This window comes from Paraburkholderia sp. MM5384-R2 (assembly GCF_014201025.1).
GTDB lineage: Bacteria > Pseudomonadota > Gammaproteobacteria > Burkholderiales > Burkholderiaceae > Paraburkholderia > Paraburkholderia tuberum.
Map to the genome: position 1 here is coordinate 1 of NZ_JACHDI010000012.1, position 57,671 is coordinate 57,671.

42 protein-coding genes (1 of these 42 running past the window's edge) are annotated in these 57,671 nt (G+C 64.7%); 13 read left to right on the plus strand and 29 right to left on the minus strand.

All coding sequences use genetic code 11. From position 1 onward, the window contains the following. Positions 1-306: 306 nt before the first annotated feature. The 3 genes from HDG37_RS19560 to HDG37_RS19570 form a co-directional block, all read right to left on the minus strand. Entirely contained in the window at positions 307-1,737 is a 1,431-nt protein-coding gene (locus HDG37_RS19560) for a cytochrome c (RefSeq protein ID WP_184050513.1), read from the minus strand. Positions 1,738-1,757: 20 nt separating this feature from the next. Further along, positions 1,758-3,359 (minus strand): GMC family oxidoreductase, encoded by a 1,602-nt coding sequence (locus HDG37_RS19565; RefSeq protein ID WP_184050515.1) that lies wholly within the window; start codon positions 3,357-3,359, stop codon positions 1,758-1,760. 109 nt (positions 3,360-3,468) lie between these two features. Beyond that, positions 3,469-4,095: a sugar dehydrogenase complex small subunit gene (locus HDG37_RS19570; protein ID WP_184050517.1), complete on the minus strand. Its 627-nt coding sequence runs from the start codon at positions 4,093-4,095 to the stop codon at positions 3,469-3,471. Between the two features lie 336 nt (positions 4,096-4,431). On the opposite strand from HDG37_RS19570, the gene HDG37_RS19575 reads away from it, so the two are divergent. From HDG37_RS19575 to treY, 8 genes are all read left to right on the plus strand, one after another. After that, the gene (locus HDG37_RS19575) at positions 4,432-5,094 is read left to right on the plus strand and encodes a DUF1345 domain-containing protein (RefSeq protein ID WP_184050519.1); all 663 of its coding nucleotides are present in this window, start codon (positions 4,432-4,434) and stop codon (positions 5,092-5,094) included. Positions 5,095-5,625: 531 nt separating this feature from the next. After that, complete coding sequence (locus HDG37_RS19580) at positions 5,626-9,078, plus strand: maltotransferase domain-containing protein (protein ID WP_184050521.1); 3,453 nt, start codon at positions 5,626-5,628, stop codon at positions 9,076-9,078. Beyond that, a complete protein-coding gene (treS, locus tag HDG37_RS19585; RefSeq protein ID WP_184050523.1) occupies positions 9,075-12,542 on the plus strand; it encodes a maltose alpha-D-glucosyltransferase in 3,468 nt (1,155 codons plus the stop codon). The genes HDG37_RS19580 and treS overlap by 4 nt, the downstream gene beginning before the upstream one ends. Then, positions 12,535-14,745: a 1,4-alpha-glucan branching protein GlgB gene (glgB, locus tag HDG37_RS19590; RefSeq protein ID WP_184050525.1), complete on the plus strand. Its 2,211-nt coding sequence runs from the start codon at positions 12,535-12,537 to the stop codon at positions 14,743-14,745. Before treS ends, glgB begins: the two co-directional genes overlap by 8 nt. A gap of 115 nt (positions 14,746-14,860) precedes the next feature. Beyond that, positions 14,861-17,074 (plus strand): glycogen debranching protein GlgX, encoded by a 2,214-nt coding sequence (glgX, locus tag HDG37_RS19595; protein WP_184050527.1) that lies wholly within the window; start codon positions 14,861-14,863, stop codon positions 17,072-17,074. A gap of 139 nt (positions 17,075-17,213) precedes the next feature. After that, positions 17,214-19,118: a malto-oligosyltrehalose trehalohydrolase gene (treZ, locus tag HDG37_RS19600; RefSeq protein WP_184050529.1), complete on the plus strand. Its 1,905-nt coding sequence runs from the start codon at positions 17,214-17,216 to the stop codon at positions 19,116-19,118. After that, entirely contained in the window at positions 19,115-21,319 is a 2,205-nt protein-coding gene (malQ, locus tag HDG37_RS19605) for a 4-alpha-glucanotransferase (protein ID WP_184050531.1), read from the plus strand. The genes treZ and malQ overlap by 4 nt, the downstream gene beginning before the upstream one ends. Further along, entirely contained in the window at positions 21,316-24,183 is a 2,868-nt protein-coding gene (treY, locus tag HDG37_RS19610) for a malto-oligosyltrehalose synthase (RefSeq protein WP_184050533.1), read from the plus strand. Before malQ ends, treY begins: the two co-directional genes overlap by 4 nt. A gap of 40 nt (positions 24,184-24,223) precedes the next feature. Here treY and HDG37_RS19615 read toward each other — a convergent pair whose 3' ends face one another. Beyond that, entirely contained in the window at positions 24,224-25,567 is a 1,344-nt protein-coding gene (locus tag HDG37_RS19615) for a hemolysin family protein (protein ID WP_184050535.1), read from the minus strand. A gap of 91 nt (positions 25,568-25,658) precedes the next feature. Beyond that, positions 25,659-26,480, minus strand: coding sequence for a sensor histidine kinase KdpD (locus tag HDG37_RS19620; protein ID WP_184050537.1), 822 nt, complete (start codon positions 26,478-26,480; stop codon positions 25,659-25,661). A gap of 194 nt (positions 26,481-26,674) precedes the next feature. On the opposite strand from HDG37_RS19620, the gene HDG37_RS19625 reads away from it, so the two are divergent. Together HDG37_RS19625 and HDG37_RS19630 are read left to right on the plus strand one after the other, a co-directional pair. Beyond that, positions 26,675-27,016, plus strand: a complete 342-nt coding sequence (locus tag HDG37_RS19625) for an FKBP-type peptidyl-prolyl cis-trans isomerase (RefSeq protein WP_090808322.1) — start codon at positions 26,675-26,677, stop codon at positions 27,014-27,016. 19 nt (positions 27,017-27,035) lie between these two features. After that, the gene (locus tag HDG37_RS19630) at positions 27,036-27,824 is read left to right on the plus strand and encodes an AraC family transcriptional regulator (RefSeq protein WP_090808320.1); all 789 of its coding nucleotides are present in this window, start codon (positions 27,036-27,038) and stop codon (positions 27,822-27,824) included. A gap of 84 nt (positions 27,825-27,908) precedes the next feature. On the opposite strand, the gene HDG37_RS19635 is transcribed toward HDG37_RS19630, so the two are convergent. The 24 genes from HDG37_RS19635 to HDG37_RS19750 all read right to left on the minus strand — a co-directional run bounded on the left by HDG37_RS19635 (position 27,909) and on the right by HDG37_RS19750 (position 53,767). Then, positions 27,909-29,105, minus strand: a complete 1,197-nt coding sequence (locus tag HDG37_RS19635) for an O-succinylhomoserine sulfhydrylase (RefSeq protein WP_184050539.1) — start codon at positions 29,103-29,105, stop codon at positions 27,909-27,911. Between the two features lie 239 nt (positions 29,106-29,344). Next, positions 29,345-30,895, minus strand: a complete 1,551-nt coding sequence (purF, locus tag HDG37_RS19640) for an amidophosphoribosyltransferase (protein ID WP_090810350.1) — start codon at positions 30,893-30,895, stop codon at positions 29,345-29,347. 89 nt (positions 30,896-30,984) lie between these two features. Further along, positions 30,985-31,536, minus strand: coding sequence for a CvpA family protein (locus HDG37_RS19645; protein WP_090808318.1), 552 nt, complete (start codon positions 31,534-31,536; stop codon positions 30,985-30,987). A gap of 7 nt (positions 31,537-31,543) precedes the next feature. Then, positions 31,544-32,497: an SPOR domain-containing protein gene (locus tag HDG37_RS19650; protein WP_184050541.1), complete on the minus strand. Its 954-nt coding sequence runs from the start codon at positions 32,495-32,497 to the stop codon at positions 31,544-31,546. 29 nt (positions 32,498-32,526) lie between these two features. After that, positions 32,527-33,837, minus strand: a complete 1,311-nt coding sequence (folC, locus tag HDG37_RS19655) for a bifunctional tetrahydrofolate synthase/dihydrofolate synthase (RefSeq protein WP_184050543.1) — start codon at positions 33,835-33,837, stop codon at positions 32,527-32,529. A gap of 321 nt (positions 33,838-34,158) precedes the next feature. Beyond that, positions 34,159-35,031 carry an acetyl-CoA carboxylase, carboxyltransferase subunit beta gene (accD, locus tag HDG37_RS19660; RefSeq protein WP_090808311.1) on the minus strand — a complete coding sequence of 291 codons (873 nt, stop codon included), beginning with the start codon at positions 35,029-35,031 and terminating at the stop codon, positions 34,159-34,161. A 79-nt stretch (positions 35,032-35,110) separates the two neighbouring features. Continuing rightward, positions 35,111-35,923 (minus strand): tryptophan synthase subunit alpha, encoded by an 813-nt coding sequence (gene trpA, locus HDG37_RS19665; protein ID WP_184050545.1) that lies wholly within the window; start codon positions 35,921-35,923, stop codon positions 35,111-35,113. Between the two features lie 80 nt (positions 35,924-36,003). Then, positions 36,004-36,918 (minus strand): site-specific DNA-methyltransferase, encoded by a 915-nt coding sequence (locus HDG37_RS19670; protein ID WP_184050547.1) that lies wholly within the window; start codon positions 36,916-36,918, stop codon positions 36,004-36,006. Positions 36,919-36,927: 9 nt separating this feature from the next. Then, complete coding sequence (gene trpB / locus HDG37_RS19675; protein ID WP_184050549.1) at positions 36,928-38,121, minus strand: tryptophan synthase subunit beta; 1,194 nt, start codon at positions 38,119-38,121, stop codon at positions 36,928-36,930. 60 nt (positions 38,122-38,181) lie between these two features. Then, entirely contained in the window at positions 38,182-38,892 is a 711-nt protein-coding gene (locus HDG37_RS19680; protein ID WP_184050778.1) for a phosphoribosylanthranilate isomerase, read from the minus strand. After that, positions 38,889-39,701, minus strand: coding sequence for a tRNA pseudouridine(38-40) synthase TruA (gene truA, locus HDG37_RS19685; protein ID WP_184050551.1), 813 nt, complete (start codon positions 39,699-39,701; stop codon positions 38,889-38,891). Before truA ends, HDG37_RS19680 begins: the two co-directional genes overlap by 4 nt. Continuing rightward, positions 39,698-42,391, minus strand: a complete 2,694-nt coding sequence (locus tag HDG37_RS19690) for a FimV/HubP family polar landmark protein (protein WP_184050553.1) — start codon at positions 42,389-42,391, stop codon at positions 39,698-39,700. Before HDG37_RS19690 ends, truA begins: the two co-directional genes overlap by 4 nt. Positions 42,392-42,530: 139 nt before the next feature. Beyond that, complete coding sequence (gene asd, locus HDG37_RS19695; protein WP_184050555.1) at positions 42,531-43,652, minus strand: aspartate-semialdehyde dehydrogenase; 1,122 nt, start codon at positions 43,650-43,652, stop codon at positions 42,531-42,533. A gap of 360 nt (positions 43,653-44,012) precedes the next feature. Beyond that, on the minus strand, positions 44,013-45,080 hold the full coding sequence (gene leuB, locus HDG37_RS19700; protein ID WP_018433950.1) for a 3-isopropylmalate dehydrogenase: 1,068 nt from the start codon (positions 45,078-45,080) through the stop codon (positions 44,013-44,015). Between the two features lie 90 nt (positions 45,081-45,170). Then, positions 45,171-45,824, minus strand: a complete 654-nt coding sequence (gene leuD / locus HDG37_RS19705; protein ID WP_018424120.1) for a 3-isopropylmalate dehydratase small subunit — start codon at positions 45,822-45,824, stop codon at positions 45,171-45,173. An 84-nt stretch (positions 45,825-45,908) separates the two neighbouring features. Further along, positions 45,909-46,064 carry an entericidin A/B family lipoprotein gene (locus HDG37_RS19710; protein ID WP_221312081.1) on the minus strand — a complete coding sequence of 52 codons (156 nt, stop codon included), beginning with the start codon at positions 46,062-46,064 and terminating at the stop codon, positions 45,909-45,911. Between the two features lie 7 nt (positions 46,065-46,071). Then, positions 46,072-47,481: a 3-isopropylmalate dehydratase large subunit gene (gene leuC, locus HDG37_RS19715; protein ID WP_090808290.1), complete on the minus strand. Its 1,410-nt coding sequence runs from the start codon at positions 47,479-47,481 to the stop codon at positions 46,072-46,074. A gap of 297 nt (positions 47,482-47,778) precedes the next feature. Then, positions 47,779-49,080 (minus strand): citrate synthase, encoded by a 1,302-nt coding sequence (gene gltA, locus HDG37_RS19720; RefSeq protein WP_184050559.1) that lies wholly within the window; start codon positions 49,078-49,080, stop codon positions 47,779-47,781. A gap of 72 nt (positions 49,081-49,152) precedes the next feature. After that, positions 49,153-49,425, minus strand: coding sequence for a succinate dehydrogenase assembly factor 2 (locus HDG37_RS19725; protein WP_018424116.1), 273 nt, complete (start codon positions 49,423-49,425; stop codon positions 49,153-49,155). 84 nt (positions 49,426-49,509) lie between these two features. Next, positions 49,510-50,214 carry a succinate dehydrogenase iron-sulfur subunit gene (locus HDG37_RS19730; RefSeq protein ID WP_090808286.1) on the minus strand — a complete coding sequence of 235 codons (705 nt, stop codon included), beginning with the start codon at positions 50,212-50,214 and terminating at the stop codon, positions 49,510-49,512. A 26-nt stretch (positions 50,215-50,240) separates the two neighbouring features. Continuing rightward, entirely contained in the window at positions 50,241-52,016 is a 1,776-nt protein-coding gene (gene sdhA / locus HDG37_RS19735) for a succinate dehydrogenase flavoprotein subunit (RefSeq protein WP_184050561.1), read from the minus strand. Between the two features lie 4 nt (positions 52,017-52,020). Next, the gene (gene sdhD / locus HDG37_RS19740) at positions 52,021-52,389 is read right to left on the minus strand and encodes a succinate dehydrogenase, hydrophobic membrane anchor protein (protein ID WP_184050563.1); all 369 of its coding nucleotides are present in this window, start codon (positions 52,387-52,389) and stop codon (positions 52,021-52,023) included. Positions 52,390-52,392: 3 nt separating this feature from the next. Beyond that, positions 52,393-52,809 (minus strand): succinate dehydrogenase, cytochrome b556 subunit, encoded by a 417-nt coding sequence (gene sdhC / locus HDG37_RS19745; RefSeq protein WP_090808277.1) that lies wholly within the window; start codon positions 52,807-52,809, stop codon positions 52,393-52,395. Between the two features lie 157 nt (positions 52,810-52,966). Beyond that, entirely contained in the window at positions 52,967-53,767 is an 801-nt protein-coding gene (locus HDG37_RS19750) for a GntR family transcriptional regulator (RefSeq protein WP_184038002.1), read from the minus strand. A gap of 538 nt (positions 53,768-54,305) precedes the next feature. On the opposite strand from HDG37_RS19750, the gene HDG37_RS19755 reads away from it, so the two are divergent. From HDG37_RS19755 to prpC, 3 genes are all read left to right on the plus strand, one after another. Next, positions 54,306-55,289, plus strand: a complete 984-nt coding sequence (locus HDG37_RS19755) for a malate dehydrogenase (RefSeq protein WP_184050564.1) — start codon at positions 54,306-54,308, stop codon at positions 55,287-55,289. 191 nt (positions 55,290-55,480) lie between these two features. Next, the gene (locus HDG37_RS19760) at positions 55,481-56,497 is read left to right on the plus strand and encodes a CoA ester lyase (protein WP_184050566.1); all 1,017 of its coding nucleotides are present in this window, start codon (positions 55,481-55,483) and stop codon (positions 56,495-56,497) included. 54 nt (positions 56,498-56,551) lie between these two features. Continuing rightward, positions 56,552-57,671, plus strand: the 5' portion of a protein-coding gene (gene prpC, locus HDG37_RS19765) for a 2-methylcitrate synthase (RefSeq protein ID WP_090808268.1). The gene runs 68 nt beyond the window's last position; 1,120 of the gene's 1,188 nt are visible here — the first part of the coding sequence; the start codon lies at positions 56,552-56,554; its stop codon lies beyond the right edge, outside the window.

Sequence of the window (57,671 nt, forward strand, 5' to 3'; positions counted from 1 at the left end):
CAGGCGCGGCAGCGCGGGTCCCGCAGTTCGGCAAACGCATCCATGATCGGTGGCATCTCTCGTCCGGCAAAAATCGAGAGTAAACCTGAGCCAGCAAATGTTTACAACAACCTTTTCTGCTCTCAGCCTTGATTCATGGGGGCCTTCATGCGGAAGCCCTGCCTATCGTATCCGCACGCTTCATCGAGCAAGAAAGACATCGAACGACGCAAAAATGACGCTGAAACGGCACATTTGCGGTATGCGTTACCGGAAATGCACGTTTGCGCGAGTCACTCCTGGCGCGCGCCCGAGTCGTCCCGCGCGCTATTGCAGCGTGCGCAGCTTCGCCACCTGGTCGGCCGCGATCGTCGCCTGCGGATTGCCGAACTGTTTCGTCACGTAGTTGGTGATCGCCGCGATCTGCTCGTCGTCGAGATGGCCGCCGAACCCGGGCATCAGCACGTCCGCGTGCGCGGTCGTGCGATTCACGCCGTGCAGAATGACCAACGCGAGATTGTTCGCGTCGTTCGCGCCGACCGTCGAGTTGTGGATCAGCGACGGATACGCGCCCGGCGCGCTCGCGCCCACGCCCTGCCCGGTCCAGCCATGACAGGTCGCGCAATTGGCGACGAACAGCTGCGCGCCGTTCACGCCGGTGATCGCGGTGCCGCGTATGGCGGTGACGTCGCTGGCCGGCTTGCCCCATTGATGACGGGGACGCGCGTCGCCGCCGCTCACGGCCGGCACCGAACGCAAGAACACGACGATCGAGCGCAGATCCACCGGCGTCAGGTACTGCGTGCTGTTCGCGACCACTTCGCCCATCGGGCCGGCCGCGTTTGCGCGGCTCGGCGCCGCGCCGGTCGACAGATACGCCGTGAGTTCGTCGTCGCGCCAGTCGCCGACGCCGCTCAGCTTGTCCGGCGTGATATTGAACGCATGCCAGCCGGCCTGCACCGCACCGGAGAAACGCCCGCTCGACTTCAGCCCCTGCATGAAATTGCGCGGTGTATGGCATTCCTCGCAATGCGCGAGCCCTTCGACCAGATACGCGCCTCGGTTCCATTCGGGGCTCTGTTTCGGGTCTGGCACGAAGCGCCCCTCGGTGAAGTTGAACATGTTCCAGAACACCATTAGCCAGCGCTGATTGAACGGGAACTTGAGGCTGTTCGAGGGCGGCGTGTAGTGAATCGGCGCGAGCGTGTTCAGATACGCGCGAATCGCGAGCACGTCCTGTTCGGTCACGCGTGTGTAGGCGGTGTACGGGAACGCCGGATAGAGCCGCTCGCCGCCTTTGCCGATGCCTTCGTGCATCGCGCGCATGAAATCGGCGTCGCTCCATTGGCCGATGCCGGTGTCGGGATCGGGCGTGATGTTCGGCGTCACGATCGTGCCGAACGGTGTGCTGATCGGCAGGCCGCCCGCGAATGGGCGCGACTTGTCCGCCGTATGGCAGGCCGCGCAATCGGCAGCACGGGTCAGGTATTGGCCGCGCTTCACGAGTTCGCCATTCGCGGCCTTGCCGGCGAGCATGGCCGGACCGCCGACCGCAGCCTGCGCCGCGTCGTCGGCGCGCGCCTGGGTGATCGGCATTTCGTCGGTCGAGTCTGCGTCCGGGCCGTGCGACTCGTGCCACGCTATCGACAGCGCAAGCAGCGAAAACGCGGCCGCGAGCGCCGCGCCGCCGAAGCGGCGGCGCTGGTTGACGTGCATCAGCACAGGGTCCGGCTGCGCGCGACAGGTGTTCTTCGTCATTGTGGCTCTCCGGTCGGCGCTCAGATTTCGCGCTTCAGCTTGTCGCCCAGTTTCAGCGACAGTGCAGCGATCGTCAGCGTGCAGTCCACCGACGCGGCGGTTGGCATCACGCCGCTACTCGCGATGAACAGGTTCGAATGATCGTGCGTGCGGCAGTCCGCGTCGACGACCGAACTCGCCGCATCGCTGCCCATGATCGTCGTGCCCATGATGTGATTGTTGGGCGCGAAGCTGTCGTCGAACGAGACCTCGGTGCCGCCGAATAGCGTCGCGATCTGCGCATACAGTCCGTGCGTATTGGCGGCGCTCTTCTTCACGTAGTCGTTGATCGAGTAGTAGATCTCGGGCTGAGGAATCCCGAGCGCGTCCTTGTGATCTGCCAACGGCACGATGCGGTTCTGCGGCTCCGGCAGATGTTCGTGAAAGCTGTTGATGTTCAGCGTGCGCGCCGCGCGGTCGCGAATCTGCCGGTCGAGCTCGGCGCCGGTCAGGCCTTTTTTCAGCAGGTCGGCGGTGACGCCCATCGTCGGCACGCCGTTCGACAAATGCAGCTTCTTCGACGAGTAATCGGAGCGGAACGCGCCGTCGCGGAAGTTGACGATCGAGGTCATCTCCATCGGGCCACGGCCGGGCCACAGCGGTTCGTCGGCGAGACACGTGACGCCGGTGCCGGGATGGTCCATCAGGTTGCGGCCCACCTGATCGGAGCTGTTGCCGACGCCGTGCGGGAATTTGTCGGAGGTCGACATCAACATCAGCTTCGGCGTTTCGATGCCGTTCGCCGCGAGCACGAACAGCTTGCCGGTGACGCGTGTGCTATTGCCGTTCGGGTCCTTGTAGTGGACCGCGGTGATGAGCCCTTTGTCGTCCGCTTCGATGCGATACACGACCGCTTCGGGAATCAGTTTCGCGCCGGCCTGCTCGGCCTTCTCCGCGTGAATCACGCCGTTGTACATCGCGGCGATCGGGCAGATCGGCATGCAGTTGTTGTTGCCGCAGCAGGTGGGCCGCGCATCGTACGGACGGCTGTTGCGCGCGACCGGTTCGGGCACGACCTTGAAGCCCTGCGCGTTGAGCACGTCGCTGAACCGCTGATCCATGTACGACAGTGGCAGCTGCTGCATCGGATAGGGCTTCGAGCGCGGCGAACCGAGATCGATCGAACTATCGGGACCGGACACGCCGAGCTGCACTTCGGCGGCCACGTACCACGGCTCGAGCGTTTCGTACGGATACGGCCAGTCGCGCCCGACGCCATACAGCTTGCGCAACTGGAAGTCCGACGGCAGCAGCCGCCACGCGGCGGCCGCCCCGTGCCAGGTCGTGCCGCCGACGAGCCGCACGTATTGTGAGTTGTACGGATAATCGCCCTTCTGGATCAGGTAGTTGTTCGCGGGCGCGTACTCGGGATGCGGCGCGTAAGGCGTCGACGGATACGGCGTCGCGAAGTCGAACTTGGCCGGCGAGTTGCGGAAGTTCTCGACGATCTGCCAGCGCGGAATGCGCGGCCCCGCTTCGAGCAGGATTACCGACGCGCCCGCCAGCGCCAGCTGATGCGCAACCAGACTGCCGGCGACACCGGAGCCGACCACGACGATATCGGCGGATTGTGTGTTTGCCATCGTTTCTCTCTTCGATGCCCTGCCTGTTGCGGGCTTTGTTCGTGCGACGCTTGCGGGTCCGGCGTGCTGGTTGCGCTGCTGGCGTGGCCCGCTCGCGGGCTCGCGCGGCTCATGCGGGCGTCGGCTTCTGCGTCCAGTAGAACGGCACGTCGCGGCAATAGGAGGGAATCGTGAGCACGTCTTGCACGGGCTCGAACATCAGCGCCTTTTCATACGCGATCACCTGGACGTGCGGCATGTCGCCGACGAGGCCCAGGTACCACGCGCGCATGATCGCGCCGACCGTTTTCGCGAGCGCGGGCTGGTCGGTCTGCAGCGCCTGCGTGACCGTATCGGACGGCACGCCGCCGTGGCCTTGCAGCCACGTGTTGAGTGCCGCGACGTTCTGCGCGAACTGGTTATCGGCACGCGACAGCGCATCGTAGACACGTTGGCCAAGCACGGTATCGAAACTGCTACGACCGGTGAGGTGTTGCGAAAGCGCGAGGAAGGCATCGAGTCCGCCCCCGGCTAGCCGCGTATCGGCGAAGGCGGGCGCGATCCACGACAGCGAACGGTTCGCGCCGGCGAACGCGAGCGCCGCGGCCGTCGCGCACGAGCCGAGCACCCAGGCCCTGCGCGAAGCGGAAAACGACGGCGGCAAGCCGGTGAAACGTGTGGCATTGCGATAAGACTTCGCTCCTTGCCGATGCGTCACGTGGGGATGCGCATCGTTATCCTCAGGAACATCTGTCATGGGGGCTCCAGATGATGAGTCGTTCTCGACGAGCAGCGCGGCGAGGGCATGATGCCGTTCGCCTGCCGCTTCGTTTGCTCTTCCCCAAACCTGGTCTTACGCCGCTTCAGCGGTCTCGTATCCGTGCGCGTGATTCACGCGCGCCGCATTTGCGGTGTTGCATGCATGACCGCAACGATTGCTGCCGTTTTCTGCCAATCGCCTTTCAAGTGAAAGCGGCGCGCAAGGCCGCCGCGAAAGACTATAGCCTGTGACCCACCATTCGACAATCGGTCCGCGTTGCACGCGTAGAATCCGCGACACCGACTGCCCTACACTTCGTCGTTCATCGAGTCCATGTCCATCAACTACTATCCCCAGCTTCTTCGCAATCGGCCCCGCACGGTGATCGGCCTCGTGATCGGGATCGTCGTCGCGTTCCTAGTGCCCGGTCATACGAGTCCGATCGCCCGCACACTGATCGGCTGGGACGCGGCCATCTGGAGCTACCTGCTGATGATCTGGGTGCATATGGCTCTTGCCGACGAGCACCGCGTGCGCGAATACGCGATGCGCGACGACGAAAACGCGGGCGTCGTGCTGGTCGTCATCTGCGTCGCGACGATCGCGAGCGTCGCCGCGATCGTGCTCGAACTCGCGTCGGCCAAGGGCGCGGGCGGCGCAACGACCGTCTGGCACTACCTGCTGACCGGTCTGACGCTGATCGGCGCATGGTTTCTGATTCCGACGATCTTCACGCTGCACTACGCGCGCCTCTACTTCGACACGGACGCGCAAGAGACCGCGTTGAAGTTTCCCGATCACCATTTGCTGCCGAACTACTGGGACTTCCTGTACTACTCGTTCACGATCGCGGTCGCGTCGCAGACTTCCGATGTCGTGTTGCGCTCACGCGAAATTCGCCGCGCGACGCTCGCCCAATCGATCCTGTCGTTCTACTTCAACGTCGCGGTGCTCGGCCTGTGCGTGAACATCGCGGCGGGGCTGCTGGGTTCGTGACACGGCCGCTGCGCGGCGTTCGGATGAATTTCATGCGAATGCCACCCGCGTGCCACATGGCTGCCGCGCGAGCGGCACCCAGGCTTCACGCGTCCGCTTGAACCGCATCCCGTGCAACGCGGGGCCGCCCGTGTAAAACCGGCCCCGCACCACCCCGTTTTACATGCCGGCCTCCCGCGGCGTGCGTAACAATGCCCGCATTTTTGCGCGCGCTCCGTGCGCGCGCGCACCTTCGGCACCCGCCATCTCACCGTAACCTCCCCGTTTCCGCGCTAGCGCGGTGCCCGGCTGCCCGCGCGTTGGCACACGGTTTGCTCCTTTCCGCGACGAGTGACGACCAGTCCCGCGAGACCGGCGTCTGGCGTCAAAGCACCCGCGACTGGCCAGCGGCGCGACGATCTTTGCACTACATTGACCAGTACGTGCCCCCGCTGACGCATCGCGCGGTATCCGGCTCGGGAAGCCCAATGAGCGCTGTGATCGCATGCCAAGTGCATCCACACCGCAGCAGGACAACTCTGGAAACGACCGATGGAATCTCCAAACGGGTACGCGCCGCGGATTTACTTTTTTCATTCTCTTCTCGTCGGGCCCCTCGATGCCTGGCCCGCGCAGTTCGCTCATGCGGCCGGGCTCGGCTTCGATCATGCGTTGATCGGCGGGCTGTTCGAGCCCGGCCAGGCCGGCCATGGCCAGGTGGTCGGCAATCACGCTCGGCTGCATCCGGTGTTCGAGGCGCAGCATTCGGTGCACGAAGCCGTGCGCATGCTCGCCGATGCCGCGCGCCGCAACAACCTGACGCTGCTGGTCGATCTCGTGATCGACCGCATGGCCGCGGACGGCGTGCTGTACAGCGAGCATTCGGACTGGTTTCATGCGCGTGAGTCCGAGCTCGCACGGCTCGATCCGCGCCACGTGCATCGCGAAGACAACGTTGCCTACGCGAATTTCGACGACCCCGCGACGAGTGCCTCGCTGAGCGTCTGGTGGACCCAGCAACTGCTCGCGCTCGCCGAGGCGGGTGTCGGCGGGTTCCGTTTCGATTCGCCGCATCGCGTGCCGGCTGCCGCATGGCGGCACCTCGGCGATGAAGTGCGCGCGAAGCATCCGCGCGTGCGCTTTCTCGCCGCAACGCCGGGCCTGTCGCGCGGCGATCTGCCCGGTCTCGAAGCAGCCGGCTTCGACAGCGCGTTTTCGTCGATGCGCTGGTGGGATTTCCGTTCGAGCTGGATGGCCGAGGAGCATGCGGCGCTCGCGCGCGTTGGTGCGCCGATCGCCTTTCCCGAAGCACCGTACGGTACCCGCCTCGCCGCCGAGCTGAGCGACGTGCATGATGCGGCGATCGTCGAGCGGGCGTATCGACGCGCGCTGTTCACGTCGGTTGCATTGGGCAGCGGCTGGATGATGCCGATGGGCTTCGAATACGGCATCGCCGAACCGATGTCGCAAACGCGCGGCGACGCCGCGCAGTTCGCCCGCGCCGCGCAGTCGCGCCGCTTCGATCTGAACGCCGCCGTCACCCAGGCCAACGACTTCGCGCGCAACACGCCGACACTGCACGCGAACGGTGAATTGCGCCCATTGAGCGGCCCCGGCGCATCGGCCGCGGTTCTGCTGCGCGGCGACGCAGCCGATCTGCGCGACGCCGGCGAAGCAGTCCTGATCGTCGTGAATCCCGAACTCGGCGCGCCAGTGCGTGTCGATCCCGCGCGCTTCCTCGCGGGCGTGCCGGGCAGCTTTACGCGCTTCGCGCCGCTCGACGCGCGCGGCCGAACCGAACCCGCGGCACTCGCGCCGTTCGCGCTCGCGCCCGGTGCGGTGCGGCTGCTGCGCGCGTTCGCGGAACAGCCGATCTGCCTCGCGCCGCCGATCGACAAGGCGAACAGCAAGCGCAGCGGCCGCAAGACAGTGCTCGACGCGATCGAAGCGCCGCGCGTCGCGATCGAGAGCGTGTCGCCGTCGGTGGAGAACGGTCGCTTCGCGGCCAAGCGCAGCGTCGGCGAGCGCGCGGAAATTCGCGCGGCGATCTTCGCCGAAGGTCACGACAAGATCGCGGGTGCCGTGCTGTGGCGCGCGGCCGACGAAACCGCGTGGCACGAAGAACTGATGTCGCCCGCGCCGCCGGCCGGGCTCGACTTGTGGAGCGCGCGCATTCCGCTCGAGCGGATCGGCCGCTACGAGTTCACCGTGATCGCGTGGCGCGACGACTTCGCGTCGCTCGTCGAGCACATCCAGAAGAAGCTGAAGGCGAACCAGACCGTCGAGATAGAACTCGACGAAGCCGCGCATCTGTTCGCGCTCGTGCTCGCCGAAGTCGAGACGACCGAAGGCGCCGACAAGGAGCCGCTCGAACACATCGTGCGCGACTTCCAGAAGGCCGACGCCGAACAGAAGCTCGCAGTGATTCTCGCGCCCGCCACAGCGAAGGCAATGACCGCTGCGCGCCATCGCCCGTTTCTGAGCCGCGACCCCGTGATCTACAAGATCGACGCGGAACGCACGGCCGCCTATTTCGCGAGCTGGTACGAGATCTTCCCGCGCTCGATGAGCGACGACGAGTCGCGCCACGGCACGTTCGCGGACGTGAGCGCGAAGCTGCCGCGCATCCGCGACATGGGCTTCGACGTGCTGTACTTCCCGCCGATCCACCCGATCGGCCTCGCGAACCGCAAGGGCCGCAACAACACGCTGACCACGCAGCCGGGCGATGTGGGCAGTCCCTATGCGATCGGCGCCGCCGAGGGCGGTCACACCGCCGTGCATCCGCAACTCGGCACGCTCGACGATTTCAAGGCGATGCTCGCCGCCGCGCATGCGCATGGCCTCGAGATCGCGCTCGACTTCGCGATCCAGTGCTCGCCCGATCACCCGTGGCTGAAGGAGCATCCGACGTGGTTCGCGTGGCGCCCCGACGGCACGCTGCGCTACGCCGAGAATCCGCCGAAGAAGTATCAGGACATCGTCAACCCGGACTTCTACGCGCACGACGCCAAGCCCGGCCTGTGGCTCGCGTTGCGCGACGTGATCCTGTTCTGGGTCGACGCGGGCGTGCGCATCTTCCGCGTCGACAATCCGCACACCAAGCCGCTGCCGTTCTGGGAATGGATGATCGCCGACGTGCGCGCGCGCCACCCCGACACGATCTTTCTCGCCGAAGCGTTCACGCGGCCGCGCATGATGAACCGGCTCGGCAAGATCGGCTTCTCGCAGTCGTACACGTACTTCACGTGGCGCGAGTCGAAGCGCGATTTCACCGAGTACATGGGCGAACTCACGCAGACCGGCGCACGCGATTTCTATCGGCCGAACTTCTTCGTCAATACGCCGGACATCAACCCGCGCCATCTGCAATCGCAGGGACGCACGGGCTTTCTGATCCGCGCGGCGCTGGCCGCGACCCTGGCCGGCCTGTGGGGCGCGTATAGCGGCTTCGAACTGTGCGAGGCCACCGCGCTGCCGAACAGCGAAGAGTATCTGGACTCCGAAAAGTATCAGTTGCGGGCGTGGGACTGGCACCGGCCCGGCAATATCGTCGGCGAGATCACCGCACTGAACCGCATCCGTCGCGCGAATCCGGCGCTGCAAACGCATCTCGGTCTCACGTTCCTCGCCGCGCACAACGACCACATCCTGTGCTTCGAGAAAGCGACCGAATCGCGCGACAACGTGATCGTCGTCGCGATCAATCTCGATCCGTTCAACGAACAGGGCGCGGACATCGAGTTGTCGTGGGACACGTTCCAGCGCTGGCATCTACACGATCACGCCACGCTCGAAGTGATCGACCAGATGACCGGCGCACGCTTCGAATGGCACGGACGCTGGCAACACGTGCGGCTCGGCTCGGGCCAACCCTTCTCGATCTGGCGAATCGCGCCGCCAGGCGGCCTGCCCGCCGATCGCCCCGAGGAGAGCGACCACGATCCCGACAGCGCTCCTCACGCAGACGCTGTCAACCCAACCTGGATGGAAGGTGGAACATGAAGCGCGACGATCCAGCCCAAACCGCGCACGAGGCGCAAACGGCCGTGGCCGTCGGCACCGCGGCGAAGGTACGCACGCGCCGCCGCGGCAAACCCGCGGCCCTCAGCGACGATCCGCTGTGGTACAAGGACGCGATCATCTATCAGGTGCACATCAAGTCGTTCTTCGATGGGAACAACGACGGCGTCGGCGATTTCCCCGGTCTGATGGCCAAGCTCGACTACATCGCCGAGCTCGGCGTCAACGCGATCTGGCTGCTGCCGTTCTATCCGTCGCCACGCCGGGACGACGGCTACGACATCGCCGACTACCGCAACGTGCATCCCGACTACGGTCAGCTCGCGGACGTGCGGCGCTTCATCCAGGAAGCGCACGCGCGCGGCATCCGCGTGATCACCGAGCTCGTCATCAACCACACGTCGGATCAGCACCCGTGGTTCCAGCGCGCGCGGCGCGCGAAGCCCGGCTCGAACTATCGCAACTACTACGTGTGGTCCGATACCGATCAGAAATACCCGGAGACTCGCATCATCTTCATCGACTCGGAGCCGTCGAACTGGACGCACGATCCGGTTGCGGGCGCGTACTACTGGCACCGCTTCTACTCGCACCAGCCCGATCTGAACTTCGACAATCCGGCGGTGTTGAAAGAGGTGCTGCAGGTGATGCGTTTCTGGCTCGACATGGGCATCGACGGGCTGCGGCTCGATGCGGTGCCATACCTCGTCGAACGTGAAGGCACCAACAACGAGAACCTGCCTGAGACGCACGAGGTCCTGAAGCGGATTCGCGCGACCATCGACGCCGAGTACCCGAACCGGATGCTGCTCGCCGAGGCGAACCAGTGGCCCGAGGACGTGAAGGAGTATTTCGGCAACGAAGACGAATGCCATATGGCGTTCCACTTCCCGCTGATGCCGCGCATCTACATGTCGATCGCGAGCGAAGACCGCTTCCCGATCACCGACATCATGAAGCAGACACCGGAACTCCCCGAATCGAACCAGTGGGCGATCTTCCTGCGCAATCACGACGAGCTGACGCTCGAAATGGTCACCGATTCCGAGCGTGACTATTTGTGGAACACCTATGCGAGCGATCGCCGCGCACGTTTGAATCTCGGCATTCGCCGCCGTCTCGCGCCGCTGATGGAGCGTGACCGCCGCCGCATCGAGCTGATCAACTCGCTGCTGCTGTCGATGCCCGGCACGCCGGTCATCTACTACGGCGACGAACTCGGCATGGGCGACAACATCCACCTCGGCGACCGCGACGGCGTGCGCACGCCGATGCAGTGGTCGTCGGATCGCAACGGCGGCTTCTCGCGCGCCGACCCTGAGCAACTGGTGCTGCCGCCCGTGATGGGTACGCTGTACGGCTTCGACGCGGTCAACGTCGAAGCGCAGAGCCGCGACCCGCATTCGCTGCTGAACTGGACCCGCCGCATGCTTGCGACGCGGCGCGCGAAGCAGACCTTCGGACGCGGCACGATCCGCTTTTTGAAGCCTGAAAACCGCAAGATTCTCGCGTATCTGCGCGAGATGCCCGGCGAGGCGCCGATCCTGTGCGTCGCGAATCTGTCGCGCGCGCCGCAGGCGGTCGAGCTCGAGCTGTCAGAATTCAACGGCTTCGTGCCGATCGAGATGACCGCCGATTCGGTGTTCCCCGCGATCGGTCAGCTGACCTATCTGCTGACGTTCCCGCCCTACGGCTTCCTGTGGTTCATGCTGTGCGAAGGCGGCGGGCGGCCGACATGGGCGCAGGCGCATTCCGAGCCGCTGCCCGAGTTCGTCACGATCGTGATCCGCGAAGGACAATCCGGGCCGACACCCGAAAACGTGCGGCTGCTGGAATCCGAGGTGCTGCCGTCGTGGCTGAGCCGGCGCCGCTGGTTCGCATCGAAAGATCAGAAGATGCACGCGGTGCGGCTCGCCGCGCTGACCACGATCCCGAACGGCGGCTTCGCCTTCACTGAAATCGAAGCGGACGTCGGCGACCACACCGAGCGCTACGTGGTGCCGATCGCGATCACATGGGGCGGCGAAACCACCACGCCGCTGTTTCTACAACTGGCGCTTGCACGCGTGCGGCGGGGCCGCAACGTCGGCCATCTGACCGACGCGTTCTCGCTGCCGATCTTCGCGCACAACGTGCTGCGCAAGCTGCGCGAGCGCGCGGTCGTGCCGACCGTGCAGAAGAGCGAGATCAAGTTCCTGCCGACCGAGCGCTTCGCCGAACTCGACGCTCTCGGCGAGCGGCCCGAGATTCGCTGGCTCGCGGCCGAACAGAGCAACAGCTCGCTGATCGTCGCCGATGCCGCGGTGCTGAAGCTGGTGCGGCGGCTCGTCAGCGGCATCCATCCGGAAGCGGAAATCAGCCGCTATCTGACGCAGCTCGGCTATGCGAACACCGCGCCGCTGTATGGCGAAGTGGTGCGCGTCGATCCTGAGGGCGTGCCGCATACGCTCGCGATCCTGCAGGGCTTTATCGACAATCAGGGCGACGCGTGGAACTGGTCGCTCGATTATCTGCGCCGCTCGGTCGACGAACTCGCGATCGCGATCGACACCGAAACGCAGACCGTATCCGATCGCACGAACGAGTCGATTCTGCTGGACGGTTACGGCGAACTCGCGGGCATCATCGGCCGCCGGCTCGGTGAGTTGCACGTCGCGCTCGCCACGCCGAGCGACGACCCCGCGTTCGCGCCGGAACCGGCCAACGCCGACCAGGTGAAGGCATGGGTCGACGCGACGCAGACGATGCTCGCGACCGCGCTCGATCTGCTCGCGACGCGCATCGCGGACATGAGCGACGCGGACACGAAGGGGCTCGCGCAAAGTCTGATCGATCGCCGCGCCGCGCTCGTCGAGGCCGTCGACAAGCTGGTGCCGGGCGACGCAGGCGCGTTGCGCATCCGCATCCATGGCGACTTCCATCTCGGCCAGGTGCTGGTCGCGCACGGCGACGCATATCTGATCGATTTCGAAGGCGAGCCCGCGCGTTCGCTCGACGAGCGTCGCCAGAAATCGAGCCCGTTGCGTGACGTGGCCGGTCTGATGCGCTCGCTGTCGTATGCGAGCGCAGCCGCGCAATCGACCACCGAAAGCGCGCCGCAACAGACCGCCGATCGCAAGCGCGCGCTGTTCGAACGCTTCCGCGCGCACGCGACTGGCGCGTTCCTCGCGGAATATCGCGCGGCCGCCGCGCAGTCGCCGACGCCGCTCGTCGCGCCCGAATCCGAGGAGGCGCTGCTCGATCTGTTCCTGATCGAGAAGGCCGCCTACGAAATCCGCTACGAAGCGGCCAACCGACCGGCGTGGCTCGGCTTGCCGGTGCGCGGCCTCGCGGCGCTCGTGAGCCGGCTGCTCGGCGACACCGGCAGGCCGCCGCACCACGATCCGTCAACCCAGGCGCCTGGCGCGGCCACGCCGCCTAACCCGGCCGAGGGCGACTATGAGTGAGCATGATCCGGCCGCAGGCCTTCAACCCGTCGATATCGACGCGCTCGTCGAAGCGCGTCACCCCGATCCGTTTTCGCAGCTCGGGCTGCATCAGACGGACGCGGGGCCGATCGTGCGCGCGCTGCTGCCGAACGCCGCGCACGTCACCGTGATTTCACGCGCTGATGGCGCGACGCTCGGCGAACTCGAACAACTGCGCCCTGGCCTGTTCGCGGGCCGCATCACGTCGGCGATGCCGTATCGCTTGCGCATCGACTGGCATGGTGTGGTGCAGGAAGTGGAGGATACCTATTCGTTTGCTCCGGTGCTCGGCGACGAACCGCTCGAACGTCTCGCGCGCGGCGATCCGTACGCGGTGCTCGAATGTCTGGGCGCGCGGCCGGTCGACGTCGACGGTGTGCCAGGCGTGCGCTTTGCGGTGTGGGCGCCGAATGCGCGGCGCGTGTCGGTGGTCGGCGACTTCAATGCGTGGGACGGCCGCCGCCACCCGATGCGGCTGCGTCACCAGGCGGGCGTGTGGGAGCTGTTCGTGCCGCGCGTCGGCGCCGGCACGCGCTACAAGTACGAGCTGCTGTCGCGCGACGGCCATCCGCTGCCGCTGAAGGCCGACCCGTGCGCGATGCAGACGGAAAAGCCGCCGGGCACCGCATCGATCGTCGCACACGTCGACGAGATCGAGCAGTTTCCGTGGAGCGATCACGAGTGGATCCAGTCGCGCGCCGACAAGCAGACCGCGCGCACGCCGATCACGATCTACGAAGTGCACGCGGAGTCGTGGCTGCGCGTCGCCGAGGAAGGCCAGCGTGGTCTCGTCTGGGAAGAGCTCGCCGAGCGGCTGATCCCCTATGCGAAGAGCATGGGCTTCACGCACATCGAATTTCTGCCGATCGCCGAGCATCCGTTCGGCGGTTCGTGGGGCTATCAGCCGCTCGGGCAGTTCGCGCCGTCCGCGCGCTTCGGCAAGCCCGAGCAGTTCGCGCGTTTCGTCGATCGCGCGCACGAAGCAGGCCTCGGCGTGATTCTCGACTGGGTGCCCGCGCATTTCCCGAACGACGCGCATGGCCTGATCGATTTCGACGGCACGCCGCTCTACGAGCATGCCGATCCGCGCGAAGGCTATCACCAGGACTGGAACACGATGATCTACAACCTCGGCCGCAACGAGGTCAGCGCGTTCCTGATCGCGTCGGGGCTCGCGTGGTTGAAGCGCTATCACGTCGACGGCCTGCGCGTCGATGCGGTCGCGTCGATGCTGTATCGCGACTACTCCCGCGCGGCCGGCGAGTGGGTGCCGAACGTCTATGGCGGCCGCGAGAATCTCGAATCGATCGCGTTCCTGAAGCGCTTGAATCACGAGGTCCGCTATGTGCCGGGCGCGCCCGGCGCGATCACGGTCGCCGAGGAATCGACCGCATGGCCGGGCGTGACCGCGCGCCTCGCGGACGGCGGCCTCGGCTTCGACTTCAAGTGGAACATGGGCTGGATGCACGACACCCTGCACTATATGCACGAAGACCCGGTGTATCGCCGGTATCACCACCACAACATGACGTTCGGCATGGTGTACGCATATTCCGAGCGTTTCGTGCTGCCGCTTTCGCACGACGAGGTGGTGCACGGCAAGGGCTCGCTGCTCGGCAAGATGCCCGGCGACCGCTGGCAGCGTTTCGCTAATCTGCGCGCGTACTTCGGTTTCATGTGGACGCACCCGGGCAAGAAGCTGCTGTTCATGGGCGGCGAATTCGGCCAGATGGCGGAGTTCGACCATGACGGCTCGCCGCATTGGCATCTTCTCGACGATTCGAACCACCACGGCGTGCAATTACTGGTGCGCGACCTGAACCATCTGTATCGCAACGAGCCCGCGCTGCATCTGCTCGACAGCGAACCGGGCGGCTTCGAATGGTTGATCGGCGACGACAGCGGCAACAGCGTGTTCGCCTATCGGCGCACCGACGGCGCGGGCCAGGAGTTCGTCGTGGTGTGCAACATGACGCCGGTGCCGCGGCTCGGCTATCGGCTCGGCATGCCGCGCGGCGGACGCTGGGTGGAAGTGCTCAATACCGATGCAGGCGTGTATGGCGGCTCGAACATGGGCAACGGCGGGCTGATTCATTCCGACCATGTATCGAGCCACGGCAGGCCACATTCCGCCGCGCTGATCTTGCCCCCGCTCGCGACGATCGTATTGCGCGCGGACTGAGGAAACGTGCCATAACCCGGGCGCGCGGCGCACAGGCAGCCGCCGCGCGCCCGTTGCATGAAGACCCAGGCAGACCCGAGCTCCAGCTCGACAATCAGAACAGGAAAGGGAAATCATGTCGCATGCGTTGCCCGAGCGGTTGCTGCCCGGCTCGCCGTATCCGCTCGGCGCGAACTGGGATGGGCTGGGCGTCAACTTCGCGGTGTTCTCGGCCAATGCGCAGAAAATCGAGCTATGCCTGTTCGACTCAACCGGCCGCAAGGAGATTCGCCGCTTCACCATGCCCGAATGCACCGACGAGATCTGGCACGGCTATCTGCCGAACGCGCATCCGGGCACCGCGTACGGCTTTCGCGCGCATGGGCCGTATCAGCCGCATTTCGGGCATCGTTTCAATCCGCACAAGCTGCTGCTCGACCCGTATGCGCGCAAGCTCGTCGGGCAGTTTCGCTGGTCCGACGCGCTGTTCGGCTATCGCGTGCATTCGAATCGCGCGGACCTTTCGATCGACCGGCGCGATTCCGCGCCCGCGATGCCCAAGTGCGTCGTGATCGACGAGGCGTTCGACTCGTCGCACGACAGGCGGCCCGACGTGCCGTGGGGCGAAACCGTGATCTACGAAACGCACTTGCGCGGCGCGTCGATGCTGCGCTCCGATCTGCGCCAGCATGAACGCGGCACGTTCGCGGCGCTCGCGTCGCCGGAGTTCATCGAGCATTTGCTGAAGCTCGGCGTGACCGCGGTCGAGCTGCTGCCCGTGCACGCGTTTCTGAACGACCGCTTCCTCGTGGAGCGCGGCCTGCGCAATTACTGGGGCTACAATACGGCGGCGTTCTTCGCGCCGGAGCCGACCTATCTGAGCACGCACCGGCTCGACGAAATGCGCATCGCCGTGCGCCAGCTGCACGCGGCCGGCATCGAGGTGATTCTCGACGTGGTCTACAACCACACTTGCGAAAGCAATGAGATGGGCCCGACCATTTCATGGCGCGGCCTCGACAATGCCAGCTATTACCGGCTGATTCCCGGCGACGAGCGTCACCATATCAACGACACGGGCTGCGGCAACACGGTCAATCTGCCGCATCCGCGCGTGCTGCAGATGGTGATGGATTCACTGCGCTACTGGTCGAGCGCGTTCAATATCGACGGCTTTCGTTTCGATCTCGGCGTGACGCTCGGGCGCGAAAGCCACGGCTTCGATCCGGGCTCGGGCCTGTTCGACGCGTTGCGCCAGGACCCGGTGCTATCGCAACGCAAGCTGATTTCCGAGCCATGGGATCTCGGCCCTGGCGGCTATCAGCTCGGCAATCATCCGCCGGGATTCAGCGAATGGAACGACCGTTTCCGTGACACGGTGCGACGTTTCTGGCGTGGCGACGCCGGCCTGCGGCCCGACCTCGCCGCGCGCCTGACCGGGTCGGCCGATCTGTTCAACCGGCGGCATCGCAAGCCGTGGGCGTCGATCAACTTCGTCACGTCGCATGACGGCTTCACCTTGGCCGATGTCACCGCGTACGAGCAGAAGCACAACGAAGCCAACCTGGAAGACAACAACGACGGCCACAACGAGAATTGCAGCCGCAATTGGGGTCTCGAAGGCGCGACCGACGACCCCGCGATCCTCGCGACCCGCCGTCGCGTGTCGCGCTCGCTGATCGCGACCCTGATGCTCGCGCTCGGCACGCCGATGCTGCTCGCCGGCGACGAAGCGCTGCGCACGCAGCGCGGCAACAACAATGCGTACTGTCAGGATAACGACCTATCCTGGATCGACTGGGACCTCGCGGATTCGCCGGAAGGTCAGCGCATGACCGAGTTCGTCGCGCGCGTGATCGGGTTGCGCAAGCGCCATCCGCTGCTGCGTGAAACGCGCTTTCTGTTCGGCGACCGCGAAGTGCTGCCCGGCCTGTTCGACGTCGGCTGGTTCGACGAACACGGCGATCCGCTGACGATCGAAGCGTGGCAAGACCCGGAAGGACGCGCGTTCACGTTGCGTCGCGCGGGTCCGGGCCTGAATGGCGAAACCGAAGTATTGTTAATGATGCTCAACGCTCACGAGGAACCGCTGCAGTTCGCGCCTCCCGCGCCGCACCTGGAATGGCATGTGCTGTTAGACACGGCCGATCCGGAACGCGCGCCGCAGCGGCTCGCGACGGCCGAACTCGAGGTCGCCGCGCACGGCCTCGTGATACTCGCCGCGCAACCGACCGGTGAAGCGGATTGGCAAGCCGGCTGGGTGGCTGGCGCGCAGCACGGGCCGCGGCTGTTGACCGCGCTGCCGCCCGATCCGGGCGCGCAGACCGCAATCGACGATGGTTCGCAATGAACGATGCACTGCGGCGACCTGGTTCGAGCGCGGATAAATCGCGCCGCAGCCGGGGTGGCAAGAATGTTGCGACGCAATGCCTGCTTGCGTTGCGTCGCATTGCCGTCCAGGCTCGTTAGCAGATTCGAATGGTGAAGACATGTCTGAAAGACCGATTGATCCTCACACGCATCATTACGCGCACTGCCTGCCGTTCAGCGCGCAGTTGATCGGCGCGAGCGGCACGCGACCGCGCACGCGGTTCCGTTTTTGGGCACCGTCGTGCGACAGCGTGCAGGTGGTCGTCGAAAACGGCCCCGCGCAAGGCACGCACGACATGGCTCCGACCGGCAACGGCTGGTTCGAGACCACCGTGGAGAGCGGCGCGGGCACGCTGTATCGGTTCCAGCTCGACGACGGGCAGGCGGTGCCCGATCCGGCCTCGCGGTTCCAGCCGCGGGACGTGCACGGCCCGAGCGAGGTCATCGATCCGCGCGCCTACCATTGGGAACACACCGAATGGCACGGCCGGCCCTGGGAAGAAACGGTGCTGTACGAATTGCACGTCGGTGCGATGGGCGGGTATGCGGGCGTGCAAAAGCGCCTGCCCGAGCTCGCCGCGCTCGGCGTCACCGCCATCGAACTGATGCCGTTGAACGACTTTCCCGGTCGTCGCAACTGGGGTTACGACGGCGTGTTGCCGTACGCGCCCGACTCCGCATACGGCCGCCCCGAAGAACTGAAGGCGCTGATCGACGCCGCGCATGGTGTGGGCCTGATGGTGTTTCTCGACGTCGTCTACAACCACTTCGGACCGGACGGCAACTATCTGCATACTTACGCGGAGCCGTTTTTCCGCGCAGGCGTGAACACGCCGTGGGGCCCCGCGATCGACTTCGAGCGCAGCGAAGTCAGCGACTTCTTCACCGACAACGCCGTCTACTGGATCAACGAGTACCGCTTCGACGGACTGCGCTTCGATGCGGTGCATGCGATCGACAATCCCGGCTGGCTGCGCGAGCTGTCGGACCATATCCGCGCGCGCGTGCAGCAGGGCCGTCAGGTGCATCTGGTGATCGAAAACGAGCACAACGGCGCGAGCCTGCTCGACGCGCATTTCGACGCGCAATGGAACGACGACGCGCACAACACGCTGCACGTGCTGCTGACCGGCGAAACCGAAGGCTATTACCACGCGTATGCCAACGAACCGATTCGCCGGCTCGCGCGAGTGCTGTCCGAAGGCTTCGCGTATCAGGGCGAGCCGTCGCCGCTGCACGATGGTGCGCCGCGTGGCGAAGCGAGCGCGCATCTGCCGCCGACGTCGTTCGTGATGTTTTTGCAGAACCACGATCAGATTGGCAACCGTGCGTTCGGCGAACGTCTGCGCAAGCTGACCTCGGATGACGCGCTGCGCGCCGCGACCGCGTTGCTGTTGCTGTCGCCGCAAATTCCGCTGCTGTTCATGGACGAGGAGCATGGTTCGACGCAACCGTTCCTGTTTTTCACCGATTACACCGGCGATCTCGCCGACGCCGTGCGCGAAGGGCGTCGCCGTGAATTCGCGCGCTTTGCCGCGTTCAGCGATGAGAAACGCCGCGCGCAGATTCCCGATCCGAACGATGCCCAGACCTTCGCCGCCTCGTCGCCACCCGCGCCCGATGTACAGCCGACGCCGGATCGGCTCGACTGGATGCATTACTACAAGTCCGCGCTCGCGGTGCGCGCGAAGCTGATCACGCCGCGCCTGAAACATACGAAAGCGTGCGGGGCGACCGTGCTGCGCGATGCCGGTGGCGGCGACGCGAACGCGCTGATCGCGCGCTGGAATCTCGGCGATGGCGAGACGCTGTCGATCGCGCTGAATCTGTCGCAGCAGAGCGTCGCGTTCGACGCCGTCCCCGACGGCAAGATCATTTTCGAAACACCGCCGCGCGCGCGCGAACAGGCCGACGCGCGGGTCTTGCCCGCGCATGCGTGCATTGCGTGGCTGACCGGCGACATCAACGAATTCGCGAGCCGCCACGATGCGCGCATCGCATCGCACGAGGAGCAGCGCGCGTGACGACCCGACGCCCCAACGACAGGCTCGCCGCGCTCGCCACCCGCGCAGGCTTCGAGGTGGAGTGGCAGGACGCGCACCACAATACGCAACACGTGCCCGAAAAGACACTTGGCACGCTGCTCGAACGCATGGGTCTGCCGTGCGGCAACGCCACGGATATCCGCCACAGCGCCGCTGCTCTGGAGGCCGAACTATCGGGCCGCCGGCTGCCGCCGCTGATGACCGCGGTGATCGGGCGTGGCATCGCGCTGCCCGCGGCCGCGGTCAGGTCGGGCAGCCATTACCGGATCGAGCTGGAGAGCGGCTCGATCATCGACGGCCGCTTCACCGCGCCGAAAGGCGAGGAAGCGCTGCTCGCGCCGATCGACGAAACCGGCTATCACACGCTCGTGATCAACGACCAGCGCATGACGCTCGCGGTCGCGCCGCCGCGCTGCTACACCGTCGCCGACGCGTGGCGCACGCTGCACGGCGGCGGCGGAGAAGGCGAACGCGAAGCCGCGTCGCCCGCGCCGCCACTGTGGGGCATCGCCGCGCAACTGTATGGCTTGCGCCGCACCGGCGACGGCGGTATCGGCGATTACACGGCGCTCGCGCAGCTTGCGCGGCACGGCGCGCAGCGCGGCGCGCACGCGCTCGCCGTCAGTCCGACCCACGCGATGTTCAGCGCGCAGCCCGAGCGCTTCAGCCCGTACGCGCCGTCGTCGCGTTTATGGCTCAACGTCACGCATATCGATCCGGCCGCGGTGTTCGGCGCGGATGCGTCCGCGTGCGCATCGGCGCAGGCCGGCAACGCGTGGTTCAAATACGAAGAGCTGCCGCTGATCGATTGGCCGCACGCGACCCCGCTGAAGCTCACGGTTTTGCGCGCGCTGTACGAGCAGTTCAGCGCCAACGAGCGCCCGCAGCACTCGCCGCGCGCGCTCGAATTTCACGGCTTCTGCGAACGCGCGGGGCGCGCGCTCGAAGATCATGCGCGCTTCGAAGCGCTGCAGGCCGCGCAGCTCGCGCAAGGCGGCGACGGCCATTGGCGCAACTGGCCCGAGGCGTTGCGCGACCCACGCAGCCCCGAAGTCGAGGCGTTCGCCGCCGCGCATCGAGACGAGGTCGACTTTCATCTGTTCCTGCAGTGGCTGGCATCGCGCGGGCTGTTGCACGCTCAGCACACCGCGCGCGAAGCCGGCATGGCGGTCGGCCTGATCGCCGATCTCGCGGTGGGCTGCGACAGCGCCGGCAGTCATGCATGGTCCTATCCCGACGACATGCTGCAGGGCGTGTCGGTCGGCGCGCCGCCCGATCTCTTCAACCAGGCCGGCCAGTCGTGGGGACTCACGACCTTTTCGCCGCGCGCGATGCGCACACAAGGCTTCGCCGCGTTCATCGACATGCTGCGCGCGGCGTTCGCGCATGCCGGCGGCATCCGCATCGATCACATCCTCGGCTTGCGGCGTCTGTGGCTCGTGCCCGAAGGCGAAAGCGCGCGCAATGGCGCATATCTGCGCTATCCGTTCGAAGACCTGCTGCGGCTGATCGCGCTCGAATCGTGGCGGCATCGCTCGATCGTGATCGGCGAGGACCTCGGCACCGTGCCGTCCGGGTTTCGGGAGCGGCTCGACGAGCACGGCATCGAGGGGATTCGCGTGCTGTGGTTCGAAGGCGCCCCCGACGGCGACGGCTTCAAGGCGCCGGCCGATTGGGACCGCTACGCGGTCGGCACGACGACCACGCACGATCTGCCGACCGTCGCCGGCTGGTGGCGCGGCAGCGACATCATGTGGCGCAACCGCATTGGCCAGACGATGGCGCGCGCCGACGGGCGCGATCCCGAGGAAGCGGCGCTCGAAGAGCGCGCGCAGCAGCGCGCCGACTTGTGGCGCGCGTTCCAGCAAGCGGGCGTGGCCGCGCCCGATGTCGCGCCGCCGGACGCCGACAACGCGCCGGTCGACGAAGCGCTCGCATTCGTCGCCGCGACACCCGGGCCGCTCGTCGCGTTTCCGCTCGAAGACCTGCTCGCGCTCGACGAGCAGCCGAACCTGCCGGGCTCGATCGACGAACATCCGAACTGGCGCCGCCGCATGACGCTGCCCGTCGACGCGATGTTCGACGACCCCGTGTTCACCGACCGCCTGCTGGCCGTCGACGGCGCGCGCCGCGCCGCCGCGCGTTCATCCAACACTTCCGCGGAGCCTGACACGCCATGACCGTTCCACGCTCCACACTGCGCCTCCAGTTCCATCGAGGCTTCACGTTCGACGACGCCGCGCGGCACATCGACTACTTCGCCGCGCTCGGCATCAGCCACCTGTACGCGTCGCCGATCACGACGGCCGAGCCCGGCTCGATGCATGGCTACGACACCGTCGACTACACCCAGGTCAGTGCCGAATACGGCGGCGAGTCGGGCCTGAAGCACCTCGCCGACAAGCTGCGCGCGCACGACATGGGGCTCATCGTCGACATGGTGCCGAATCATATGGGCGTCGGCGGGTCGAGCAACGCGTGGTGGCTCGACATCCTCGAATGGGGCCGCCACAGCGCGTATGCGCGTCATTTCGACGTCGACTGGCATTCGCCCGATCCCGCGCTGCGCGGCAAGGTGCTGCTACCGACGCTCGGCGCGTCGTACGGCGAAGAACTGGCGGCGGGCCGCATCGGGCTGCATTTCGCGGCCGACAGCGGACGCTTTCATATCGGCTACGGTCCGCACGTGTTCCCGATCTGCCCGGTCGATTACGCGGCGATCATGCAAGGCGCCGACCGCGCCGATCTGAGCGCGCTCGCGAATCGCTTTCAGGGGCTCACCACGCAGCCCGCCGACCAACCACGCGCCGCCGAGGCGCGTGACGCGCTGCGCGAGTTCGTCGCGCGCGAAGGCGAGTCGGCGATCGAGTTCGTGCTGGAGACTTACGCGCCTGAAGATCCGGTCACGCGCGACCGGCTGCATCGGCTGATCGAGCGGCAGCATTTCCGGCTCGCGTGGTGGCGCACCGCCTCCGACGAAGTGAACTGGCGGCGCTTCTTCGACATCTCGACGCTCGCCGGCGTGCGCGTCGAGCGGCCCGAGGTGTTCGAGGCGGTGCACGCGCTGATCTTTCGCCTCTATCGCGAAGGGCTCGTCGACGGCTTGCGGATCGATCACATCGACGGGCTCGCCGAGCCGCGCGAATACTGCCAGCGTTTGCGCCAACGGCTCAGCGAGTTGCGCGACACCGCGCCGTATGTGGTGGTGGAGAAGATTCTCGGCCGTGGCGAGCCGTTGCGCGACGACTGGCCCGTCGACGGCACGACGGGCTACGACTTCATGAACGACGTCGGCGCGCTGCTGCACGATCCGGCCGGCGCGGACCCGCTCGCCGGTACGTGGGCCGAGCTCACCGGCCGCAGCGCGCGCTTCGCCGATGAAGCGCACGCGGCGCGGCGCAAGATTCTCGCGGAAAACTTCTCGGCGGAACTGGACCGCGCGGCGCGCGCGCTGCATCGGATCGCACGCGATTCGCTCAGCACGCGCGACTTCACGTACCCGGCGCTGCGCCGCGTGCTGACCGAACTGGTCGTGCATTTCCCCGTGTACCGCATGTATCCGCTGGGCGGACTGCGCAGCGCCGCCGACAACGTCTATTTCGAGGAGGCGCTCGCGGGCGCGCGCGCTTCGCTGCCGCGCTCGGACCATGCGGCGCTCGAGCGCGTGAATGCGTGGCTCGGCGGCAGCGCCGAAGAGGCCCCGCCCGCGCGGCCCGGCGCGCAGTCGCAGCAGCAGGCGCAAGGCGGCGGAGCGCCGCCGCATGCGGGCTCGTCCCGGCGCAGCGCGCAAACGCTGTTTTCGCAGCTGACCGCGCCGCTCGCCGCCAAGGCGATCGAGGACACCGCGTGCTATCGCTACGGCCGTCTGCTGTCGCGCAACGAAGTCGGCTCGGACCCGGGCGAGTTCGCGCTGTCGGTGGAACAGTTTCATGCGGGCAATCGCGAGCGCGCGCAACGTTTTCCTCATGCGATGCTTGCGACCGCCACGCACGATCACAAGCGCGGTGAAGATGTGCGCGCGCGGCTCGCGGTGCTCAGCGAGATCGCCGACGAATGGGGCGCGACGTTGCGTGCATGGTCGACGTTGAACGCGCCGCAGCGTCGAGCGCTCGACGGCACGCCGATCAACAGCGTGAGCCAGGACAAGAGCGACGCATGGGCTCCCGGCCCCGCCGCCGAGGCGATGCTGTATCAAACGCTGGTGGGCTGCTGGCCGCCGCCGCTGCGCGCCGACGACGAAGCCGGCGTCAAGGAGCTGGCCGAGCGCGTCGCGCAATGGCAGTTGAAGGCGCTGCGCGAGGCAAAGCTGCAAACCAGTTGGCTTGCGCCCGACGAAGCCTACGAAGCCGGCTGCCGCGAATTCCTGTTCGGCATCCTCGCGCCGCAGCGGCGCGACGCCTTTCTGAAGGAGCTGTCGGCGTTCGTCGAGCGCATCGGTCGCGCGGGCGCGCTCAACAGCCTGCAGCAGACGGTGTTGCGCGTCGCGTCGCCTGGGATCCCTGATCTTTATCAAGGCACCGAGCTGTGGGACTTCAGCCTCGTCGATCCGGACAATCGGCGGCCCGTCGATTTCGCGAAACGCGAGGCGTGGCTGCCGCAGACGCAAACGCCGCCGTCGGAATTTCTGGCGGACTGGCGCGACGGGCGCGTAAAGCTCGCGGTGATCCAGCGCGTGCTGGCGTTGCGCGCGCATCTGCCGGAGCTACTGAGTCAGGGCGCGTATCTGCCGCTCACGGTGCGCGGCGCGCATGCGTCGAGTGTGATCGCGTTCGCGCGGCGGCATGGCAATGCGTGGGCCGTGGTGATTGCCAGCCGGTTGGCCGCGCGACTGCTTGGCGATGATGCGGGTCTGCCGCTCGTCGAGCCGGCGCAATGGGCAGATACGGCCATCGAAATGCCGCCCGATCTATCGGCGCGTGCGCTGTTCGATTGGCTGAGCCCCGCCGCGCCGAAAGTCGACGATCACGGGCTGCTGTATCTGCGCGACGCGCTCGCCGCGATGCCGGTCGCGGTGTTGGTGGAGGATGGGGTGCCTCGAAGCTGAGGCGGCTAAAAAGGGTTGAGGCTTCGGGTTGGCTCGGCCCTCAACCGCCCTCGTCGTCGAACAGCTTCGGATACACGCGCACGAGCACGATGCGCGGTCCCTTCATCTTCTTGACCACGACGTCGAAGTCTTCGAACTCGACGCGCTGCCCTTCGGCCGGCAGATCGTTGAGCGCCTGGATCACGAGCCCGCCGACCGATTCGGCCTTGCCTTCATCGATGTCGATACCCAGTGCACGTTCGAGCGACACCACCGGCAAGCTGCCCTTGCCCATCAGCGTCCCGTCGTCCATGCGGGTCCAGTCGGCGTCGCCCTGGCGGAATTCATCGTGGATCTGCCCGACCAGCGCGCCGAGCAGGTTGTCGAGCGTCAGGAAGCCGATCGGTTTCGCGTTCTTGTGGCCGACCAGCGCGAAGTGCGGCGCGCCCTTGCGAAAGCGCCGGAACAGTTCGAGCGCCGGCATGTCCGGCTTCACGTACTGCACGGGGCGGACGTAGCGCGACAGGTCGTCGAGCGTGCTGCCTGCCTGGCGCGCGAGCAGCAGGTCCTTCAGATGGATCATGCCGGCCACGCGTTCGCCCGATGCATCCTCGAACAGCGGATAGCGGCTGAAGCGGTGCCGCGCGACCACCTGCATGTTGTCGCGCAGCGGCAGATCGCGCCGCAGGCACACCATTTCATGCGACGGCCGCATCAGGTCCGATACGGTCATTCGCGAGAAGTCGAGCGAGTGCGCGATCGTGTTCCATTCGTCCTGGCTGTACGCGCCGCTCGACGCACCGAGTTCGCTCGCGACGTTCGCGCGGCGGCCGCGCAGGATCAGCTTGAGTTCCTCGGTCGAGTAACGCGAGTCGTGACCCTGGTCGGTATCGAGCCCCGCGGCCTTCAGCACCGCGTTCGCGCTCGTGTTGAGCAGCCAGATGGCCGGGTACATGGCCCAGTAGAAACCGTACAGCGGCGTCGCGGCCCACAGCGAAATTTTCTCCGCCTCGCGAATCGCGAGCGACTTCGGCGCGAGTTCGCCGACCACGATATGCAGGAACGAAATACACGAAAACGCGAAGAACAGTGAAATGCCATGCATCAGCTTCTCGGACTCGACGCCGATCACGGTGAAAAGCGGCATCAGCAGTTGCGCGAACGCTGGTTCGCCGATCCAGCCGAGGCCGAGCGACGCGAGCGTGATGCCGAGCTGACACGCCGACAGATACGCGTCGAGCTGTCCGTGCACCTTCGCGAGCAGACGTCCGCGCATGCCATGCTGGGTGGCAAGGCTTTGCACGCGGGTCTGCCGCAGTTTGACCAGACCGAATTCGGCGGCGACGAAAAAGCCGTTGAGTGCAACCAGAAACATTGCACCGATAAGAGCGACAACCTGGATCAAAGCGACGGGCTCCGGCAACAAAAGTTGTCAGTATAGGGGCTGAAACCTCGATGAAATCTTGATTGTGCGCCAACGCATTCGCGCGCGACGCTCATTTCGGCGCCGCCGCGCTGAACGGCACGCGCAGCACGAGCGTGGCGGGGGTCGCGGTGACGCCGTCCGCTTCCGTGGTATCGCTTTGCTCGAAGCTTCCGCCGTGCGCCTCCGCGACGCGTTTGCACAACGCGAACACCCACGCGATGCGCTTCGCCTCGCGCGGTTCGCCCGCCTGCTTGCGCGCGAACGCTTCGAGCACATGCGGCAGCGCGGCGTCGTTCAACGCGGCCTCGTTCGGCTCGTACGTGACGCTCGCATGCCATGTGCCGTTGTCCGCGCGCGCGGCCAGTGCGACCTCGGTGCGCCGCGCGCTCGCTTCGACGGCGAACGTCAGCATCAGCCACAACGCGGCGGCGAGCCGGGCGCGGTCGCCGTTCAGTTGCTCGGTGGCGATCTGCGAGTCGAGCCGCACTTCGACGCCGCGCGCGCGGGCGAGGCCGGCGCGGACTTCCTCGACGGTTTCGTCGAGCAGCGGATGCAGCGGAAAGGGTTCATACGTGAGCGCGAGCGATTTCGTTTCGGCGCGCGTCGCATCGACGATCGTCTCGAGCAGCTTCACCTGCTGATCGACGCCGCTGCGAATGCCGGTGATCGCGCGCTGTGAATTGGGATCGTTCGCGTCGAGCTTGCGCTCGAGCACGTACGCCCAGCTATGAATCGCATTCAACGGACCGCGCAGGTCGTGCGACACCAGCGACAGCACGTGATCGCGCATGAACAACGCGGTTTCCGCGCGCAGCAGCGCGCTGCGTTCGGTGATGACGAAGCCGGCCGACGCCGGCTGGGCGCCAGCAGTCCCGTTGGGTGACGTAGTCACGATCGAGTCCTCTCAGGCAATGCCGGATGATGGGGGAAGCCCCATTATAGGCATCCCGTTCGGACCGGCCAGTCGAGGCCGAATCGCGACGCGGGGCGCAATCCGCATGCCATGCGCGGAACCGGACCAGACTCCGCGATCGACGTCAACGCGCCTACAATGTCGGTTTTACGTTTTGATCTGAGGAGCAACGCATGTCGACTGTGACGACCGAATCCGGCCTGAAGTACGAAGATCTCGTGGAAGGCACCGGCGCCGAAGCCGTGGCCGGCAAGACCGTGACCGTGCATTACACGGGCTGGCTGACCGACGGCCAGAAGTTCGATTCGAGCAAGGACCGCAATGACCCGTTCGCGTTCGTGCTGGACGGCGGCATGGTCATCAAGGGCTGGGACGAAGGCGTGCAAGGCATGAAGGTCGGCGGCAAGCGCAAGCTGACCATTCCGCCGCAACTCGGCTACGGCGTGCGCGGCGCGGGCGGGGTGATTCCGCCGAACGCGACGCTCGTGTTCGAAGTCGAACTGCTCGAAGTCTGAGTCACGTCTGAGTATTGTCGTGAGCCACGCCGCCGTCACCGCCCCCAACGTTTCGCTGCGCTGCTATGGCGCGATCGAAGCGTCGGACGTGCACGACTTCCACCAGGTCGTGCTGGGGCTCGACGGCGCAATGGTGATGGCGGTTGACGGCGTCGCCGAGCAGATCGACGCCGGCTCCGCATGGCTGATCCCGGCCGGCGCGCGGCACGATTATGCGGGTGTCGGCACGAACCGGCAGCTCGTGCTCGATTTGCCTGCGGCGTCGCTGGCGGTGCCCGAGCGGTTGTTCGAGCGCGCGCGCGCCGTGGCCGTCGATCCGTCGCTCGCACAGCTCGTGCACGCGATTGCCGCGCATGCTGCGGGCGGCGTGGGCGAAGCGCAAGGTAATGCCTTCGGTCACCGTCGCTTTCATTGGGATGCTGCGGCACGCCTGGGCGCCGCGCTTGTGGCCGATTCCGGGGCACTTGCCGGTGTGCAGAGCGAAGGCGTTCGTCTCGATTTCGCGCGCATCGACCGCTGGCTGCGCGCGCACCTGTCCGAGCCGCTGAAGATCGCGGACCTCGCCGCGCACTGCGGCTTCGGCATGCGGCGTTTTCATCAACTGTTTATCGATGCGTTCGGCGAGACGCCGCATCGCTATTTGCAGCGGCTGCGGCTCGACACGTCGATCACGCTGCTTGCGGACGCGCGTCTTTCGTTGACCGATATCGCGCTCGAGATCGGCTTCGGCGATCAGAGCGCTTACACGCACGCGTTCACGCGGCGTTTCGGGCTGGCGCCCGGGCAGTGGCGCGCGTTGCGGCACTGAGCGCGGCGGAGGTGGCGCGGAGGGCTTTGAGGCCTTTGAGGCCATTTGAAGCCTGTAGGCCGCGCACAGGTTTTGCCCTGCCTGTCAGCTTTCGAGCCCACATTGCAGATCCGCACGGATATCGCCCGCGTTTTCAAGCCCCACCGCAAGCCGGATCAGACCTTCGCTGATGCCCGCCGCCGCGCGCGCTTCGGGCGTAATGCGGCCGTGCGTGGTCGTCGCCGGATGCGTGATCGTCGTACGCGTGTCGCCCAGGTTGCCCGTGATCGAGCAGACTTTCGTGCCGTCGATCACGCGCCATGCGTTCGTACGCATCTGCTCGGGCGTGTCGCCCTTCAATTCGAACGATACGATCGCGCCGCCCAACTTCTGCTGACGCATCGCGAGCGCGTGCTGAGGATGCGATTCGAGCCCCGGATAGAACACGCGATTGACGGCCGGATGCGAGTCGAGCCAGCGCGCGATTTCGAGCGCATTCGCCGACTGCTTCTCGACGCGTAGTGACAACGTTTCCATGCCTTTCAACAGTACCCACGCGTTGAACGCGGACAGCGTCGGCCCGGCGCTGCGTACGAACGGAAACACCTTTTCCATGATGATTTTCTTCGAACCGACCAGCGCGCCGCCGAGCACACGGCCCTGGCCGTCGAGGAACTTGGTCGCAGAATGCATGACGACGTCCGCGCCGAGCTTCAGCGGCTGCTGCAACGCCGGGCTGCAGAAGCAGTTATCGACGACGAACAGCGCATTCGCGGCCTTCGCGATCTTGCCGATCGCTTCGATATCCGACACTTCCGTCAGCGGGTTGGAAGGCGTTTCGAGGAAGAGCATCTTCGTTTCGGGACGCACCGCTTCGTTCCACGCGTTCAAATCAGTCGGATCGACGAACGTAGTCGTAATGCCGAACTTGCTGAAGATCTGCGAGAACATGCCGAGCGTCGAGCCGAACAGCGCCCGCGAGCTGACGAGGTGATCGCCCGCCTGCAACGTCGACATCACGACCGACATGATCGCGGCCATCCCTGAAGCCGTCGCGATGCAGGCCTCGCCGCCTTCGAGCGCGGCCAGACGGTTCTGGAACATCGACACGGTCGGGTTCGAGAAGCGCGAGTACGTGAAATAGTCCTCGGAGTTCCTGAAGCGTTCGGCGGCGTCCGCGGCGCTCGCGAACACGAAGCTCGAGGTCAGGAAAATCGCTTCCGAGTGCTCGTTGAAATCGCTGCGCACGGTGCCCGAGCGAACGGCCAGCGTGTCGAAGTCAAAGTCGTGGAAGTCGTCCATGTTGGTTCTGGTCTCCAGGTTTCCGTGGCTGCTTCCGTGACTAAATGAGGCAGCAACAAAAAGGAAAAAGCCCGCTTTTGCGTCGGCATAAGCGAGCTTCATGTGCGGGGAGGCTGGAGCCAGGGCGGACGACCGTGGCGTTCCGCCCTTCGCTTTAGCTGTTTCGGGTTGCCCCGCGCCCGCAAGCTGAGATCAAATCGACGCAAGCCAACATGTTGCTCGGGGCGCGGTGTGTACGCTCAACCCACCGACAGTTGCAGATGCAGCTGCGAACGCGCCGGGCCACCACCGTCGATCGCTTCGCTCGCGGCATCGCGATCCGATTGCGACGACGGCGCGAGACGCGCGCTTTCGATGCGGTCGAGGTATTCGGTCGTGATGTCGCCGGTCACGTAATTGCCGTCGAAGCACGAAGCCTCGAACTCCTTCAGCGCCGGATTGATATCGCGCACCGCCTGCTTCAGCGCATCGACGTCCTGATACACGAGGTGGTCCGCGCCGATCATGCGCGCAACTTCCTCGTCCGAGCGGCCGTGCGCGACCAGTTCGCCGCGCGTCGGCATATCGATGCCGTAGACGTTCGGGAATTTCACCGGCGGCGCCGCCGACGCGAAAATCACCTTGTTCGCGCCCGCATCGCGCGCCATCTGCACGATTTCATGCGACGTCGTGCCGCGCACGATCGAGTCGTCGACGATCAGCACGTTCTTGCCCTTGAACTCGATGTTCATCGCGTTCAGCTTCTGGCGCACCGACTTCTTGCGCACCGCCTGCCCCGGCATGATGAAGGTACGGCCTACATAGCGGTTCTTGAAGAAGCCCTCGCGATACTCGACGCCGAGCTTCTTCGCGACCTGCATCGCGGCCGGGCGCGACGAATCGGGAATCGGCATCACCACGTCGATTGCGACGTCGGGCAGCTCGCGCCTGATCTTCTCGGCGAGGTAGTCGCCCATGCGCAGACGCACGTTGTAGACCGGCACGCCGTCGAGCACCGAATCCGGACGCGCCAGATACACGAGTTCGAAGATGCAGGGGTTCAGGCTCGTGGTCGTCGCGCATTGCTGCGAATGCAGCTGGCCCTCGGCGTCGATGAAAATCGCCTCGCCCGGCTGCACGTCGCGCACGAATTCGAAACCGACACCTTCAATCGCCACCGATTCCGACGCCAGCATCCACTCGACGCCGTCAGCCGTTTCCCGTTTGCCGAGGCACAGCGGACGGATGCCGAACGGGTCGCGGAGACCAAGCAGGCCATAGCCAGCGATCAACGCGACGATCGCATACGAGCCGCGCACCCGCCGATGCACGCCCGACACCGCCTTGAACAGCGCGGCCGGATCGAGCTGCAGACCCGAGCTCGACAGTTGCAGCTCGTGCGCGAGCACGTTGAGCAGCACTTCGGTATCGGAATTGGTGTTCACGTGGCGGCGATCGATGCGGAACATCTCATCTTTCAGCTGCTGCCAGTTGGTGAGGTTGCCGTTATGCGCGAGGATGATGCCGAACGGCGCGTTCACGTAGAACGGCTGCGCTTCTTCTTCGCTCGACGCCGAACCGGCGGTCGGGTAACGGACCTGGCCGATGCCCGTCGTGCCCGGCAGGCTGCGCATGTTGCGCGTGCGGAACACGTCGCGCACCATGCCGTTGGCCTTGTGCATGTGGAAATTGCTGCCGTTCGCCGTCGCGATGCCGGCGGCGTCCTGACCGCGATGCTGCAGAAGCAGCAGGCTGTCATAGATCAGCTGGTTGACCGGGGAATGGGAAACTACGCCTACGATGCCGCACATGGCATGTCCTTCAAAGGTACGAAATTCGTGATGGCGACCGGTGCCTGCGACCGCGCCCGCGCTTTCATGCGACGGCACGCGCTACGACGTCAAGGCAGCCGGTATGCGCCGGAGTCCTGTTGCGCATTGCTCGGGGCGCCCGAATCGTCCACATGGACGTAAGCGGCAAGCGCCTCGGGGAGCAGCGGTTTCATTGCGCGTACGCCCGCAACCGCATACGGACGAAGCAGCGCGTTGCGCCAGAATTCCTCTTTGGGCAGTTCGGTCAAGCCTGCGAGGGCGACCAGAATCAGCACCAGAACGACCCCACGCACGAGGCCGAACATCAAACCGAGCGAGCGGTCCGCACCACCCAGTCCCGTGACCTGCACGAGGCGGCTGAGCAGCGCGCTCACCACGCTCGTGACCAGCACTACGCCGATCACCACGAGCGAAAAAGCCAGCAGCCACTGCGTCAACGCACCGCCCGGCCAGGTAGACGGGATATACGGGACCACGTAGCCCACGAACTCGCAAGCGATGAAAAACGCCGCGACCCAGCCGATCAAACCAAACACTTCCGACAGCAAACCGCGCCAGGCGCCTCGCAGCGCCGACAAACCGATCACCGCCATTACAGCGTAGTCGAAGGCAGTGAACATCGCTCGCTTACTGTGCTCTGCCGCCGTTCGAGCCCGACACGAGGCCCGCCTCGCGGACCTTCGCGACAGCGGCGGTGGCCGCGGCGCGGTCGGCGAACGGACCTGCACGCAGCAATGTCAGCGTCGAGCCGTCGGCTTGCTTCCTATGTTCCGTATATGTGGGCACGCCTGCCGCTTTCAACTTCGCGGCCCAATTGCGCGCGTTCGCTTCGTTCGAGAAGGCGCCGAGCTGCACCGCGAAACGGTTGCCCGGCGGCGAGGCCGGCGTGCCGGAGTTCGCGTCGGCGCTGGCGGTGGCCGTGTTCGCTTCGTCGTCGGTCGACGCCGACGGTGTGGTGGCGGGTGCCTTCGTCTGTTTGGCGGGGACAGCAGGCGCGGTGTTGGCTGCGAGCGATTGCGTTTGCGGCTTCGCGGCAGGCTTCTGCGTCGCGGCGGTAACAGCGCCAGTTGCGGCGGAGGGGGTCGCGCCTTGTTTCGCTGCGGTCGATTGCGTTGATTGCGTCGATTTGGCGGCGGAGGCCGAGGCTGCCGCCGTGGTCGCCGCGCTCGTCGTCGGCGCGAGGCCGGACGCAGCCACGCCCGTGTCGGCGGCCGGCGTATTGTCCAGCGCGACGCCGGCCTGCACGTCTTCGTTGGCGGTGGATCTGGAGAGCTTCGGCGCGGGCCGGTTCGGAATGTCGATCGAGATGTCGTCGGTGACGGGCTTGGGGTGCGAGTCCAACACCATCGGCAGGATGATCACCGCCGCGACAACCAGTGCGATTGCGCCGACGAGCCGGCGGCGCGCGCGCTGCTTTTCCGGCAGCGTGGGGTCGAGCAGCATTGCATCTGCATCGACGGTGCGCTCGGTGCGGCGGGTGCGCCGCTCGACGCGTTCACCCCGGGTGGCCCGATTGGAACTGGTGTTTGCGCCGCGCCGGCTGGGCGCGTCGTCTTTCTTGCCGAACGAGAAAATTCCCATGAATCGCTTGGTTCGAGCCTGGTGCCCGCTCAGTGTTGCTGCGATTTCCGGTAGGCCATCACACCCGCTACCGTATAGAAACTGCCGAAAACCACGATTCTATCATTCTCTGACGCACGTTTTAGCGCGTCCTGGAAAGCCTGCGCCGGCGTCGCATAACGCATGACGCTGCTGTCGGCGCCGTCTTCCACGCCCAGCTCGCGCAACACGGTTTCCAGCTCTTGCGCGGACGCGGCGCGCGGGGTCGGCAGATCGGTCACGCACCAGTGATCGATCTCGCCTTTCAGATGACTTAGCACGCCGGCGATGTCCTTGTCGCGCATCGCGCCGAACACCGCGTACGTGTATGGGAAAAAGCCCATGTTGCCGAGGTTTTGCCCGAGCACCGCGGCGGCATGCGGATTGTGGCCGACGTCGAGCACGATGGCCGGCTTGCCCGGCAGCACCTGGAAACGGCCCGGAAGATCCACGTTGGCGATGCCGAGCCGGATGTCCTGCGCGGACACCGGCAGACGGTCGCGCAAAGCTTCGAGCCCGGCCAGCGCCGCCGACGTATTGATCAGCTGATTCGCGCCGCGCAGCGATGGATACGCGAGCGCCGAGCGCCGCAGCGTCGGGCCGACATAGCTCCACTGCTGTCGCTCGCTGCCGGCCTGGCCTTCGTAACGGAAATCGCGGCCGAACAACCACAATTGCGCCCCGATCTTTTCCGCGTGATCGATCAACGATTGCGGCGGCACCGGGTCCGCGCAAATCGCGGGCTTGCCGGGACGGAAGATACCGGCTTTTTCGAACGCGATTTTTTCGCGCGTGTCGCCGAGATAATCGGTGTGGTCAATATCGATGCTCGTGATGATCGCGCAGTCGGTGTCTAGGATATTGACCGCGTCGAGACGGCCACCGAGGCCAACTTCGAAAATCACCGCGTCGAGGCCGCGCGACGCGAACAGGCTCATGATCGCTAGCGTCGTGAATTCGAAGTAGGTCAGCGTGACCGGTTTGGTGAGACTCTGGCGCGCGGCCTCGACGGCTTCGAAGTGCGGCAGCAGATCTGCGTCGCTTGCCATTGCCCCGTTGATGCGCGCGCGCTCGTTGAACGACAACAGATGCGGCGACGTGTGGCAGCCGACCGTATAGCCCGCGCGCAGCAGGATCGCTTCGAGAATCGCGCAGGTCGAGCCTTTGCCGTTCGTGCCGCCGACCGTGATGATCGGGCACGCAAACGATAGCTGCATCGCATCACGCACCTGGGAGATGCGGCCCAAACCCATGTCGATGCCGACCGGATGCGCGGATTCAAGGTGCGTGAGCCACGCGTCGAGAGTGGGGAATGTCGTCATCGGGTGAATCTTGAGTGAGTCGCGGTAGTTCGGTTCTGCAGTGCCGCGAAGGGTGCTGGTCAGGCGGTCGCGGTAGAGGGTCGCGGGTCGCCGGTCATGGGCGTAGGCCGTTGCGCGGTTTATGCGCACAAACCCGCGCCTTGAGCCGCGCCAGCTTCGGCTTCGACCGCTGCCGCATCGCAGGCGACGGTAATTATCCTGGAAATGACAGCGCGCCGCTTGATTGCTCACGCGGCGCGCTATTTTTTTGATTGCTTCTCTGGCTCCGCCGCGTCTTCGACAGCGCGGCGAAAGAGCGGCAAATGCGGTGCTGCCCGGCCTTTACGCGACCGCGTCCGCCGGCTGATGGCTCAACAGCGCCAGCAATTGCGCGATCTCTTCGCGCAGCTTGCGACGATCGACGATCATGTCGATCGCGCCCTTTTGCAGCAGAAACTCGGCGCGTTGGAAGCCTTCCGGCAGTTTCTCGCGCACGGTCTGTTCGATCACGCGCGGACCAGCAAAGCCGATCAGCGCCTTCGGTTCGGCGATCACGACGTCGCCGAGGAATGCGAAACTCGCGGACACGCCGCCCATCGTCGGGTCGGTCAGCACCGAGATGAATGGCAGCCTAGCTTCCGCCAGCTTCGTGAGCATCGCAGTGGTCTTTGCCATCTGCATCAACGACAGCAAGCTTTCCTGCATCCGCGCGCCGCCCGAAGCGGTGAAGCAGATGAACGGCACCTTCTGTTCGAGCGCGTTCTGCGCGCCGCGCGCGAAACGCTCGCCGACCACCGAACCCATCGAGCCGCCCATAAACGAGAACTCGAAGTTCGCCACGACGACCGGCAGCGTGTGAATCGCGCCGCCCATCACGACCATTGCGTCGGTCTCGTCGGTTTCGTCCATCGCCTCTTTAATGCGCTCAGGGTACTTGCGGCTATCTTTGAACTTCAGCGCGTCGACCGGAACGATTTCCTGGCCGATTTCGTAGCGGCCTTCCGGATCGAGCAGGCTGTCGAGCCGCTCACGTGCGCCGATGCGCATGTGATGGTCGCACTTGGGGCAAACATGCAGATTGGCCTCGACGTCGTTGCGATACAGCACGGCTTCGCACGACGGGCACTTGATCCACAGGCCTTCCGGAATTCCCTTGCGGTTTTTCGGGTCGGTTTGTTTGATTTTCGGCGGCAGCAGCTTATCGAGCCAGCTCATAGGGAATCCTTCTGGGTCAGCAGTCGCGCGAACGGCGAGACGAGCCCGCCGCTCACGTTACCGCGACAAAAAATAACTGTTATCGGGCAGTCGCGACGCTGTCGAGCGCCTCGCGCACCTCGGCAACGAAACGCGTGAGCGTCTCGGCAGCGGCGTCGGGCGCTGCCTGTTCGAGCAATTGAACGATACGGCTGCCGATCACGACGGCATCGGCCACCTCGCCCACCGCACGCGCCGTTTGCGCGTCGCGAATGCCGAAACCGACGCCCACCGGCAGGGGGACGCGCGACTTGATGGCCGGGATTTTACTCGCGATGCTGGAAACGTCCAGATTTGCTGCGCCGGTGACCCCTTTCAGCGACACATAGTAGACGTAGCCGCTGGCGATGCGGCCGACTTCGGCAATACGTTCGTCGGTTGAAGTCGGCGCGAGCAAAAAGATCGGATCGATCCCGGCAGATCGCATCTGTTCCGCGAAGTTTGCGCACTCTTCAGGCGGATAGTCGACCACCAGCACGCCATCGACACCGGCTTCCTTCGCGGCTTTCGCGAAGGCCTCGGCGCCCATTCGCTCGATCGGATTCGCATAGCCCATCAGCACGACCGGGGTTTTGTCGTCGGCTTCGCGGAAGCGTTTGACGTCGGCCAGCACATGGCGTAACGACACGCCCTTCGCGAGCGCGCGTTCAGACGACTGCTGAATGACAGGACCGTCTGCCATTGGGTCGGAAAACGGCACGCCTAGTTCGATCACATCGGCGCCGCCGGCGGCGAGGGCGCGCATGAACTCGACCGTGCGAGCCGGGTCCGGGTCGCCAGCGGTCATGAACGGGATCAGGCCTTTCTTACCTTGGGCGGACAGCGCGGCAAACGTGTTCTTGATACGGGACATGGAAGTACTCTCGAATTAGGGCTATTGCGCGCCCATTGCCGCGCGCTTTTCGGCGAACTTAGCGGCGCATCTCGCGCTTTTCACTGCACTTCGGTCGACGGCTGCACTTTTGGTCTGGCTCGGGTCCGACGGGGCGCAGCAGGCGTAGCGGCGGCGCTGACGCGCTCGCGCGCTATCGCACAATAGCTCTCGTTGATCTCATAGCCGACGAATTCGCGCTGATGACGGACGCAAGCGACTGCGGTGGTGCCGCTGCCCATGAATGGGTCGAGCACGCGGCCGCCCTTCGGGCAGCTGGACAGTACCATCCGCTCGACGATTTCCAGAGGTTTCTGGGTTGGATGCGCAACGCGCTCGGCATGCTGCCGATGCAGACGCGATACCGACCAGACATCCTTCGGATTATAGCCAAGCTCCAACCACTTGCTTCCTTCGAACAACTTTCGCGAACGCGCCTTCTTCGTGACTGCATCATACGGGATGCGGACGGGATCGAGATCGAAGAAGTAGTCCTTCGACACCGCGAAAAAACCGATGTTGTCATGCACTGACGTGAAGCGGCGCGTGGTGCCGCCCATACTCGGCACGCGCCGGTCCCAGATGATTTCGTTGACCATCGTGAGTTTCGTCTTCAGGAAACTGAAGATTTCCGGCGCGTATTGCCAGGTGCAGAAGATATAGAGCGACCCTGTTGGCTTGAGCTTCGGTACAGCGAGCTCGAGCCAGCCGCGCGTCCAGACGAGAAATTCCTCGCCCGTGCGCATGTCCGAGTCGTTGCCATAGTCCTTCCCCAACCCATAAGGCGGATCGCAGACGATCAGGTCGATCGACTCATCGGGAATGTTCGCTACATCGGTTAGAAAATCGCGGTTTAACAGCTGAATGCCGGCCGGCACGTGCGCCAGCAGCGGTGCGGATGCCGCGGCCGCCGGGACATCGGCGGCCGGATTCGTGGATTCAATCGCCGGCTGCGGCTCGTCGAACTCGTCGCGCATCGTCGCGGCTCAGAACTGGATACCCGATCGCTCAGCGACCGTGTGCATGTCCTTGTCGCCGCGGCCCGACAGGTTGACCAGCAGAATCTTGTCTTTCGACAAGGTCGGCGCGAGTTTCGTAGCGTAAGCGAGCGCGTGGCTCGACTCCAGCGCAGGAATAATGCCCTCGATGCGGCAGCAATCGTGGAACGCCTTCAGGGCTTCTTCGTCGGTGATGCCTACGTATTGAGCGCGATTGCTCTCTTTTAGCCACGCATGCTCGGGGCCGACGCCCGGGTAGTCGAGGCCTGCCGACACCGAATGGGTCTCGATGATCTGGCCGTCTTCGTCTTGCAGCAGATACGTGCGGTTACCGTGCAACACGCCGGGACTACCGCCGATCAGCGATGCCGCGTGACGACCCGTTTCGAGGCCGTCGCCGGCCGCTTCGACGCCGATCAACTGCACGGAATTATCGTCGATATACGGGTAAAAGATCCCCATCGCATTCGAACCGCCGCCAACACATGCGATGACGGCGTCCGGCTGGCGGCCAGCGAGTTCTGGCATCTGCACGCGGCATTCGTCGCCGATCACTCGCTGGAAGTCGCGCACCATCATCGGGTACGGATGCGGACCCGCAACCGTGCCGATGATGTAGAACGTGTTTTCGACGTTGGTGACCCAGTCGCGCATCGCTTCGTTCAGCGCGTCCTTCAGCGTGCGCGACCCCGATTCGACCGGCACGACCGTCGCGCCGAGCAGTTTCATGCGATAAACGTTCGCGGCCTGGCGGCGCACGTCCTCGGCGCCCATGTACACCACGCACTCCATACCGAAGCGCGCGCAGATTGTTGCCGTGGCCACGCCGTGCTGACCGGCGCCGGTCTCAGCGATCACGCGCGGCTTGCCCATGCGCTTGGCGAGCAGCGCCTGGCCGATCACGTTGTTGATCTTGTGCGCGCCGGTGTGATTCAGGTCTTCACGCTTCAGATAAACCTGCGCGCCGCCGAGCAATTCGCTCCAGCGCTGGGCGTGATAGATCGGGGACGGGCGACCCACGAAATACTTCAATTCGCGCTCGTACTCGGCGACGAACTCCGGGTCTTTCTGATATTTCTCGTACGCTTCACGCAACTCGTTGAGTGCGGAAAACAGCGTTTCGGCGACGAACACACCACCAAATTGGCCGAAGTGGCCTCTTTCGTCAGGCAAGTTGTACATGGTGATCACTCTTCTCAGGATGGCTCGCGGCTTTCATCGGAAAGCGCCCGCGAGCCTGAATCATTCAGCGTCCGCAGCGCGCACCGCGCGTACGAATGCCGCCATCCGGGCGTGATCCTTCACGCCCCGGGCGCCCGCTACTTCGATGCCGCTCGAGACATCGACCGCGTACGGGCGCACGCGATGGATCGCATCACTGACGTTTTGCGCGTTCAACCCACCACTCAAAACGGCCCGATGCGCGAGCTCTGCTGGAATAAGTGACCAATCGAAAACCTTCCCACCGCCGCCGTAGCCTTCGACATGGGTGTCGAACAGAAGACCACTGGCTGCTGAATAGTTGAACGCCGATTTTACCAAATCGGCCGACCGAGTATCCGCCGCAACTCGCAACGCGCGCAACCAAGGCAAACCCGCAACGCCGGCGAGCGCCTCGCACTGCTCAGGCGTCTCGTCGCCGTGGAACTGCAACAGCGTCAGGTTGACGTTGCTCGCGACTTCGTGAACCCATTCCGGCGTAGCGTTGACGAACAGACCGACGACCGACACGAACGGCGGCACCTCGTGCACGAGTTCGACCGCTTGCGCGACGCTCACCGCGCGCGGGCTCGGCGGATAGAACACGAGGCCGATCGCGTCGGCGCCGAGGTCGATCGCGTGTGCAATGTCGACGGGTTTCGACAGTCCGCACAGCTTGATGCGCGTGCGATGTGGCACGCCTTGCAAGGCGGTGGCGTCGGTCTGAATGGCGGGGTTCTCTGCTGCTTTCATGTTTCCGGTTGTTCGGTCCATACGCTGCTCCACGGCACGCTGCCCGTCGCCGGGTCGGGCACGCCGAATCGCTCAGGATAGCCCACTTGCGCGAGGTACAAGCCGTCGGGCATGAAGGTCGGCGCCGCGCAATCGCGGCTACGGCTCGCGAGCACGTCGGCCATCCACGCGGCCGGGCGGCGGCCGCTGCCGATTTCGATCAGACAGCCCATCACGTTGCGCACCATGTGATGCAGGAACGCGTTCGCGCGGAAGCGGAAATGCACGAAGTTACCCTGTCGTTTGACGTCGATCTGGTACAGGTGCTTGAACGGCGTCTTCGACTGGCATTGCGACGAACGAAACGCCGAAAAGTCATGCCCGCCGATCAGGTGCTCGGCGGCCGAGCGCATCGCGTCGACGTCGAGTGGCGTGTGCACCCAGCCGGCGCGCGTCGTGAGCATCGGCGAGCGAACCGGACTTACGTACAGCACGTAGTAATAGGTCCGCTCGAATGCCGAAAACCGCGCGTGAAAATCGTCGGGCATCGGCTTGGCCCATTGCACGGCGATCGTCTTCGGCAGAAACGCGTTCGGGCCGCGCACCCAGGAGATCTCGAGACGATCGAGGTCGGTGTCGAAATGCACGACCTGACCCAAGCCATGCACACCGCGGTCGGTGCGGCCGGCGACCACCGTCTGCACGGGCGTGCGCATGAATTCGCGCAGCGCCCGTTCGAGCTCGTCCTGTACCGTGTTGCCATGCGGCTGCGACTGCCATCCAGTGAACGCGGCGCCGTCGTATTGCACGCCCAATGCGATGCGCTTCACGACAGCGGTGCGAGAGTCGAAAGCAACGCGCGGGCTTCGGTGCGCGTGGCTGGATCGTTTGCTTCGATCACTTCGTTGATGAGCGCGCGGGCGCCCGCCAGATCGCCGAGCTCGATGTACTCGGAGGCCAACTCCAGCTTGTTGCGCGCGATGCGGCCGAGATCGGCCGGTGTGAAGGCCGGCAATGGCTGAGCCGGGCTCGGCGGCAACTCGAGGTCGAAGTCGAGCTTCAGCGCGCCGAAGCCGGCCGCGCCGAGGCCCGCGACGGCGCCGTGGCCGGCTGTGCCGGCGGCGATCTGGTCGGCGATGTGCGGGGCGTCGTCGTCCGCGCCATGGACGCCGAAGGCCTGCTGCGCGGTCGTGTCGGGCGATGCGACCGGTTGCGTCGAAAGCGACGTGGAAGGCTCCGCTTCGCCGACGGTGGGCACTTCGATGCGCGGCGGCAGCGGCATGTTGAGGCTGCCGAACGCGTCGACGGCCTCGCGCGGGAACTCGGTCGGTGCGGACGGCGCGGGTTCCGTAGGCACGGGGATGTCGCTGAACGGCTGACCGAACGACGTAGTGGCGCGCGGTTCGATCTGATGTTGCGTGAAATCGATCACTGGGGGTGGAACGTTCAAGGGGGACTGCGGTTCGGCCGTCGCGGTGTGCGACGCTGTCGAGGGCGGTTCCGCGGCGCTTGAGCTCGGGGTTGTCGTCGTGCCTGTCGTTTTCTCCGCGGTCGGACTTTCTGTGGGTTCCTCGTCCCATTGCAGGCGATGCGCGTTCTCGTCCTGCGCCGCGGCGCCAACCGGTTCGAGCGGTCCCAGCGGCAACGCGTCGGCGCCGAGTTCTGCCGCGGCGGCGAGATTGGCGGCCGTCGCGGCGGAGAGCAGCGTCTCGTCATGGGCGGCTGCGACCGCCGGTGGTTCGCTGGACAGTTCGCTTTGGCTGGGTAGCGGGATGCTGGCGAGTGGCGCCGTTGGTGCAGTAGGTTCGGGCGTGCCTGCTTGCTGTGCCGCCTGTTCTTCTGCGGCGCGCTCGGATGCGCTGCGTTCTGCTGCTATGCGTTCCGCTTCCGCATGTTCGGCGGCGACGCGTGCTGCTGCTTGTTCGGCTGCTGCTTGTTCCGCTGCTGCTTGTTCCGCCGCGGCGTGTTCTCCGGCCGCTGCTCGCTCTGCTGCGGCTCGCTCCGCTGCCGTCTGCTCGGCTGCTGCACTTTCCGCTGCGGCTTGCTCGACTGCTGCACGTTCGGCTGCCGCGCTTTCTGCTGCGGCTTGCTCGGCTGCTGCACGTTCCGCAGCCGCACGTTCCGCTGCGGCGCGCTTGGCCGCCGCCGCCTCGGCCACCGTGCGCTCCGCTGCTACCCGCTCCGCAGCCGCGCTTTCTGCCGCTGCCTGTTCGGCTGCCGCACGTTCCGCAGCCGCATGCTCTGCTGCTGCGGCCTGCCGTGCAACCTCTTGATCTTGCGCGTCCGATCCCTCCGTGACCGCCGCCTGCCCCTCCGCCGCGCTGCCATTGCGCGAATCGGCCTCACGCGCGGGTCTCGCCATTTCTGCATCAGTTGCCTGGGCGGCCCGTGCCGCGGCCTCTTTATCGCGCTTGCGGCGACCCATGCGCAGAGCAGCGAGCAGAACGATCAGTGCCGCGCCCACGGCCGCCGCGATGCTCAAATCGCGCTGAGAGATGCCGGCCTCATTCGACGGCGACGTCGTCACATTCGCATGCTCCGGCGCCACGGCCGCGGTCGCAGCGGAACCTGCCGGTGCCGGCTGCGCAGCGCTCGTCGGCGTTGGGCCTGAAGCGACGGGCGCGCCGCCGATACCGTGCTTCTGCAACTCCATCAGCACGCGGTTTTTCAGCGCCAGCAATTGCTGCAGACTCGACACCTGCGGATGCGGCTGCGAAGCCGCCTGCGCGGCCGCTGCCGCTGCCGACGGCGCTTGTCCGGCGGGCGCGCTCGCCGCCGGTTGAATCGATCCGGCCCATTCCCGCGTGCCACTCGTCGCCACCGGCGCCGAACCGGCCACAGGCGCGGACGAAACCGCACCGCCCGCCGCCGCGCCGGTCGATACCGCCGCGCTGGCCGCGCCGGAAACCGTGGATGCGGCTGGCGTCGTCGCTTGAGCCGCCGCGCTGGCCGCACTCGCGGCGGCGGCGTTGACCTGCGCGACTGCACTCGCCGTGCTCGCGGCAGCCGCTGCGGCCGGCGCGGCAGTCGGCGCGGCAGCGGGCGCAGCCGCCGTGGACTCCGACGCCCCTGCCGCGGCCCCAGTCGACGAAACCGCCAAGGCCCCCGACGCATCGAGCGCCGGCACGATCAACACCGCTCCTACACGCATCCGGCTCGGATCGTGATTCATGAACGCGGCCGGATTCGTGTCGAACAATGCGTGCGTAGCGCGCGCGAGTACCGCCCGGTCATGCGACTGCGTAATAGCGATCGCGACATCGTTCAGCGACTGCCCTGCGTGTACGGTGTACTGAGAGCCCGCAGCGACAGCAACGACAGCGGTAGTGGAACTGACAGCGGAAGCGGCATCCGGCGCGCTCGTGGCACTAGCCGGCGCGGCAAGCGCATTGCCCGCACCTCCGCCGAGCAGCGCAAGGGCGAAAGTGGCACAAGCGGCCATCGCCGCCGGACGGCTGCTGATTCGCACCTTCTCGTGACGAATGGACATAGCCCGAAGAGCGGAGCGTCGAAAGTTCATCGGGACTCCTGGGCGCGTCAGCGCGCAGCCTTTTTTGCGAGTGGAAAGAGACAAGATGATCGAAGCACACAATGAAAAAAGCGCCGCGCAAGCGCGACGCTTCTTGAGTTGTCTACGCGTCGTGAGCGCGTAGTTTACTTTACTTGTCGAGCACAATGCGAAGCATACGACGCAGCGGTTCAGCCGCGCCCCACAGCAGCTGATCGCCGACCGTGAAGGCCGACAGATACTCGCCGCCCATCGCGAGCTTGCGCACGCGGCCGACCGGCACCGTCAGCGTACCGGTGACAACCGCCGGGGACAGATCGCGCATCGACGCTTCGCGTTCGTTCGGCACAACCTTGACCCAGTCGTTGCCCGACGCGAGGATGCTGTTCACTTCGTCGAGCGGCACGTCCTTGTTCAGCTTGATCGTGAGCGCTTGCGAATGGCAGCGCATTGCGCCGATCCGCACGCACAGACCATCGACGGGAATCGAACCAGGCGTGCCCATAGCCGGCTTGCCGAGGATCTTGTTGGTTTCCGCGCCGCCCTTCCACTCTTCCTTCGACATGCCGTTGCCGAGATCCTTGTCGATCCACGGAATCAACGAGCCCGCGAGCGGTACGCCGAAGTGGTCGGTCGGCATGCTGTCGCTGTTCATCGCTTCGAGCACGCGGCGGTCGATGTCGAGAATCGCCGAAGCCGGGTCTGCCAGTTCGTTCTTCACCGCGCCGTGCAGCGTGCCCATTTGCGACAGCAATTCGCGCATGTTCTGCGCGCCCGCGCCGGATGCGGCCTGATAAGTCATGGCCGTCATCCAGTCGACGAGGTTTTCGCGGAACAGGCCGCCTAATGCCATCAGCATCAGGCTGACCGTGCAGTTACCGCCGATGAAATTCTTCTGGCCTTTGACGAGCGCGTTCTTGATCACGTCGAGGTTGACCGGATCGAGAATGATGACCGCGTCGTCCTTCATGCGCAGCGACGATGCCGCGTCGATCCAGTAGCCGTTCCAGCCCGCCGCGCGCAGCTTCGGGAACACTTCGTTCGTGTAGTCACCGCCCTGGCAGGAAATGATCGCGTCGCACTTCTTCAGATTTTCGATGCTTGTCGCATCTTTGAGCTTGGTCTCGTTTTTGGCGAACGACGGCGCGTTGCCGCCTGCGTTGCTGGTGCTGAAAAACACCGGTTCGATCAAGTCGAAATCGCCTTCCTGCTGCATGCGTTGCATCAGGACGCTGCCGACCATGCCGCGCCAACCTACGAGACCTACGTTCATGACTTCATACCCTTCGAATGGAAACTTCCCCGCGTCTTTGCCCGCAGTGACCGCGCGGGGAAGATGGGCGGGCACGACGGACGATCAGCGCTTCGTGATCGTTTTCGGGGTAATGGTTTTGATGGTAATGGCGAACTCGATCGCACGGGCCGTTGTGCCGTGCATTTTGGAAATCGAGGAGATTTGGGAGATCTGAGCCATCACAAGAATATACACGAAAACGGAAAACTGGCGGCGCTCTTCGCCGTATGACGCGCAAATCGGCCTGTTTCAAGGCCCGATTCGCGTTTTTAAAAGGCCAGTATCGTTGACCTGACCACCGCATGCCCTCGCTCTGCGAGCGCATGCGGTGCACGCGTTTTACAGCGCGGCCACGACGGCATCGCCCATCGCGGCGGTGCCGACCTGCTTGCAACCCGGCGTGAGAATGTCGCCGGTGCGATAGCCCTGTTCGAGCACCTTCTTCACCGCGGTTTCGATGCGATCGGCCTGCTCCGCCTTGTTCAGCGAATAGCGCAGCATCATCGCGGCCGACAGGATCGTGGCGAGCGGATTGGCAACGCCCTTGCCGGCGATATCCGGCGCGGAGCCATGCGACGGCTCGTACAAGCCCTTGTTGTTCTTGTCGAGCGATGCCGACGGCAGCATGCCGATCGAGCCGGTCAGCATGGCCGCCTCGTCGGACAGGATGTCGCCGAACATGTTGCCGGTCACGATCACGTCGAACGACTTCGGCGCCTTCACGAGCTGCATCGCCGCGTTGTCGACGTACATGTGCGACAGTTCGACGTCCGCGTATTCCTTCGACACGTCGATCATCACGTCCTTCCAGAACTGCGACGTTTCGAGCACGTTGGCTTTATCGACCGAGGTGAGCTTCTTGCCGCGCTTTTGCGCCGCCTGGAACGCGACGTGCGCGATGCGGCGCACTTCGGGTTCCGAATAGCGCATCGTGTCGAAGCCTTCCTTTGCGCCGGCGAACAGGCCGTCCGGCGACGTACGCACGCCGCGCGGCGCGCCGAAGTAGATGTCGCCGTTCAGTTCGCGCACGATCAGGATGTCGAGACCCGAAACGATCTCTTCCTTCAGCGACGATGCGCCCGTCAGTTGCGGGTAGCAGATCGCCGGACGGAAGTTCGCGAAAAGTTCCAGGTGCTTGCGCAGACCGAGAATCGCCTGCTCAGGGCGCAGCGCGCGTTCGAGCTTGTCGTACTTCCAGTCGCCGACCGCGCCGAACAGGATCGCGTCGGCTTCCTTCGCGAGCGCGAGCGTCGAGTCCGGCAGCGGGTGGCCCTTCGCTTCGTAGCCCGCGCCGCCGACCGGCGCTTCTTCGAGTTCGAACTTCTCGCCGAGCACGTTCAGGACCTTGACGGCCTCCTTGACGATTTCGGGACCGATGCCGTCGCCCGGCAACACTGCGATCTTCATGCGAATTCCTTGATGATTTTGTTCGGATCTTCTGGCGCAAACCGACATTGGCGCGCGGACTTCACGCCCCTGACGCCCTCACGGTTTCGCTTAACGGACGAGGCGATTGTTCAGCCACGGTTGCTTCGCGAGACGCTCCGCTTCGAATTGGCGAATCTTGTCCGCGTGACGCAGCGTGAGGCCGATGTCGTCGAACCCGTTCAGCAGACAATACTTGCGGAACGCCGCGACTTCGAACGGATATTCGGTGCCGCCGTCGGCCGTGCGCACGACTTGCGCTTCGAGGTCGATCGTCAGCTCGAAGCCGTTGAACGCATACGTCTCGTTGAACAGATGATCGACCTGCTGTTCGGTCAGCACGATCGGCAGCACGCCGTTCTTGAAGCAGTTGTTGTAGAAGATGTCCGCGAAGCTCGGCGCGATCAGCGCGCGAAAGCCGTATTGCTGCAACGCCCAGGGCGCGTGTTCGCGCGAGCTGCCGCAGCCAAAATTCTTGCGCGCGAGCAGCACCGAGGCGCCCTGGTAGCGCGGCTGGTTCAGCACGAAATCCGGGTTCAGCGGACGCTTCGAGTTGTCTTGACCCGGTTCGCCGTGGTCGAGGTAGCGCCATTCGTCGAACGCATTCGGACCGAAACCCGTGCGCTTGATCGACTTCAGGAACTGCTTCGGAATGATCGCGTCCGTGTCGACGTTCTCGCGATCGAGCGGCGCCACGACGCCGGTGTGTACGATGAATTTATCCATGACGCTTGCGCCTGTTCAGGACCGGGCGATGCGACTGGCGGCTGGAACCCCCGCGCCGTATCGCCGGCAAAAATCAAAAACCGCTTATTTCTCAGCGTGATTGCTGATCGAATTGCCGAGGTGCGACATGTCCTGGCCGAATCCGTGCACCGTGTTGCAGCCGGCAAGACCGAGCAGGAGCCCGGCGAACGTGCCGAGTGCGAAGCGGCGCAATAGAGTGATGCGATTCATGTTCTTCATCTGCGATTTATCCGAGCTTGCGAATGTCGACGAAATGCCCTTCGATGGCCGCAGCCGCGGCCATTGCGGGGCTCACCAGGTGCGTGCGGCCACCAGCGCCCTGACGACCTTCGAAATTGCGGTTCGACGTGGACGCGCAACGCTCGCCCGGCTCGAGCCGGTCGGCGTTCATTGCCAGACACATCGAGCAGCCCGGCTCGCGCCATTCGAAACCGGCCTCGGTAAAGACCTTGTCGAGGCCTTCACGCTCCGCCTGCGCCTTCACGAGACCCGAACCCGGCACGACCATCGCCAGACGGATGTTCGGCGCGACGCGACGGCCGAGCTTCTTCACGACGTAAGCCGCGGCGCGAATGTCTTCGATGCGCGCGTTGGTGCACGACCCGATAAAGATTTTATCCGGCTTGATCGACTCGATCGGCGCGTTCGGCTCGAGCGCCATGTACTTGAGCGCGCGCTCCATCGCGTCGCGCTTGACCGGGTCCTTTTCGCGCTCCGGATCCGGCACGCGGCCGTCGATCGGCGTGACCATTTCCGGCGACGTGCCCCAGGTGACCTGCGGCACGATTTCGGCGGCGTTCAACTCGACCACGCGATCGAAATGCGCTCCGTCGTCCGACTTGAACTGCTTCCAGTACTCGACCGCGTGATCCCACTCGACGCCCTGCGGCGAGAACGGACGGCCTTTCAGGTATTCGACCGTGGTGTCGTCGACGGCGACCATGCCGGCGCGCGCGCCCGCTTCGATCGCCATGTTGCAGACCGTCATGCGGCCTTCCATTGTCAGCGAACGGATCGTCGAGCCGCCGAATTCGATCGCGTAGCCGGTGCCGCCCGCGGTGCCGATCTTGCCGATGATCGCGAGCACGATGTCCTTCGCGGTACAGCCGCGCGGCAATTGGCCCTCGACCTTCACGAGCATGTTCTTGCTCTTCTTCTGCAGCAGCGTTTGCGTGGCCAGCACGTGCTCGACTTCCGACGTGCCGATGCCGTGCGCGAGCGCGCCGAACGCGCCGTGCGTGGACGTGTGCGAGTCGCCGCAGACGATCGTCATACCCGGCAGCGTGGCGCCCTGTTCCGGCCCGATGATGTGAACGATGCCCTGACGCAGGTCGTTCATCTTGAACTGGGTGATGCCGAAGGCGTCGCAGTTGGCGTCGAGCGTATCGACCTGCAGCTTCGACACCGGATCGGCGATGCCGTGGCTGCGGTCCGTGGTCGGCACGTTGTGGTCGGACACGGCCAGGTTCGCGCTGATGCGCCACACCGGACGCTGGGCGATTTTCAGGCCTTCGAACGCCTGCGGGCTGGTCACTTCATGCAGCAGGTGACGGTCGATGTAGAGAATCGTGGTGCCGTCGTCTTCCGTGTGGACCACGTGCGTGTTCCACAATTTGTCGTAGAGGGTCTGTGCCATGGTATGCGGGGTAGTAATGACTGCGGGCTGACTGTGTCGATTGATTATGCCACGCTGCACGCCGCGATGGGCTGCTCAGCCGACGAAAAAACCGATAAAAAACATGGAGTTGGCTGGTAGTGGCAATACCTGTATCGTCGTTACCCGGCAAGCGTTGGCCCCAGCGACGCGTAGCTGCCGCCGAAACGGAAAACGCCCCAACGGTAGACCCGTCGAGGCGTTTTATTCACTCGGATTTCGCGCTTTTGCACGGCACGAATGCCGCTGCGAAGCGCGCGTATCGAGGTCGATCAGCGATCAGCGCTGTGCGATCGGCTTCGCTTCACGCAGCGTCTCGCCGATGAACAGCTGACGCGGACGGCCAATCTTCTGCTCGGGATCGGCGATCATTTCGTTCCACTGCGCGATCCAGCCAACCGTGCGTGCCATCGCGAAGATACACGTGAACATCGACGTCGGAATGCCCAGCGCGCGCTGCACGATACCCGAGTAGAAGTCGACGTTCGGGTACAGCTTGCGCGACACGAAGTATTCGTCTTCCAGCGCGATCTTTTCGAGTTCCATCGCGAGCTTGAACAGCGGATCGTCGTGCAGGCCCAGCTCTTCGAGCACTTCGTAGCAGGTCTCGCGCATCAGCTTCGCGCGCGGGTCGTAGTTCTTGTACACGCGGTGGCCGAAGCCCATCAGCTTCACGCCCGAGTTCTTGTCCTTCACCTGCTTGATGAACTCAGGAATGTTGTCGACCGAGCCGATTTCTTCCAGCATGGTCAGCGCGGCTTCGTTCGCGCCGCCGTGCGCCGGGCCCCACAGACACGCGATACCCGCCGCGATACACGCGAACGGATTCGCGCCCGACGAACCGGCGAGCCGCACGGTCGACGTCGACGCATTCTGCTCGTGGTCAGCGTGCAGGATCAGGATACGGTCGAGCGCGCGCACCAGCACGTCGTTGACCTCGTACTCTTCGCACGGGTTCGAGAACATCATGCGCATGAAGTTCGCGCTGTACGACAGGTCGTTCTTCGGATACACGAACGGCTGGCCGATGCTGTACTTGTACGCCATCGCGACCAGCGTGGGCAGCTTCGCGATCATGCGAATCGCCGACACTTCGCGGTGATGCGGGTTATTGATGTCGAGCGAGTCGTGATAGAACGCGGACAGCGCGCCGACCGCGGCGACCAGAATCGCCATCGGATGCGCGTCGCGGCGGAAGCCGCGGAAGAAGAACTGCATCTGCTCGTGCACCATCGTGTGCCTCGTGACGGTGCCGACGAATTCGGTCTTCTGCTTCTGGTTCGGCAGCTCGCCGTTCAGCAGCAGGTAGCAGGTTTCGAGAAAGTCGGCGTTTTGCGCGAGGTTGTCGATCGCGTAGCCGCGGTAGAGCAGTTCGCCCTTGTCGCCGTCGATGTAGGTAATCGCCGAATTGCACGCCGCCGTCGACATGAAGCCCGGGTCGTACGTGAATTTGCCGGTCTGGCCGTACAGTTTGCGAATGTCGATCACATCCGGGCCAATCGTGCCCTTGTAAATCGGCATTTCGACGCTCGGCGAATTGTCGCTGAACGATAGCGTGGCTTTAACATCTGACGGGGTCATAGCACATCCTCAATCGAAGTATGGATACAGGGTTTCGATAATTGCACGCCTGGAACAACGGACTGGCGGCGCTCAAGCGTTGCGCAGCAACTCCAGAACCCGGACCACGTCCGGGTCGGCCAGATCGCCTTCTGGTTCCTTGCGCGCGAGCAGCAAGTCCATCAGGTCGTTATCGCTCAGCTCGAGCAGGCGCGTGAGTGCGCCCACGTCGGCATCGCTGAGGTCATGCTCATATCGGCTGAAAAAACGCTCGAAAATCAGGTCGTTTTCCAGCAGGCCCCGCCGTGCGCGCCAGCGAAGACGCGCGCGGCGGAGAGGGTCGGACTGATGCGATGTTTCGGTCATGTCGGTACACCCCGCGCCGCGCCCGGACGCACTGACCGCCCTCTCGGGGGCAGCGCGCGCCAGGGAGCGCGGAGCTCATTGATACTAGACAGCGCGGCGAACCATCAATTCCTTGATCTTGCCGATTGCCTTGGTCGGGTTCAGGCCCTTCGGACAAACGTCGACGCAGTTCATGATGGTGTGGCAACGGAACAGACGGTACGGATCTTCCAGGTTGTCGAGGCGTTCGCCGGTTGCCTCGTCGCGGCTATCCGCGATGAAGCGGTAGGCTTGCAGCAGACCAGCCGGGCCGACGAACTTGTCCGGATTCCACCAGAAGCTCGGGCACGACGTCGAGCAGCTCGCGCACAGAATACATTCGTACAGGCCGTCGAGCTCGTCGCGTTCTTCCGGCGACTGCAGACGTTCCTTCTCCGGCGGCGGCGTATCGTTGATCAGGTACGGCTTGATCGAGTGATACTGGTTGAAGAACTGCGTGAAGTCGCAGATCAGGTCGCGCACGACGGGCAGGCCCGGCAGCGGACGCAGCACGATCTTCTGCGGCAGGTCGTTCAGGTTCGTCAGGCACGCGAGGCCGTTTTTGCCGTTGATGTTCATTGCGTCCGAACCGCACACGCCTTCGCGGCACGAGCGACGGAACGACAGGGTTTCGTCGAGCGCCTTCAGCTTGATGAGCGCGTCGAGCAGCATGCGTTCGTGCGAGTCGATTTCGATCTCGTACGTCTGCATGCGCGGAGCGGCGTCCTTGTCCGGATCGTAGCGGTAAATTTCAAATGTACGCTTGGCCATTTCTCTGAATTCCTTTGACTTGTGCCTTAGAAGGTACGCGCTTTCGGCGGAACCGATTCGACGGTCAGCGGCTTCATGTGAACCGGCTTGTAGTCGAGGCGATCGCCTTCGCTGAACCACAACGTATGGCGCAGCCAGTTTTCGTCGTCGCGATGTTCGAAGTCGTTCTGCGCGTGCGCGCCACGGCTTTCCTTGCGCGCTTCGGCGGAGACCATCGTGGCGCGTGCCACTTCGATCAGGTTCGCCACTTCGAGCGCTTCGATGCGAGCCGTGTTGAACACCTTCGACTTGTCCTTCAGATGGATGTTGTCGACGCGTGCGCCCACTTCGCGGATGGCTTCGACGCCTTCGGCCAGCAGAGCCGAGGTACGGAACACGCCAGCGTGCTTCTGCATCGTGCCGCGGATGTCGTTGGCGACCGACTGTGCGTACTCGCCCGACGACGAGTTATCGAGCTTCGCCAGACGCGACAGCGCGAAGTCGGCTGCATCGGCCGGTAGCGGCTTGTGTTCTTTCAGTTCCTTCACGTGCTTGACGATGTGGTTGCCGGCAGCGCGGCCGAACACCACGAGGTCGAGCAGCGAGTTCGTGCCGAGACGGTTCGCGCCGTGCACCGACACGCACGAGCATTCGCCCACTGCATAGAAACCGTTGACGACTTCTTCGTGGCCGCGCGGCGTACCGACGACCTGGCCGTTGATGTTCGTCGGAATACCGCCCATCTGGTAGTGGATGGTCGGCACGACCGGGATCGGCTCTTTAATGCAGTCGACGTTCGCGAACTTCAGCGCGATTTCCCGGATCGACGGCAGACGCTTCATGATCGTCTCGGCGCCGATGTGCGACAGGTCGAGCAGCACGTGATCCTTGTTCGGACCGACGCCGCGGCCTTCCTTGATTTCCTGGTCCATCGAACGCGAGACGAAGTCGCGCGGCGCCAGATCCTTCAGCGTCGGCGCGTAGCGTTCCATGAAACGCTCGCCGTTCGAGTTACGCAGAATACCGCCTTCGCCGCGCACGCCTTCGGTGATCAGCACGCCCGCGCCGGCCACGCCGGTCGGGTGGAATTGCCAGAATTCCATGTCCTGCAGCGCGATGCCCGAACGGGCCGCCATGCCGAGGCCGTCACCGGTGTTGATGAACGCGTTGGTCGATGCCGCGAAGATCCGGCCCGCGCCGCCCGTGGCGAACAGCGTGGTCTTGCCTTCGAGGATGTAGACGTCGCCGGTTTCCATTTCCAGTGCGGTCACGCCGAGCACGTCGCCGTCGGCGTCGCGGATCAGGTCCAGCGCCATCCATTCGACGAAGAATTGCGTCTTGGCAGCAACGTTCTGCTGGTACAGCGTATGCAGCAGCGCGTGACCGGTACGGTCAGCCGCCGCGCAGGCGCGTTGCACCGGCTTTTCGCCGTAATTCGCAGTGTGGCCGCCGAACGGGCGCTGATAGATCGTGCCGTCCGCGTTACGGTCGAACGGCATGCCCATGTGTTCGAGTTCGTAGACGGCGTTCGGTGCTTCACGGCACATGAACTCGATCGCGTCCTGGTCGCCGAGCCAGTCGGAGCCCTTGATCGTGTCGTAGAAGTGGTAGTGCCAGTTGTCTTCGCTCATGTTGCCGAGCGAAGCGCCGATGCCGCCCTGGGCAGCGACGGTGTGCGAACGCGTCGGGAACACCTTGGACAGCACGCAGACCGACAGACCGGCACGCGCGAGTTGCAGCGACGCGCGCATCCCCGAGCCGCCCGCGCCGACGATGACGACGTCGAAGCGGCGACGCGGCAGAGAATTCTTGATTGCAACCATGCTTTTATACTCTCCAGAGAATCTGCGCAGCGTAGCCCGCACATGCGAGCAGCCAGATGATCGTCAGCACCTGGAGGACGAGACGCGCGCCAACGGGCTTCACGTAATCCATCCAGATGTCACGGATACCAACCCACGCGTGGTAGAACAGCGAGAGAAGCGTGACGAACGTGGCGAGCTTCATCCACTGCGTCGCGAAGATCGACGCCCAGCCGTCGTACGAAAAGTCGCGCGCGAGGAAGAACCACGCGAGCAGAATCACCGTGTACACCGCCATCACGCAGGCGGTGACGCGTTGCGCGAGCCAGTCGCGCAGACCGTAATGCGCGCCGACGACGAGACGCTTCGAACCGATTCGGTTATTGGCTGACATTTTTTAGAATGCTCCGAACAGTTTTGCCGCGAATGCGATGGTAAGCAGCGACGACACGACGATCACCACGATGGAGGTCGATTTGCCCTTCTCTTTCGACACGGCATCATGATTCGTATCCATCACGAGGTGACGGATGCCGGCGCAGAAATGGAACAGGAAGGCCCACGCGAGAACCAGCGTGATCAGCTTGACGATGATGTTGGAGAGGAAGCCTTTGAATACTTCGAAGCTCAGTTCGGAAGTCAGGCTCTGATCGAAGAGGAACAGCAGGAACGGAAGGAAGAGAAACAACAAGGCACCGCTCACGCGATGCAGAATCGACACGCGCCCCGCCAGCGGGAGACGGTATGCCGTCAGTATTTGCCCAATACCGATGTTCCGGAATTCCGGCCTCGGTTTTTTTACGGCTTCTGCCATGCTAGACCCCTACTATGTAGTCACACTAATCCGCAATTTTAGCGCCTTTTTATATCGCGCTGCAGCGAAAACCACGCTGGGTCCTTTGCGGCGCGCGCATTGAAAGCGCCTTCCGATTGGCACGCGTGTGGGACGCCGCGCCTCGTTTCAGCCCGATTCAGCTCAGATCGTTCTGATAGTAATACCCGGTTGTGACATACCAACCTCGCCGGACTTCGACCGGGCGGTCCCCATAGGTATAGGACACGCGCTCGACCGACAGCAACGGAAAACCTGCCGGCACATGCAGCAGGTCCGCCACGGAAGGCTCCGCCGCGACCGCGCGGATTTTTTCCGTCGCGCGAATCATGCGGGTACCGAATTCCGTCTCGAACATCGCGTAGAGGGGACCCTTGTACTCCGACAGCCGCTCGAGCGTGAGCCCGCGGAACACGACGCCGGGCAGCCAGATCTCGTCGAGCACGGTGACTTCGCCGTCGAACTGCAGCAAACGCTTGATCAGCACGACCGGATCGGCCGGCTTCAGATCGAGTTGCCGCGCGATTTCCGCCGATGCGCGCAGCCGCCGACATTCGAGCAGACGGCTCACGTGCGGATGCTCGGCGCCGTCGTCGGCGAGCAACCTCAGGAAACGGAACTGCGCGCGCTCTTCGTTGTGCGTTGCAACGAAGGTGCCCTTGCCCTGGCGGCGCACCAGCAGGTTGTCGGCGGCGAGTTCGTCGATCGCCTTGCGCACCGTACCCTGACTCACCTTGAAACGCGCGGCCAGTTCGACTTCACTAGGAATGATCTCGCCCGGCTTCCATTCGCCGCTTTCGAGGCTCTGCGTAATCAAGCCCTTGATCTGCTGATATAAGGGGCTGAAGGTAGGCGACGCGGCAGCGGAAACAGCGGATACGCCTTCGCCGGCGGCCCCTTGGCCATTCGGGTTCACGGGATTCGCCGGGTTCGAATTCATGCGCGCATTTCATCATAAAGGGCTGGGACACGTCTAGGGTTTTCCCCGCGATAGATGTGTCTTATATAAGACATAAGATACTGTTGACTTTGTCTGTTTCGACTCCTACACTCCTTGTCGAGCAAGGGTTTGCGGGATTTTTCGGCGGCTGTTTGATGCAGCGCCGCGACGCTCCGGCAGCCACTCTGCACCATGCCGTCCCCTACGCAGTCCAGGTTTCGATTCGCCGCCATCCGTTGCATTCGCGCGCTGTCTCCGTGTTGCACCCGCTGGCCCGACGCTTGCCGAAACGCGCTGTTTGCAGGAGCCCGCACCGTGCAGTTGCGGCCCCGGCCCGGCGTAAGCCCTGGGCCATCCCGTCCCGCTCCGCAGTACAGCTTTCCGGCACGGCGGTCTTGCCGTACGCGCCGCCCGGTCTCGCCAATTCCGAGCCCGCACGCGAACAGTGAATTCCGCCGTGTTTCATCACGCTTCGCTGAACGCGCATATAGAATGGCGTTTTCCCTAGCGTCTAACGCATCGTCCTGGAGATTTCTCAATGGCTAAGCCCGCAAAGCGCGTTGCCGTCACCGGCGCCGCAGGTCAAATCGCTTACTCCCTGCTATTCCGCATCGCCAATGGCGACCTGCTCGGCAAGGACCAGCCGGTGATCCTGCAACTGCTCGATCTGCCGCAAGCGCAAGCCGCCGTCAAAGGCGTCGTGATGGAACTGGATGATTGCGCATTCCCGCTGCTGTCGGGCGTCGTGATCACGGACGACCCGAAGGTCGCGTTCAAGGACGCCGACATTGCACTGCTGGTCGGCGCGCGTCCGCGTTCGAAGGGGATGGAGCGCAAGGATCTGCTGTCGGCCAACGCCGAAATCTTCACGGTTCAGGGCAAGGCGCTGAACGCCGTCGCCAGCCGCGACGTGAAGGTTCTGGTGGTCGGCAACCCGGCCAACACGAACGCATACATCGCCATGAAGTCGGCGCCGGATCTGCCGAAGAAGAACTTCACCGCGATGCTGCGTCTGGACCACAACCGCGCGCTGTCGCAACTGGCCGCCAAGTCGGGCAAGCCGGTCGCGTCGATCGAAAAGCTCGCAGTGTGGGGCAACCACTCGCCGACCATGTACCCCGACTTCCGCGTTGCAACGGCTGAAGGTCAGGACCTGACCAAGCTGATCAACGACGAAGAATGGAACCGCAACACGTTCATCCCGACCGTCGGCAAGCGCGGCGCGGCGATCATCGAAGCGCGCGGCCTGTCGTCGGCGGCATCGGCGGCTAACGCTGCGATCGACCACGTGCGTGACTGGGTGCTCGGCACGAACGGCAAGTGGGTCACGATGGGCATCCCGTCGGACGGCTCGTACGGCATCCCTGAAGACATCATCTACGGCGTGCCCGTGACCTGCGAAAACGGCGAGTACAAGCGCGTCGAAGGTCTGGCAATCGACGCGTTCTCGCGCGAAAAGATGGACGGCACGCTGCAGGAACTGCTGGAAGAGCGCGACGGCGTTCAGCACCTGCTCGGCTAAGCATCTGATGCCGATGAACCGGAACTCCGAAGCGTCAGCGCGGCGGGTTCCGGTTTTTTTCGTGTGAATGGCCGTGCGATCATCGCCATTCGCCTCTGATTCGAACGTGCTTTGCCGTTGCCCGACGGCACTCGCGCAGAGCACACCCGAATCCGACATCCTTAATTTTCACCACGCCCCACACGCCGAAGATGCGCGTTCTCACACCCGCCGAAGTGCTGTTTGAGGGCGAAGCGCCGCCCGCTGTGCTGCCTGCCTGCGATCACTACGCGGGCAGCGAAAAGCTGATGCTGAAGTCGCTCGCGTTACAGCAGCAACTCGGCCCGGTGTTCGATATCACGCTCGATTGCGAAGACGGCGCGCAGGTCGGCCGCGAGGCCGAGCACGCGGAACTGGTCGCATCGCTACTGGGCACCGAGCATGACCGCTTCGGCCGCGTCGGCGTGCGCATCCACGACTTCGCTCACGCGCACTGGCGCGACGACGTACGCCTCATTCTGCGCACCGCAAAGCGAGCACCCGCTTACATCACGCTGCCGAAAATCCGCAATGTTCACGATGCCGCCGAAATGATCGCGTTCATCGAGGCGACGCGGCGCGAGCTCGGCCTCGCGCAGCCGGTGCCGGTGCAGTTGCTGGTCGAAACCCACGGCGCGCTTACGCGTGTGTTCGAACTCGCCGCGCTGCCGGGCGTCGAGGCGCTGAGCTTCGGCCTGATGGACTTCGTCTCCGCGCACGACGGCGCGATCCCCGATACCGCGATGCGCTCGCCGGGCCAATTCGATCATCCGCTCGTGCGGCGCGCGAAGCTCGAGATTTCGGCGGCCTGCCATGCGTTCGGCAAGGTGCCGTCGCACAACGTCAGCACCGAAGTGCGCGACATGAGCGTGGTCGCGAACGACGCACAGCGCGCCCGCAACGAGTTCGGCTACACGCGCATGTGGAGCATCCACCCCGCGCAGATCGAGGCGATCGTCGCCGCGTTCGCGCCGCGCGACGAAGAAATCGCGACGGCCGCCGAAATCCTGCTGGCCGCGCAGTCCGCGCATTGGGGCCCGACGCGTCATGGCGATACGCTGCACGACCGTGCGAGCTACCGCTATTACTGGTCGGTGCTGCGCCGCGCGCAAACCACCGGCCGCGCTGTTCCACAAGAAGCGGCGCCGCTTTTTGCGCAAGTGGCCGCCAACGGACAGTCTGTGGCATAAGCGACGCGTTTTTCAAACGGCAGCGATGAGCCGGCACACAGGAGAAGGCGGAACATGAGCGAGACGACGCAAGCCGCTGGCGCAACAGGCGGCAACGAAACGCAAAGCGGCTTCAAACCGAAAAAATCCGTCGCGCTGTCGGGCGTGACTGCGGGCAACACCGCGCTGTGCACGGTCGGCAAGACCGGCAACGATCTGCACTATCGCGGCTATGACATTCTCGACATCGCCGAGGCGTGCGAATTCGAGGAGATCGCGTATCTGCTGGTCCACGGCAAGCTGCCGACCCAGGCCGAACTGACCGCGTACAAGACGAAGCTGAAGTCGATGCGCGGCCTGCCGGCCAACGTGAAGGCCGCACTCGAATGGATTCCGGCCGCCGCGCATCCGATGGACGTGATGCGCACCGGCGTGTCGGTGCTCGGCACCGTGCTGCCCGAGAAAGACGACCACAATCTGCCCGGCGCGCGCGATATCGCCGACAAGCTGATGGCCTCGCTCGGCTCGATGCTGCTGTACTGGTATCACTACTCGCACAACGGCAAGCGCATCGAGGTCGAAACCGACGACGATTCGATCGGCGGTCATTTCCTGCATCTGCTGCATGGCGTCGAGCCGTCGAAGGCGTGGGTCGATGCGATGCACGTGTCGCTGAACCTGTACGCGGAGCACGAGTTCAACGCGTCGACGTTCACCGGCCGCGTGATCGCGGGCACGGGCTCGGACATGTACTCGGCGGTCACCGGCGCGATCGGCGCGCTGCGCGGCCCGAAACACGGCGGCGCCAATGAAGCCGCGTTCGAAATCCAGTCGCGCTACCAGACGCCTGACGAAGCCGAAGCCGACATCCGCCGCCGCGTCGAGAACAAGGAAGTCGTGATCGGCTTTGGCCATCCCGTCTACACGATCTCGGACCCGCGCAACAAGATCATCAAGGAAGTCGCGAAGAAGCTATCGAAGGAAGCGGGCAACACGAAACTGTTCTCGATCGCCGAACGGCTCGAATCGGTGATGTGGGACGCGAAGAAGATGTTCCCGAACCTCGACTGGTTCAGCGCGGTGTCGTATCACATGATGGGCGTGCCGACCGCGATGTTCACGCCGCTGTTCGTGATCTCGCGTACGGCAGGTTGGAGCGCGCACATCATCGAGCAGCGCGTCGACAACAAGATCA

What these genes read in the sequence shown, in the direction of transcription:
- HDG37_RS19560 (WP_184050513.1), bottom strand. Translation starts at nt 1,737, where the DNA reads ATGACGAAGAACACCTGTCGCGCGCAGCCGGACCCTGTGCTGATGCAC.
- HDG37_RS19565 (WP_184050515.1), bottom strand. Translation starts at nt 3,359, where the DNA reads ATGGCAAACACACAATCCGCCGATATCGTCGTGGTCGGCTCCGGTGTC.
- HDG37_RS19570 (WP_184050517.1), bottom strand. Translation starts at nt 4,095, where the DNA reads ATGACAGATGTTCCTGAGGATAACGATGCGCATCCCCACGTGACGCAT.
- HDG37_RS19575 (WP_184050519.1), top strand. Translation starts at nt 4,432, where the DNA reads ATGTCCATCAACTACTATCCCCAGCTTCTTCGCAATCGGCCCCGCACG.
- HDG37_RS19580 (WP_184050521.1), top strand. Translation starts at nt 5,626, where the DNA reads ATGGAATCTCCAAACGGGTACGCGCCGCGGATTTACTTTTTTCATTCT.
- treS (WP_184050523.1), top strand. Translation starts at nt 9,075, where the DNA reads ATGAAGCGCGACGATCCAGCCCAAACCGCGCACGAGGCGCAAACGGCC.
- glgB (WP_184050525.1), top strand. Translation starts at nt 12,535, where the DNA reads ATGAGTGAGCATGATCCGGCCGCAGGCCTTCAACCCGTCGATATCGAC.
- glgX (WP_184050527.1), top strand. Translation starts at nt 14,861, where the DNA reads ATGTCGCATGCGTTGCCCGAGCGGTTGCTGCCCGGCTCGCCGTATCCG.
- treZ (WP_184050529.1), top strand. Translation starts at nt 17,214, where the DNA reads ATGTCTGAAAGACCGATTGATCCTCACACGCATCATTACGCGCACTGC.
- treY (WP_184050533.1), top strand. Translation starts at nt 21,316, where the DNA reads ATGACCGTTCCACGCTCCACACTGCGCCTCCAGTTCCATCGAGGCTTC.
- HDG37_RS19625 (WP_090808322.1), top strand. Translation starts at nt 26,675, where the DNA reads ATGTCGACTGTGACGACCGAATCCGGCCTGAAGTACGAAGATCTCGTG.
- HDG37_RS19635 (WP_184050539.1), bottom strand. Translation starts at nt 29,105, where the DNA reads ATGGACGACTTCCACGACTTTGACTTCGACACGCTGGCCGTTCGCTCG.
- purF (WP_090810350.1), bottom strand. Translation starts at nt 30,895, where the DNA reads ATGTGCGGCATCGTAGGCGTAGTTTCCCATTCCCCGGTCAACCAGCTG.
- HDG37_RS19645 (WP_090808318.1), bottom strand. Translation starts at nt 31,536, where the DNA reads ATGTTCACTGCCTTCGACTACGCTGTAATGGCGGTGATCGGTTTGTCG.
- HDG37_RS19650 (WP_184050541.1), bottom strand. Translation starts at nt 32,497, where the DNA reads ATGGGAATTTTCTCGTTCGGCAAGAAAGACGACGCGCCCAGCCGGCGC.
- folC (WP_184050543.1), bottom strand. Translation starts at nt 33,837, where the DNA reads ATGACGACATTCCCCACTCTCGACGCGTGGCTCACGCACCTTGAATCC.
- accD (WP_090808311.1), bottom strand. Translation starts at nt 35,031, where the DNA reads ATGAGCTGGCTCGATAAGCTGCTGCCGCCGAAAATCAAACAAACCGAC.
- trpA (WP_184050545.1), bottom strand. Translation starts at nt 35,923, where the DNA reads ATGTCCCGTATCAAGAACACGTTTGCCGCGCTGTCCGCCCAAGGTAAG.
- HDG37_RS19670 (WP_184050547.1), bottom strand. Translation starts at nt 36,918, where the DNA reads ATGCGCGACGAGTTCGACGAGCCGCAGCCGGCGATTGAATCCACGAAT.
- trpB (WP_184050549.1), bottom strand. Translation starts at nt 38,121, where the DNA reads ATGTACAACTTGCCTGACGAAAGAGGCCACTTCGGCCAATTTGGTGGT.
- HDG37_RS19680 (WP_184050778.1), bottom strand. Translation starts at nt 38,892, where the DNA reads ATGAAAGCAGCAGAGAACCCCGCCATTCAGACCGACGCCACCGCCTTG.
- HDG37_RS19690 (WP_184050553.1), bottom strand. Translation starts at nt 42,391, where the DNA reads ATGAACTTTCGACGCTCCGCTCTTCGGGCTATGTCCATTCGTCACGAG.
- asd (WP_184050555.1), bottom strand. Translation starts at nt 43,652, where the DNA reads ATGAACGTAGGTCTCGTAGGTTGGCGCGGCATGGTCGGCAGCGTCCTG.
- leuB (WP_018433950.1), bottom strand. Translation starts at nt 45,080, where the DNA reads ATGAAGATCGCAGTGTTGCCGGGCGACGGCATCGGTCCCGAAATCGTC.
- leuD (WP_018424120.1), bottom strand. Translation starts at nt 45,824, where the DNA reads ATGGATAAATTCATCGTACACACCGGCGTCGTGGCGCCGCTCGATCGC.
- HDG37_RS19710 (WP_221312081.1), bottom strand. Translation starts at nt 46,064, where the DNA reads ATGAAGAACATGAATCGCATCACTCTATTGCGCCGCTTCGCACTCGGC.
- leuC (WP_090808290.1), bottom strand. Translation starts at nt 47,481, where the DNA reads ATGGCACAGACCCTCTACGACAAATTGTGGAACACGCACGTGGTCCAC.
- gltA (WP_184050559.1), bottom strand. Translation starts at nt 49,080, where the DNA reads ATGACCCCGTCAGATGTTAAAGCCACGCTATCGTTCAGCGACAATTCG.
- HDG37_RS19725 (WP_018424116.1), bottom strand. Translation starts at nt 49,425, where the DNA reads ATGACCGAAACATCGCATCAGTCCGACCCTCTCCGCCGCGCGCGTCTT.
- HDG37_RS19730 (WP_090808286.1), bottom strand. Translation starts at nt 50,214, where the DNA reads ATGGCCAAGCGTACATTTGAAATTTACCGCTACGATCCGGACAAGGAC.
- sdhA (WP_184050561.1), bottom strand. Translation starts at nt 52,016, where the DNA reads ATGGTTGCAATCAAGAATTCTCTGCCGCGTCGCCGCTTCGACGTCGTC.
- sdhD (WP_184050563.1), bottom strand. Translation starts at nt 52,389, where the DNA reads ATGTCAGCCAATAACCGAATCGGTTCGAAGCGTCTCGTCGTCGGCGCG.
- sdhC (WP_090808277.1), bottom strand. Translation starts at nt 52,809, where the DNA reads ATGGCAGAAGCCGTAAAAAAACCGAGGCCGGAATTCCGGAACATCGGT.
- HDG37_RS19750 (WP_184038002.1), bottom strand. Translation starts at nt 53,767, where the DNA reads ATGAATTCGAACCCGGCGAATCCCGTGAACCCGAATGGCCAAGGGGCC.
- HDG37_RS19755 (WP_184050564.1), top strand. Translation starts at nt 54,306, where the DNA reads ATGGCTAAGCCCGCAAAGCGCGTTGCCGTCACCGGCGCCGCAGGTCAA.
- HDG37_RS19760 (WP_184050566.1), top strand. Translation starts at nt 55,481, where the DNA reads ATGCGCGTTCTCACACCCGCCGAAGTGCTGTTTGAGGGCGAAGCGCCG.